This window comes from Bifidobacterium saimiriisciurei (genome assembly GCF_010667655.1).
Classification (GTDB): domain Bacteria; phylum Actinomycetota; class Actinomycetes; order Actinomycetales; family Bifidobacteriaceae; genus Galliscardovia; species Galliscardovia saimiriisciurei.
The window spans coordinates 1-41,260 of record NZ_WHZU01000019.1; the positions used below are offsets into that span (position 1 = coordinate 1).

A 41,260-nucleotide genomic window follows, 5' to 3' on the forward strand; every position below is an offset into this window, starting at 1 on the left:
AGCATCTTCGAATCGGCGACGCCGCTCGGCACCGTCCATTCGTCGGCGTCGCGGGAGAGCAGCGCGCAGGCGCCCACCATCGCCGGACCGGCCAGCGAGCCGCGTCCGACCTCGTCGAATCCGACGACCAGCGAATACCCCTTGTTCGCCAACGCACGCTCATGGTCGAGCGTGGGCGCCTGCCGTGGAACCACCATGTCTCGCTCCTTCGCCATCATTTCGTCGTGTATGCCGTCATCGCGACGTCACGTATGCCGTGTCCGCCGTCATGCATTCATGTATTTTCGATTATCGCCGGCGTTATTTCGCGCCGGAAACGCCCGATACGCCGTCGAATACGGCGTCGTTCCTGCCGAGGCCCGACCAGTGGCCGACCGGCCAGTATATGGCCGCCGCCACGCCTTCGACGTCGGAGATCGGGACCAGACCGTTGTCGCCATCCTCCTGATGCACGCGGGAGTCGGCGGAGTTCGAACGATTGTCGCCCATCACGAACACATGCCCATCGGTCACCTTCACGCTGAAGGCGAAGTCGCTGGGGTTGACGCCAGGACGGATGAACGAGGAATCGTCGATGGCCTTGCCGTTGATGGTGATCGGCTGGCCGGGGCCCTTGCATGCCACGGTGTCGCCGGGCAGGCCGATCAGACGTTTGATGAGGAACTGGCTTTTCGCGCTCGGACCGAGCCAGTTCGCCGGGTCCTTGAACACGATGATGTCGCCGCGATGCAGTTCGAAGAACCGCGGCGCCAGTCGGGATGTGACGACCTTGTCGCCGACCTGCAGCGTATCGCGCATCGATTCGGACGGAATCTCGTAGACGCCGATGACGAACATGCGCAGGAACAGCACGATGACCAGCGGGATTCCGGCCCAGACGAGCAGGTCGCGCAGGGTCATGCGGTCGTCGGACCGCCGTCCGCCGGCGGCCGCGCCCCCGTCGGCCCCAGCCGCGACGCCGGATGCGATGCGATCGTTGCCGTCCGTCTGGTGTTCAGTCATACGATGCGCTCCCCTGATTGAGATGTACGCGAATACTATACGCGGAAGCCCGGAATCCGCGATGCGGAGTTCCGGGCTTCCATGCTATCCACGTGTCGCGTGGGATAGGCGAAGGACTCAGTCGGCCTTCTGGCTGTTGTCGCGACGCTCGACGATACGAGCGGCCTTGCCGCGCAGGTTGCGCAGGTAGTACAGCTTGGCGCGACGCACCTTGCCCTTGCGGACGAGTTCGATGGAATCGATCACCGGGGAGTGCAGCGGGAAACGACGCTCCACGCCCACACCGAAGCTGATCTTACGAACGACGAACGTCTCGCGCACGCCGCCGCCCTGACGGGCGATCACCACGCCGGTGAAGGCCTGGATACGGGAGTTGTTGCCTTCCTTGATGTTGACGTTCACCTTGACGGTGTCGCCGGGACGGAAGGCCGGGATCTCCTCGGCGGGCTTCAGGTGCTTGGCGTCGAACGCTTCGATTGCATTCACCATAATGCTTGTTCCTCCATTGCCGCCGCATATCAGCGCAAGTCGGGGAAGACGCGGCATGATGCGCGCCGTCTTCCGAAATTCGGTATCCCTTCAGGTCTGCCTTCGGGGAGCGTGCCGATCCGATCGATGATGGTCTGGACCTGTTGAGACGCGCATCTATGCGGCAATACGCGACTCGGCACAACTCTTCAAGTATACACGGGCGGTGGATATAGGAAAACCCGCCGCGAACGGTCGCAGCGGGTTCCCTTCATCACGTCGAGCGCCGAGGTAAGGCGGATAACGCTCCGTTATTTACTTTTCTGCAAGAGGAATAATCGACGTGTGCGGCAAGCCCCGTCCGAGGTCGAAGGCGTATATCAATACGTCGAGCGCTGAGGTAAGGGGCTTGACGCTCCGTCGATTATTTCTCGGAAAGGGATGAACGACGTGTGTCAACGGCCGTCCGAAGGCGAAGGCGTACAAAGGTACGTCGAGACCTGAGGAAAGGCCGTTGACACTCCGTTCATCACTTTTCCTCGTGGTAGGACTTTTCGGTGTTGACAGACCACACGTTCTTCTTGCTGGTCTTGCCGGTCTTGATGTTGTTGACGGCTTCGATGGCGGTGGCCATGGAGTGGTCCTGGTTGTTGTAGCGGTGCTGGCCGTTGCGTCCGACGCAGTAGAGGTTGCCGAAGCCGTCGAGGTATTCGACGAGTTCGTCGATGTGCTGCCAGGTGTCGAAGTAGGCGGGGTAGGCCTTGGGAACGCGTTCGCGGTGGGCGTCGAGGACGTCCTGCGGGCCGTTGATGACGCGCATGCGGGTGAGTTCCTTGATGGCGAAGTCGCGGGCCTCGTCGTCGGTCATGTTCCAGAAGGCGTCGCCTTCCTCGCAGAAGTATTCGAGGCCGATCCAGACGGTGTCGTCGACGTCCTTGACGAGGTAGGGGCTCCAGTTGTTGAAGACCTGGATGCGGCCGACCTTGTAGCCCGGGTCCTGCACGTAGATCCAGCAGTCGGGGACGATGGGCGGGTTGCCGAGGGTGGGGATGTCGGTGGTGTTGCGGATGCGCAGCTTCTTGCACAGCAGGCCGACGGTGACGAAGTCGCGGTAGGGCAGGCCGGTGGCGATGGCGGTCATGTCCTTGGGTGCGGGCTTGTCGGAGGCGTCGACGGCGGTGATGAGGTCCTTGATGGGCATGGACGAGATGAACTCGTCGGCCTTGATCTCGGTGCGGTCGCCGTGCGAGTCCTCGTACACGACGGCGGCGATGCGGCCGGCGTCCTGGCGGATTTCGACGACCTTGGCGTCGGTGATGACGTTGGCGCCGTGCTCGACGCAGTTCTCCTCGACGGTCTCCCACAGCTGGCCGGGGCCGAGCTTCGGGTACCAGAACTCCTCGATGAGGGAGGTCTCGACGTTCTTGGAGTCGCGCTTCTTGGGCAGCAGCTTGGAGAACGCGTTCTTGAGGACGCCGAGGATGCTCAGGCCCTTGACGCGCTGGGCGCCCCAGTCGGCGGAGATCTCGGAGGGGTGGCGGCCCCACAGCTTCTCCGTGTAGCCCTCGAAGAACATGGAGTAGAGCTTGCGGCCGAAGCGGTTGATGTAGAAGTTCTCGAGGTTGGTCTCGGGAAGCTTGTGGAAGATGGACTTGAGGTAGCTGAAGCCGGCCACCATGGTGAGCTTGAAGCCCATGGCCTTGAGGGTGTTCGGGGTCAGCGAGATCGGGTAGTCGAAGAAGCGGTGGTTCCAGAAGATGCGGGAGACGCGGTGGCGCTTGAGCATCACGTGGTCGGTCTTCTCGGGGTCGGGGCCGCCGGGTTCGAGGTCGTGGTGGCGTCCGAGCTTCTTGTCGTCGTAGGAGGGGGCGCCCTGCAGCGGCAGCGTCTCCTTCCACCAGTCCATGATGCGGTCGTCCTTGGAGAAGAAGCGATGACCGCCGATGTCCATACGGTTGCCGTTGTACTTGACGGTGCGCGAGATGCCACCGAATTCGCGGGTCGCCTCGAGCACGGTGACGTCGTAGTTCTCGGCGCCGCCGTCCTTCACCAGCTCCCATGCTGCGGTCAGGCCTGCGGGGCCGCCGCCGATGATAACGACCGACTTCTTTTCTGCCACGTCGTACTCCTCACAATGCAGATTGAACGAACATGCATGACGATGCATGGATGACGCAAACTAAATCGTGACCACTCTAGTACAGACCGTGGGAGCAAAGCGCACAGAGCCGATGTGCATACACATTCTTTTCGCAGAATTCAACGCGACGTTGCGTGGGATGAAGGACCGCCTGTCCCTTTCCCGGCGCCCCGCCTCCGAGGGGCCGTCATGCGTCGGCATGATTTGCCCCGGCGGCGACTCCCCTCATTCGTCCTACGGCCGACGGCTCCCCTCACGCTTGAGGGGAGTCCAAGGCCTTGCCATCATCCTGAGCGGAGTCGGGCGGGGTCAGATGTTGTCGGGGATGTCGATGTCGGTCTTCTGGACCTCCTCGACGTTCACGTCCTTGAACGTGACGATGCGGACGTTGGTGACGAAACGGCTGGGACGATACACGTCCCACACCCATGCGTCGGTCAGCTGGACGTCGAAGTAGACGTCCTGGCCGGCGGAACGCACGTTGAAATCGACCTTGTTCGCCAGGTAGAAGCGCCGTTCCGTCTCCACGACGTAGGTGAACAGTTTGATGACGTCGCGATATTCCTTGTACAGCGCCAGTTCCGCATCGGTCTCGTAGTTGTCGAGATCCTCAGCGCTCATTCGTTTCCTCCTCGGGAGCGGTTGCCGAGGCTGCGCCACCACGCCCGCTTCGAGCGCTTGGCGTCCTCCTCGTTGCCGTTGTTGGAATTCGGCCAGTAATTGTACTCCTGCTGGCCACGGGTCTTGTCGGCCGGCTTCGTCTGGCCGGAGTCGCCGTTGATAAGGTCGGCGAGGTCGGATTCGAGCCGGTCGTTCTCGGCGTCGCTTCCCCGGCGGTTGACCTCGAGGGCCAGCGAGTGCTCGCGCAGGGCCAGCGCCTCGCGTACGCCCGGATTATCCTCGATCAGATGCATGCCGAACGCGTCGAGCGAACGGATGGGGTCGTATTCGTCGACGAGCGTGCCGAACACGATCTGGTCCTGATAACGCTGGTTGGCGTCGTCCCACAGCGCGTGGCGCGACGTGCCCTCCTTGATGAAGCCCAGCGACTGGTAGACGGACAGCGAACGCGTGTTCTTCTCGGGGACGGCCACCCAGATGCGGTGCAGGCCGAGGCCGGCCGGTTCGGGTGCGAAACCATAGGTCATGACGCGCGGCATGGCGTCTCGCGAGTAGCCGCGGCCACGGTAGTCGCGGCCGAGCATGACCTGGATGCGGGCGGACTTCGCCCAGCTGTCGATGTCGATGAGGAAGATCATGCCGATGACCTTGGTGCGGTCCTTGTCGTCGTCATCGTCGGGGTTCGAGTCGGCGAGCACCGACCATGCGATGGTGCGGCGGGATTCGGGGTCGCCCACGCCGGACTCCTCCGGCGACTGGCCCTTGCCCCAGGCGACGGAACGTCCGACCCACGTGTGGACGAGGGCGCGCTCGGCCTGCGCGTCCTTGCCGGTGATGCTTGAAGCGTTGTGATACGCCTGCAGTTCGTCCATCAACGGAAGGTCGTCGAGGGTGGCGGGGCGCAGATGCACCATTTCGCCCTTGATCTCCGGAATGACGAGGCTGCTCGGGAGTGTACGCGACTCAGTGGCCTGCGTACCCTGTTCGACGCTGTTCACTTCATCTGCTGACATGGGTCACTTTCTATCGATCGGCTGTTTGTCGTCCTGCTGTCGTCTGTCTACTATGACAGATTCCCCGCGTACAGGATACACGGGGAATCTGGTTCATGGTAGCGAGGCGCGCTGATTTCCCAGCTGATTCTCAGGATTGTGAAATCAGGCGGCAAGAACGGACAGGACCGGCAGGACGCCGGCCCCGACATTCCCCCAGCTCGCCTGTCGGCTCGCCTGAGTCCTAAAAACACCTCTGGCGTTTTCTTAACGGACTCAGCCCGGCAAGAACGGACAGGACCGGCAGGACGCCGGCCCTGACATTCCCCCAGCTCGCCTGTCGGCTCGCCTGAGTCCTAAAAACGCCTCTGGCGTTTTCTTAACGGACTCAGCCCTTCACCTTGCTGATGACGAGCTTGGTGACGGCCTTGGCGTCGGCCTGGCCGCGGGTCGGCTTCATCACGGCGCCGATGATCACGCCCATCGGCTTCATGTTGCCGCTCTTGAGCTTCTCGAACACGTCGGGGTTCGCGGCGAGCGCGTCGTCGACGGCCTTCTCGATGGCGCCGGTGTCCTCGACCACCTGGTAGCCGTGCTTCTTGACGACCTCGGCCGGGGTGCCCTCACCGGCGAGCACGCCGGCGACGGTCTGCTTGGCGAGCTTGTCGTTGAGCTTGCCGGAGGCGATGAGCTTCTCGACCTCGGCCACGTCGGCCGGGGTGATCGGCAGCTCCTCGAGGCTGACCTCCTTGGCGTTGGCGGCGCGGGAGATCTCGCCCAGCCACCACTTGCGCGCACCGGCGGCCTTGGCGCCGGCCTTCACCGTCTCCTCGATGAGGTCGAGGGCGTCGGCGTTGATGATGTCGCGCATCTGCAGGTCGGTCAGGCCCCATTCGGCCTTGAGGCGGTTGCGGCGCTCGCGCGGCATCTCCGGCATCTGGGCCTTCATTTCCTCGATGTGCTCCTTGGTGATGTGCAGCATCACCAGGTCGGGGTCGGGGAAGTAGCGGTAGTCGTCGGCGTCGGTCTTCACACGGCCGCCGGCGGTGGTCTGCGTGGACTCGTCCCAGTGGCGGGTCTCCTGCAGGATCTCCTTGCCTTCGTCGAGGCGGGCGGCCTGACGACGGATCTCGTACGTGATGGTCTTCTCGATGCCGCGGAACGAGTTCACGTTCTTGGTCTCGGAACGGGTGCCGTACGGGTCGTCGGGGCTGGGGCGCAGCGAGACGTTGACGTCGGCGCGCATGTTGCCCTGCTCCATGCGGGCGTGGCTGATGTTCAGGGCACGCACGATGTCGCGCAGGGTGCGCATGTAGGCACCGGCGATCTCGGCGGCGCGCTCGCCCACGCCCTCGATCGGCTTGGTCACGATCTCGATGAGCGGCACGCCGGCGCGGTTGTAGTCCACGAGGGAGTGGTCGGCGCCCTCGATGCGGCCGTCGGCGCCGCCGATGTGGGTGTTCTTGCCGGCGTCGTCCTCGATGTGGGCGCGCTCGATCGGCACGCGGAAGATGCTGCCGTCGTCGAGCTCGACGTCGAGGTAGCCGTTGCCGTTGGTCGGCTTGTCATACTGGGAGATCTGGTAGTCGCGCGGCATGTCCGGGTAGAAGTAGTTCTTGCGGGCGAACTGACTCCACTCGGCGATCTCGCAGTGCAGGGCGAGGCCCAGCTTGATGGCGTAGTCCACGGCGGTCTTGTTGATGACCGGCAGGCTGCCCGGCAGGCCGAGGCTCACCGGGGTGAGCTGGGTGTTCGGCTCGCCGCCGAACTCCACGTGAGCGGGGCAGAACAGCTTGGTGTTCGTGCTGAGCTCCACGTGGGTTTCGAGGCCGATGACGGGGTCGTACTTCTTGACGGCCTCGGAGAATTTCATGAGTTTATCTGCCATTGTCTGCTCCTAATACGTCCTGTACGCTCTCAGGCCTCATCCAGCCACGGGGTCTTGAGGCTGTTCCACACCGGGCCGCCCCACTTGCCTTCCAGAGCGGCTTCGAGGGCCGCGGCGGGCTTGTACATCTTCTCGTCCTGCATCTGCGGGGCGAAGAACTGGAAGCCGACGGGCAGGCCTTCCTCGCTCAGGCCGGCGGGGATGCTCATGGCCGGGACGCCGCCCATGTTGGCGGGGATGGTGGCCACGTCGCCGAGGTACATGGTGATCGGGTCGGCGGTCTTCTCGCCGAACTTGAACGCGGTGGTCGGGGCCGTCGGGGAGACGAGCACGTCCACCTGCTCGAAGGCCTTGGCGAAGTCCTCGATGATGAGCGTGCGCACCTTCTGGGCGCTGCCGTACCAGGCGTCGTAGTAGCCGGCGGACAGGGCGTAGGTGCCGAGGATGATGCGGCGCTTGACCTCGTCGCCGAAGCCGGCCTCACGCGTGTAGGCCATCATGTTGGCGGCGGTCTGCGGCACGCCGGCCGGCGGCATGACGCGCAGGCCGTAGCGCATGCCGTCGTAACGGGCGAGGTTGGAGGAGACCTCGGACGGCATGATGATGTAGTAGGCGCCGAGCGCGGCCGGGAAGTGCGGGCAGGAGATCTCCACGACCTCGGCGCCCATGTCCTCGAGCAGCTTGACGGACTCGTTGAAGCGGGCCTCGACGTCGGGCTGGAAGCCTTCGCCGCCGAGCTCCTTGATGAGGCCGACCTTCACGCCCTTGAGGTCCATCTTCAGGCCTTCGCGGGCGGCCGCCACGACCGGCGGCACCTCGCGCGGGATGGAGGTGGAGTCGCGCTTGTCGTGGCCGCCGATGACCTCGTGCAGCAGCGCGGCGTCGAGCACGGTGCGGGAGACCGGGCCGATCTGGTCGAGCGAGGAGGCCATGGCGATGGCGCCGAAACGGCTCACGCCGCCGTAGGTGGGCTTCACGCCGACGGTGCCGGTGAAGGCGCCGGGCTGGCGGATGGAGCCGCCGGTGTCGGTGCCGAGGGCGATCGGGGCCTCGAACGCGCCGACCGCGGACGCGGAACCGCCGCCGGAGCCGCCGGGCACGTGCTCGGTGTTCCACGGGTTCTTGGTGGTCTTGTAGGCGGAGTGCTCGGTGGAGGAGCCCTGGGCGAACTCGTCGAGGTTGGTCTTGCCGAGGATCGGCATGCCGGCGGCCTTGATCTTCTCGATCACGGTGGCGTCGTACGGCGGCACCCAGCCTTCGAGGATCTTCGAGGCGGCGGTGGTCTCGATGCCCTTGGTGACGATCATGTCCTTGATGGCGATCGGCACGCCGGCCAGCTCCGGCAGGCCCTCGGTCTCGCCCTTGGCGTTCTTGGCGTCGAAGGCGTCGGCCTCGGCGAGCGCGGTTTCGGCGGACACCTTGAGGAAGGCGTCGATGCTCGGCTCGGCCTTCTCGATGACGGCCAGATGCGCTTCGGTCAGCTCACGGCTGGAGACTTCCTTGTTCTTGATCTTCGCGGCCATCTCGGCGGCGGAGAGCTTCACCAGTTCGGTTGCGTCAGTCATTGGTGCACATTCCCCCTGATTATTCCTGGATACGCGGGGCGACGAACATGCCGGCCTCGGTCTTCGGACCGCCGGCGAGCGCCTCGGCCTGGGTGAGCGGCGTCTCGGCCACGTCCGGACGCAGGTAGGCTTCCAGCGGAACCGGGTTGGCGGTCGGCTTGACGTCGTCGCCGGCGACCTTCTGCACTTCGTTGATGGAGTCTGCGATGACGTTCAGTTCGCCCTGGAGTCGGGTGATCTCTTCGTCAGTCAGGGCGATTCGGGCCAAATCGCCCAAATGCTCGATCTGTTCACGTGTGAATGTAGGCATAGTGCCCACTATAAAGCGCAAGTGTGACGAGCGGGAGCACCTCTGCGGTCCTTTTCGTCGCATTGTCGCAACGGATGGGAACGGGACGATGCGCGCGGTTCCCATCCGTTGCACGGGATACGGCAAACGGGAACCGTACGCTGCCCACGGTTCCCGTCCGTTACAAAGGATGCGACCAATAGGAACCCAAGCAACGTCCCGGTTCCCATCCGTCGAGGAGGGTGCAACGGATGGGAATGCGGCACTACCCACGGTTCCTGTCCGTTACATCAATCACAACGGACGGGAACGCAGCGTTGCGCACGGTTCCCATTCGTTTGATGGATGGCTCGGCGCGCGTCCCGAACGTCGCTCACCGGATGTCCGTGCGCCTGACGACCAGCGTGCCTGCGGCCTCGCAGACTATCCACCATCCGACGAGGATCATCAGGCTCTGCCACCAGTTGGGTATGAAGTAATCCACGTTCCCGATGCCGGCGGCCAGCGTCGTATCGACGCCGCCGCGCACGAATGTGCCGATGGCGGCGGACGGCAGGAACGCGCCGACGGTGTTCAGCCACGTGTATCGGCTGGCAGCCAGCGAGATGATGCTCAGTATGCTCGGCGCGATCATCAGCAGGCCGACCAGCGCGAAGATGCCTCCCGGCGTCGCACGGCATATCGCGCCGATGCCGAGGGCCATCTTCGCGGCCAGCATCGTGGCAAGCGCGGCGCCGAACAGCGATATCCACGGCAGTCGCCATTGGTCGCCGGAAAGCGGCGTAACGTCCCATCCGTTCGACATGAACGAGACCAGACCCCACGAAATCAGCAGGCCGACGAGCGCGGCCACGAACGACAGCACGCCCACGACGAATGATTTGGCCTCGATGACGTCCTCACGACGGGGATTGGCGACGAACGTGGCCTGAATCGATCTCGTCGAATATTCGGATGTGACGGCCATGATGCCGAATATGCCGACGACAAGCGCCACGGTGGACGTCATGCCCGAGACCGACGCCCACAGGTCGACGGCGGGTATGGGCCGGGGCGTTGCAAGCTGCTTGCCGGTCTCGTCGAGACCCGCCATAAGACGCGTGGTCCAGGCGGTGAGGGCCGCGCCGAGTGGGAAGAAGACGACGGTCATGGTCAGCAGCCAATAGGTGGACCGCAGATTCAGCGTCTTGACGAATTCGGCGCGGATGGACCCCCAGATGCTTACGCGGCCGTTGGGGACCTTCATCTTGCGCGGCGCGCGACGGCGGCGGCTGCGTGAACTCGACGACGGGTCGGGAGGCGTGGGAGGCGTCAACGGGGCCGATGAGGGCAGCGACGTCATCGAGATCGGGGACGAGACGGATGCCACCGGCATGGACGACGGCCTCGGCACGCCCTGCCGCGACGGAACAGGCCGCGCGGGCGTCTCCTGGCGGTATGTCTCCGGCCGCTCCTCCGCAAACGGGTCGAACGCCATCGTCGCCTCGGATGGATTCACCGTTTCGGATGGATTCGGCGGCTCCGGCTGCGGATTGTCGAACGATTTGTCGTCCGGCGTCGATGGATTCAGCTGTCGCGCACTATGGCGTCCTCGTCGTCGTGCTGCGCTCATCGTCGCGTCCCCCTTCGCTGTGCCCTTCTGCCTGTTCGATTCCGTATGCCGGACCGCCGGTCATCATCCGGCCGCATGTCAGGCTGCCGGTCCGGCGCGCCGCCCTCCCCCATCGGCGATTTCGCACGGTATTCGGCCGCGGCGTGCGTCAGCTCCATGTAGGCGTCCTCCAATGAGGTCTGTTCCTGCGAGAACCGGTACATCACCACCTGGTTGTGGGCGAGTATCTGCGCGACCGGCTGCATGGGAACGCCGTCGACCATCACCGCGTAGCCTTCCGAGGGGTCCCCCGATTCGCGCGGCACGTCCCGGACCTGCGCGCCGCCCAATTCGGCGAGCGCCTCGTGCACGCGCCGCGGGTCGGGGGTCACGATGCGGATGCCGTGAGAGGAGTGCTCATCGACGAATCTCGCCACGCTCACCTGCCGCAGGATTCTCCCCTGCCCGATGATGACGAGGTCGTCGGCGGTGAGCGCGACCTCGCTCATGAGATGCGAGCTGAGCAGCACGGCCCGTCCCTGCGCCGCATAGTATCGGCACAGCTCACGCACCCATTTGACGCCTTCGGGGTCGAGGCCGTTGATGGGCTCGTCAAGCACGAGATTATGCGGGTCGCCAAGCAGTGCGGCGGCGATGGACAGCCGCTGGCTCATGCCGAGCGAGAACGTTCCGGCGCGGCGATTCTTCACGCTGGCGATGCCGGTGACGTCGATGACCTCGTCGACGCGTGATTTCGGTATGCCGTTGGTCAGCGCGAGCGAGCGCAGATGCGCGTAGGCGGTCATGCCCTTGTGCACGGATCGGGCGTCGAGCACGGCACCGACCGAGCGCATGGGCGAGCTGAGGCGGGAGAACGGACGACCGTCGATGAGGGCTTCGCCGGAGTCGGGACGGATGAGACCGAGCAGGGCCTTCATCGTGGTGGATTTGCCCGCGCCGTTGGGGCCGAGGAAGCCGGTCACTCTGCCGTTGAGTGCTTTGAACGAGACCTGGTCAACGGCCTTCTTCGCACCGAATGACTTGACGAGCCTCTCTATCTCTATCATGCTTCGACACTATCCGAACCGCCCTACACCCGCAATCCTCCGCAGGAATGATTTCACGGATTTGCGGGTCCGCGGAACGGACTCGCCAAAACCCGATGCGGGGGTAGCTCCGCACGTCGGGCCTGTCGCACGGATGCAGGATTCCTGTCCGTTGCAGCGGGTGCGACGGACAGGAATCGCGAACGTCGCTCCGTTCCCATTCGTCGTGATGGATACGACGGATAGGAACCGAATCGCTGTTCAGGTTCCTTTTCGTCGTGGATTAATGACGGACGGGAACCGTGGACGTCGTTTCGTTCCTGTTCGTTGTGGTGGACGTGACGGACGGGAACCGCGCGGGACGCACATACCCGCCGTCACGCCGTCAGGCGATTTCGGCGTGCTGGGCGATCCACGCGTGCATGGAGACGGCGGCGGCCGCTCCCGCGTTGATGGACCGCACCGAGCCGAACTGCGAGATGTACACCACGTCGTCGGCGAGTTCCAGCGCCTTCTCGCTCAGCCCCGGGCCCTCGGCGCCGAACAGCAGCAGGCAGCGCCTGGGGAAACGGTACGTTTCCATCGGCACCGCGCCGGGCAGGATATCCATGGCGATGACCTTCGCCTCGCGCAGCTCGTCGACCTCGGCCTGATGCCGTGCGGTGGCGGCGAAGTCGTTGCGTCGGGCCGCAGCGGCTGCGGCATCCTCGGCCTCAGCAATCCCGGCGGCGATGCGACGATGCCAGTCGGCCACGAGGTCGGCCACGGTGGGATGATGCGCGATGTGCTGGTACAGCTCGGTCATGAGCGCACCCTTGCGGTTCCACTTGTGCGGGCCGACGATGTGCACGCGGGCCGCCGCGAACGCGTTGGCCGTACGCACCATCGAACCGATGTTGAAATCGTGCGTCCAGTTCTCGATGGCCACCTCGAACGGATGACGCCCCTGCCGGTCGAGGTCGGCCTTGATGGCCGAGACCTTCCAATAGCGGTATTTGTCGAGCACGTTGCGACGGTCGCCGCTGTCAAGCAGCGCACGGTCGTAGCGGGCGTCGAAGTTGGCGGGGTCGCCGAAATCGTCTGGACGCGGACGGTCCGGATGCGTCTCGGCCCACGGCCCCACGCCCACTTCGCGGAAGGCCGGCTCGTCGGAGGCCAGGGCGGCCTTGGTTATGGGATTCGGCTCTCTCACGACTGGCTCCGGCCTCGCAGCTCGGATTCCTTGAACACCTCGATGAACGGCAGTTCGTGGGCCTCGCCGTCGGCCGGATTGACGACCTTGACGACCGGCTCGGTCATGTCGACGCCGCCGATGAGCGACGCCACGGCGAGGATCTCGGCCCCCTCGTTCTTCACGACGCCGAAGTCGAGGCTCAGTTCGTTGCCGTTGCGCAGGGTGACGAGCGACGAGGTCTGCACGTAGGATTTCTCGCTCAGCCACGAGTCGAGCAGGATCACGCGCTTGCCTTTGATGCTCGGCCCCTTGATGCTCGGATAGACGAAGTCCATGACGAACGCGTCGAGGTCCTGGCCGCGGGAGGCGGCGGCGTGCACCATGGCGCAGGCGAGCGGCACGGCGGCGGCGGTGAGGGCGCCGACGGCGTCGAAATCGTCGAGACCATAGCCCTGCTCCTCGATGACGTCAAGCAGGGTGTGGCCGATGAGCGTGGCGCCCTGATGGTCGAAGGCCACGGCGGAGAGCTCGCTGAACGGCTTGTCGGCGACCTCCTTCACCAGCATGCGGCGCAGCAGGTCCTTGGCGTCGAAGAAATCGTCGGCGAGGCCGCCGTCCGGCGTGGCGGCGTCGTCGCGCACGTCGGACGGTCCGGTCTTGCGGAATCCTTCGGTTTTGGCATCGTTCTGAAGAGTCATGACTTCACTGTACCGCCAGCCATTGAAGGGTTTACGCCAAACCCTTGCGCTTGCGATATTCGTTGACGGCGGCCAGCGCCAGCGCGGCCGCGGCCGTGAACAGACCGCCGAAGACGAGCCAGCCACGCCCGTCCAGACCACCGGTGAACGGCAGCATGGCGACCTTCTTCGCCTCGTTGGGCACCTTGTTGTCGGCCAGCCGCCCGCCGCCGGTCTCAAGACTCACGACGTGTTCGGTGGCGTCGCGTTCGATGGCGAACGTGTAGGTGTCGTCGCCGATGTTGTAGCCGTTCGGCGCCTGCGTCTCGACAAGCGTGTAGTAGCCGGGCTTGAGCCGCTGCACGGTGATCACGCCGGCGGCGGTGTTCGTGTCGTTGGTGCCGGAGCACGACGTGTTGGGGAGGCAATCGGTCACGGCCAGCGTCTCTTCGAGCGTCTTATGCGCTTCGTCCGCGTACCGCTTCAGCTCCCACTTGGAGGCCGAAGCGGTGATGATCGCGCCGGTGCCCTTGTCGGTCTTGCGCCAGGTGACGGCGGCCGGCGTGTTCGCGATGACGTTGGACGCCTTGCCCCAGTCGGTGGAGACGACCCCGTCGGAGACCTTCACCTCGAACTCGTGCACCTTCTCGCCGTCGCCGGGCTGCCAGAAGCCTTCCGGAGCCTGCGTCTCCACGAGTCGGTACGTGCCTGCGGCACTGATGCCCTCGACGGTGAACCAGCCGGCGCGCGAATCCTTGTCCGCGCCGGTGCATGCGGTGTCGACGCAGTCGGTGATGTCGGCCTTGCCGTCGGCGCCGGTCAGGTTGGTGACGGCGGTCCAGGTGCCGTCGCCGTTCCTGCGCTCAATCTTCCAGACGGAACCGTCGATGGGGTTGGCGCCGTCGGTCTTCTCCCACGAGACCTTGCCGTTCGTGCGGTTGCCGATGAGCGCATGCCCGTCCTTCGCCTTGGCGAACAGGCCCTTGTCGGCGTCGGGCCCGGATTCGAGGGTGATCTCGGTGTCCTTGGGCAGTTTGCCGGCTTCGGCGGCATACACCTTCATGGCGTACACGTTGCTCGACTTCTCATACCCCGGGGGCGCGGTCTCCTCGGTCAGCCTGTAGTCGCCGGCGGCGAGGTTGTCGACCTCCACGACGCCGGGCTCGGGGTTGTTGTCGCGGCCCGTGGCGCCGTTCGCGGTCTTGTCGGTCACGTACATCGTCCACGTCTTCTCGCCGTTGACGGTGCTTGACGTCCAGCACTGGTAGGGATCGGGCTTCGCCACCTGGCAGTCGGCGGGACGCAGGTCACCGTCCTGGTACGGCGTCGAGTCGGATTCGCGCGAGGCGGTGTCGAGGCTCGTCTGGGTGACGGTCAGCTTCCATACGGCGCCGGCCAGCGGATTGTCGGCCGAGGGCTTGCCGTCGCCGCCCACGGCGGTCTTCTCCCATGTGGCGTTCGACGGGCTGGCGAAGATCACCACGCCGTTCGAGCCGAATGCGCCGCCGGAGAGTCGCGCGCCGTTGCCGGACATCGACAGCTGGGCGGAGCCCTTGGCCTCGTCGCGCGTCGCCTGGCGTTCGACGTCGGTGGCGCCGTTGACCTGCGCCTTGAGGGCCACGCCGGTGGTGAAGTTCGTGTTGCCCTCGCCGGTCGGCACGGTCATGGTGCTGGCGGCTCCGTTCGCCGCATGCACGGTGCCGGGCACATACAGATTGAGCGTGGTGGGGGGTCGTCACCTTTTCGGTCGGATAGACGGGATTGGCCTTGGCCTGCACCGCCACGTTGCCGTGGCCGTACCAGCCGCCGGAATCCGGCAGCCAGGAGTCGAAGTAGCCGCTTGATTCCATGAGCGGCGTGCCGTCCCGGTACCAGGTGACGGCGGGGTTCGAACGGTCGGTGAACCAGGTGTCGAGCAGATGGAACGAGTTCGACGTGAACTTGCCCGGATCTCCGTACCACTTGTGGTAGGGGTTCATGATCGCCAGGTCGTCGCCGGCGGTCACCGTGTTGCCGGCGGCCGCCGTATTGGCGCCGTTGCCGTCGAGCGTGGTGTTCACGTCGTTGTCGAAGAGGGCGATGTTGCCGCCCTGCGAGGCGGTGGCGTTGCCGGAGGGGCAGAACCACAGGCCGCCGCCGAAATGACCGGCGGCGTTGTCGAAGGCCACGGCCTTGCCGACGTAGGTGGTCGAGTCCTCCTCGGTGTAGACGGCGCCGCCGAGGTAACCGGAGACGTTGTTCGTGTACGAGCCGCCGGTGAGCCATGCCATCGAGGAGTCGCCGTTGAGGAAGATGGCGCCGCCCGCGCCGCCGCGCTGGATGCCGGTCCATGTGCCGTCGGCCGCACGCGCGGGCTTGGCGACGGACGTGTAGTTGTTGACGAACTTCGGCTTGGTGCCGTCCGTCGCGTTCTTGACCCAGAGCTTGCCGGAAGCCCAGATGGCGCCGCCGCCGGCGCGCCAGCTCCACGATTTCGCATAGTTGCCGTCGAAGGTCACGTTGCCCTGCACCAGCAGGCTGCCGGTGGAGTGGATGGCTCCGCCGCCGAGGTTGGACTGATGGCACCGTTCCACGGTGGCGTCGGTGGAGCAGTCGTCGGCCGGACTCTGGCCGTTGCCGATGAAGGTGCCGCCGGTCACGTCCACCGTGCCGGAGCTGGAGATCACGCCGCCGGATGCGGCCGACGTGTTGTTACGGAAGGTGCCGCCGGTCACGTCCACCGTGCCGTCGTTCATGATCACGGCGCCTTGTTCCTTGGTGTCGATGCTCTGGTACGTGCCACCGGCGATGGTGAGCGAACCGCCGGGATACACATAGATGACGGAGCCCTTGCGGTCTCCGGACCGCGCGCCGTCGAGACCGGCGCCGTCGGCGGCCTTGAGCGTGATCTTGGCGCCGTTATTGACGTACAGTACGTGGTTCTGGTCGAGGGGTGTGGATTCGGCGTCGTTCGTGTCGGTCGGCACCTCGATCGATGCGGTCAGCGTGACCGTCGTCGTCGAGCCGTCCGTCGCGGCGCCGTCCATACAGGATTTCAGCACGTCCCATGTGGTCACGGCGGCGCAGTCGCCGGTGGCCTTGGCCGCGGCCTTCTTCTGCGAGCCCTTTTTCTGTGTCTTTGGGGTGGTGCCTTGTGCGTTCTGGTCCTGCGACGAAGGAGTCGACGACGTCGTGGCGCCGTTCGATGCCGACGGCGATTGCGACGGCGTGGCGGTGACGGTCGGTTCGGTTTCGAAGCCGGTCGATTCCGCGGCGCCGGCGGCGGGAACGCCCACGGCGAGCATGGCCGCCGCAGCCGCCATGGCGGCGATGGCGCGCACGCCCCGCCGGCGGCCCGATGGTGCGGCGTCGCCGAGTCCGTTCATGATTCGCGAGATCGCGTTACGGCCGGAAATCCCCCATTCCCCCCGCAGACCGTTTTTGCTGTCCATATCGCTCACTGTGGTTCCCATCTTCATCTGCACTATCTGGCTCTACATATGATACCCCCTATGTGAACACTCTCATTTCAATATCCCCCATTGACCCCACTTGCCCCCTATAGGTCCGCGCCAGCGATGCCGCGGTACAGACCGCAACGAAAAGGGCCTCCTTCCCGCACCACGCGGGAAGGAGGCCCTGATGATCACCGCGGATCGCGGATATGCCTCGAATCAGCCGGATAGGCGTTCATCCGGGATGAACGCCTATCCGACCCGGATGCCCGGCCGTTTTCCCGGCCGGACGCTCAGTCGGCCTGGACGTCGTCGATGGAGACGTCGGGGCTGTCGGGCGTATGATCGGCGAGCGGGTCCTCGGGCATGTCGGTGAGTTCGAGGTGTTCGCCGCCGGTCTGGTCGACGAGCACGGTGTCGCCGTCGTGGATCCTGCCGCCGAGCAGCATGCGGGCCAGCTGGTCGCCGACCTCGGTCTGCACGAGTCGACGCAGCGGACGGGCGCCGTATGCCGGGTCGTAGCCGGTGTCGGCCAGCCATTCGCGTGCCGCATCGGTCACGTCGAGCGTGATCCGGCGGTCGCTCAGACGGGCGGCGACCTGCTTGACCTGGATGTTCACGATGCCGCCCAGCTCCTCGCGGGTGAGCGGATGGAACATGACGATCTCGTCGAGTCGGTTGAGGAACTCGGGCTTGAAGTTCATGTGCACGGCGTCCATCACGGCCTTCTTCTTGGCATCGGCGTCCATGTCCTCGTTGACGAGGAACTGGGAGCCGAGGTTGGAGGTCATGATGAGGATGGTGTTCTTGAAGTCGACCGTACGACCTTGACCGTCGGTCAGACGACCATCGTCAAGCACCTGCAGCAGCACGTCGAAGACCTCGGGGTTCGCCTTCTCGACCTCGTCGAACAGCACGACGGAGTACGGGCGACGACGCACGGCCTCGGTGAGCTGGCCGCCCTCCTCGTAGCCGACGTAGCCGGGGGCCGCGCCGATCAGACGGGAGACGGACGCCTTCTCCATGTACTCGGACATGTCGATGCGGACCATGGCCTTCTCGTCGTCGAACAGGAAGTCGGCGAGCGCCTTGGCGAGCTCGGTCTTGCCCACGCCGGTGGGGCCGAGGAACAGGAACGAGCCGGTCGGGCGGTTCGGATCGCTGATGCCGGCGCGCGAGCGGCGCACGGCGTCGGCCACGGCGGTGATGGCCTCCTTCTGGCCGATCACGCGCTTGCCGAGGTAGTCCTCCATGTGCAGCAGCTTCTCGTTCTCGCCCTGCATGAGGCGGCCGACGGGGATGCCGGTCCAGTCGGCGACGATCTCGGCGACGGAGTCGGCGTCCACATGGTCGGGGACCATGGGCTCGCTGCCGTTCGCGCCGGTGCCGTTGGCCTTGGATTCGGCGTCGGCGTTCTCCGCGGCGGCGAGCTCCTTCTGGATGGCGGGGATGTCGCCGTAGAGGATCTTCGACGCCTTGGCGAGGTCGCCTTCGCGGGTGGCCTTGTCGGCCTGCACACGCAGGTCGTCGAGCTTGGCGCGCAGGTCGCCGACCTTGTTGTGGCCGGCCTTCTCGGCATCCCAACGGGCCTTGAGCCCGCTGAGCTTCTCACGCGAGTCGGCGAGTTCGGTCTGGATCTTCTCCAGGCGTTCCTTGCTGGCGGGGTCCTCGGCCTTCTTCAGCTGCATCTCCTCCATCTCGAGACGCGTGACCTTGCGCTGCAGCTCGTCGATCTCCTCGGGCTGGGAGTCGAGCTCCATACGCAGGTGCGCGGCCGCCTCGTCGACGAGGTCGATGGCCTTGTCGGGCAGCTGACGGCCGGAGATGTAGCGGTTGGAGAGCGTGGCTGCGGCCACGAGCGCGTCGTCGCCAATCGTCACCTTATGGTGCGCCTCGTAACGCTGCTTGAGGCCACGCAGGATCGCGACGGTGTCCTCCACGGAGGGCTCGCCGACGAACACCTGCTGGAAACGACGTTCAAGCGCCGGGTCCTTCTCGATGTTCTCGCGGTATTCGTCGAGCGTGGTCGCGCCGATCAGGCGGAGTTCGCCACGGGCCAGCATGGGCTTGAGCATGTTGCCGGCGTCCATGGAGCCTTCGGCCGCACCCGCGCCAACGATGGTGTGGATCTCGTCGATGAACGTGATGATCTGGCCGTCGGCGTTCTTGATCTCGTCAAGCACGCTCTTGAGGCGTTCCTCGAATTCGCCACGGTACTTCGAACCGGCAACCATCGAGCCCATGTCGAGGCTGATGAGCTTCTTGTTCTGCAGCGTGGTCGGCACATCGCCGGCGACGATACGCTGGGCGAGGCCTTCGACGACGGCGGTCTTGCCGACGCCGGGCTCGCCAATCAGCACCGGGTTGTTCTTGGTGCGGCGGGAGAGGATCTGGATCACGCGGCGGATCTCCTGGTCGCGGCCGATGACCGGGTCGAGCTTGCCTTCCTTCGCGCGGGCGGTGAGGTCGGTGGAGTACTTCTCCAGCGCCTTGTAGCTGCCTTCGGCGTCGGGGCTGTCGACCTTGCGGCCGCCGCGGATGCCGGGGACGGCCTTGCGCAGCGCCTCGGGGGTCACGCCGGCCTGCTTGAGGATGTCGGCGGATTCGTTCGGGCCGACGGCGATGCCGATGAGCAGATGCTCAGTGGAGACGTATTCGTCGCCCATCTGCTTCATCTCCTTCTCGGCCTGCGCGAGCGCGGTGGTCAGCTGGCGGCTGGCCTGCGGCTGCGACGTGCTCGAGCCGCTGGCGCTCGGCAGGGCGACCAGCGCGTTGCGCACGGCCGCGCCGACCTGCTTCGGGTCGCCGCCGGCCGCCTGGATGAGGCCGGGGACCACGCCGTTCTCCTGACGCAGCAGCGCGTCGACCACGTGCAGGGTCTCGACCTGCGCGTTGCCGGCCGCCGATGCGCTCTGGATGGCGTCCCCAAGCGCCTCTTGAGTCATCCTCGTGAAGTTCTGTTCCATGATGTCCTCCAATGTCGGGTTATAACGTCTTGCTGATACGAACAACCGGACCTTGGAGTATTTTATTCCCAAAACTTGAGTGATTATGACTCAAGTTTTGGGATGTGGAATCGTCACCTCGCCAGATCGGCACGGCGGGCGCGACGCAACGTCACCGCCCAGACGGCCGCCACGACCGCGATCATCGCCACGGCCACGGCGACCTCGCAGCCGGGCAGCCCCGTATGCATCGACAGCGCGTTCGTCATGAGGAACGCCTCGCCCAGCACCGCGTAGATGGCGCAGAAAAGGAACAGGGCCGTCAGCGGCACGACGACGAGCATGGCGCGGATCAGTCCGTCGAACCAATGCGTCACCCATGCCACGCCCAACGTGAACGTCACCGTCATCACCGTTCCCAGCAACGCGACGGCCAGCAGATATCCGGCGAAGTTCCAGCCGCCGAACCACGGCAGCACGCTTGTGGAGAACACGGGCGTCGCCAGATACGGCCATACCTGCGGCAGCCAGACGCCGGCGAACACGGCCGCCATCACCACGCACACCGCCAGCGAGCTCAGACCGACGGCCAGCAGCTGCACGCCGGTCACGCGGCGGCCGATGCGCGACGACCACTGCAGCTGACGCATGTTGCGCCTGCGGTCGGCGACGAACAACGACGCCGTCAGCACGACCGACATCACCACCGAATAGACGAACATCAGGAACACCATGAGCATGGTCGTCTCATACGCGTCCGTGTACTTCTCCAGATATCCCATGTTGTCGCGCTGCGCATACAGCCTGTCGACCTGTGCGGCGGCGGTCTTCGGCAGCGCGAGCTTGGCGTAGTAGGCGTTTTCCTCGGCTTCCGACATGCCGCTCCGAGGCGGGAACATACGAAGCGCGAAAGCCACACGCTGCGTGACGTCAACTTTCGAAGTCCCTCTTTCATAATCCTCGACGGTTATCGCCCGCGACTCATAGGCGTGGAATTCCGGCAGGTCGGCGATGCGTTCGGAGTACTCGTCCCAATCGGTCGTGCCATCGACGGCGAACGTCAGATCGTCGGAATTCTCGCCGACCGAGGCCACGGACTGATCGTTGCGAACCTTGATGAACGAATCGTAATCGGTGACGCCGAACCGTTTCGACTGCCTGTCGGCCACGATCTTGGCGTCGAGAGCGGAACGCAGCTCCGGCAGATCGGCCTTCATCGCGGCGACCGACTCACGGTTGACGACCGGCCCGTATTCGTTGATGAGGCCGACGGTGTCGTCGTTGCCGATGTTGCCGGGAGCATTGAGGTTGCCGGCTTCGAGCTGGGTGTACGGCACGGCGTAGGCAATGGCCGCCACGATGAGCGCGACGACGACTCCGGGCCGCCAGATCTTGCGCAGTTCCTGAATGAGCAGGGCGAACATGGGTTGGTCCTTTCTTGGGAAACGTATCGTCGGCGACTAGTCGCGGTAGGTGAGCAGGAAGGCGTCCTCGAGACCGGGATGCACGGATTCGATGCCCCGGTCGGCGGATTCGGGAATCGGGTCGGGCGAGTAGATGCGCTTGGCGGTTTCGCCGCCGCGCTGGATTTCGCTGAGCTTCAGCTGGCCGTCGTGCAGGACGTAGCCGCTCGGCACTTCGTAGATGCGGCCTTCGAGGCGTTCGCAGATCGCGGCCGGCTCGTCGGCCTCGCGCACGGTGGCGTCGCCGAGCATGACGATGCGGTCGGCGATGGTTTCGAGGTCGGAGACGATATGCGTGGCGATGACCACGATATGGTCGGCGGCCAGATTATGGACGATGTTGCGGAAGCGGACGCGCTCCTTGGGGTCGAGGCCGGCGGTCGGCTCGTCAAGGAGAAGGATCCGCGGCCGGTGGATGAGCGCCTGGGCGATGCCGACGCGGCGTATCATGCCGCCGGAAAGCGTGCGCATCTTCCTGTCGGCCTGGTCGGAGAGATGGACCATGGCGAGCAGCTCGTCGATGCGCGGGGCGATCTCGTCGCGAGGAACACCCTGGAGCGTGGCGATGTACTTCAGGAAACGTCGCGGAGAATGGTTCGGATAGTAGCCGAAATCCTGCGGCAGGTAGCCGATGAGACTGCGGTAGCGCTCCCCCATGCCGACGATGTCCTCGCCGTCCCATCGGATGGCGCCGGCGTCGGGAGTCAGGAGCGTGGCGAGCAGTTTGATGAGCGTGGTCTTGCCGGCGCCGTTCGGGGCGAGCAGACCGTAGACGCCCCGCTCGAATTCGAGGTTGACGTCGTGCAGGATGAGTTTGCCGGACAGTTCCTTGCCGACGTGCTCCACGGTAAGCATGATGCGGTTCCTTTCTTCGATGCCTGACGTTTGGCTAGGCAATGGCCACCGGCTTGCGGCAGTAGGCGTTGAGGGAGGCGAGATAGACGGCGGCCGAGGCAAGGCCCACGGCGAGGCACACGGCCGGAGGCAGCTGGGCAAGCCAGGGCGCGACCGCGGCGCGGGTGAGCCACAGCACCGTGCCAAGCACAAGCCATATGGCGGGCATCACCAGCGCGGAGGCGGGCCACGCGCAATGACGCTCCACCGCCAGCTGCCCGAGCGCGAACACGAACAGCGAGGAGAACGAGACCCCCAGCACGGTGACCGCGTCGAGTCTCAGTCCCGCGACGCCGACGGCCACGCCGAACGCCACGCACATCACGGTGGACATCGCGCCCAGCGCCAGCATGCGGATGGCGGCGATCTGCCGGAACGACCAGCGGCATGTCCGCAGCAGGTCCAGCATCCGCACCTCACGCTCGCGCAGCATCATGAGCAGCGAAATGGCCATATGCAGCAACGGCGAGACAAGGAACACGGCGACGAGCAGCACGTCGGCATGATGCGCGATCCACAGCGCACGCTCCTGCATCATCGTCATCTGCGCCATGGCCGTCGGCGACGCCGCGGCATCCGCAAACGAGCCGGCCCGCATGCGGGAGGCCCCCGCCGCACCGAACAGCGCGGCGAACAGGGGCGCCCATGCCACGAAGGCCGTCATAAGGCCGAGGAACACGCAATCCCCCACGCCGAAGAACAGGCTGCGCACCCCCAGCGAACGCACGACGTCGACCAGGGACGCCCATAGCCCGACGCGCCTCGGCACGCCCATGGCCACGATGTGCCGGATGCTCCGCTCGCGTTCGGCTTCAGTGGGATACGGTATCTGCTCGTTCATCGCCGAACTCCTTTCGTATGGTCTTCATCAGTCGGAACCACCGTGCCTTCACGGTCGACTCCGGCGCTCCCGTCACGGCCGCGATCTCGGTGAACGTCTGACCGGCGTACAGGTGCAGCCGGTAGGTCTCCTGCACGGCGGGGTCGAAGTCGCGCACGCGGTCCTCGATGCGGTTCAGCAGGTCGCGGTGCGCGAGCAGGCTGGCCGGATCGGGCATCCGCTCGTCGGCGATGTCGGGAGGGGCGCCGCCACCGTCCGCCGCGTCGGCCGCCGAATCTCCGCCGCCGGCCCGGGCTCCCGGCCCCTCCGGCAGCGGGACGGTCGGCACGCCTCGCCGTCGCCGCACATCGATGACCTTGTATGCGGCGATTCGATACAGCCAGGTGGTGAACGACGCCTTGCCGGAATCGTAGGTGGCAAGTGCGCCCAGCATGGCGATGAACGTCTCCTGCGTGAGGTTCATGGCCTGCTGTCGGTCGCCGATCTGACGCCAGACGAACGCGAACACCGCGTCGTAGTGCGCGCGCACGAGCTCGTCGGCGGCTCTGCGCGAGCCACGCCGTACGATGCGTCGTATCAGCCGCAGGTCGTCCGTCATCGCGTTCGCCGCCTTCCTTCGTCTCTTCCGATCTCCCCGAACGCCGTCCGAGCGTCCGTACGCCCGCATCAACCGCGTTCACCCATATATTCGTATCCCCGACCCGAAAAGTTGCATCCGGCCTCTTTCCGACACGCCGAAACCCCGAGCCGCGCGCATTCGGCACCGCAAAACGGCCCAAATAAACGGTCCAAATTATGAAGGGCGTGCCGGAAAACCGCACGTACCGCTCCTATACTCGCCTCTGGATTCACCCAATGGTCTCGTATCCGGCGTCCGGCAAACGGCCACGATCGCAATCCGATACGATTCACACGATTCGAGAGAAGCATGGTTTTCAAATCCGGCGCGCTGCTGCTGGTCATCATCGGCGCCTATCTGCTCAAGCATCTGCACGTCTTCGGCGAGCGCGACTACAAGGTGGCGCAGGGGCTCGTGTTCAACATGACGCTGCCGTGCGCCATCATCATGTCGTTCGCCACGAACAAGCATGACATGCGCATGCTGTGGATCGTGCTGTTCGGCTTCATCTGCTGCCTGGTGCCGCTGTTCCTCGTGTACTTCGGCTCGTTCCGCGACGAGAAGCAGTACCGCGCCTTCCAGATGCTCAACGCCTCGGGCCTGAACCTCGGCGCGTTCTGCCTGCCGGTCATCCAGACGTTCATGGGGCCCTCGGCGGGCCTGCCGGTCATCATGATGGATATCGGCAACGCGATGGTCGCCACCGCCGGCGCGCTCACCATCACGCGCACGCTGCTGCATATGGACGAGAACTTCAAGGCGCTGCCGCTGATCCTGCGGCTGCGCAACATCGCGCGCGACTTTCTCGGCTCCATCTCGTTCGACATCTACATGCTCATGCTGGTGTTCATGTTCGCGCACATCACCATCCCGCAGCCGATAGTCACGCTCATCACGCCGTTCGCCAATGCGAACGCGTTCTGCACGATGGCGATGATCGGCCTGATGATGGAGATCCCGAGCGTGCGCAAGGACCGCATCGAACTGCTGAAGGTCATCGCGTGGCGCGCGGTGTTCAGTGTGTTCATCGCGCTGGGCGCCTGGTATCTCATGCCGTTCCCGCTGCACATCCGCGAGATTCTCACGCTGGCCGCGTTCTCGCCGATCACCATATTCTCCACGAAGTTCACGGATTCGCTCACCGGCAACGCCAAGCTCGCCGGCTTCTCGCTTACGGCCACGGCCGTCATCAGCCTCGTCGCCATGACCGCCCTGCACGCCGTGCTGCCCGTGGCGTAGGCACGGAATCGGGCGCAGGGCAGGCACGGCACGGAAAGGCCAACGATAGACACAGGCGTATAGGAAGAGCCGCCGCACGGCGTGAAAACCGGGCGGCGGCCCATTCTTCAGTCCCCGCATCAGCGGGGTCGGATCGGATTCGCTACTTGGCGAGGAACTCGTTGGTGGCGACGTCCTTGGCCTTGGGCGCGGTGTTCACCGCGTTGCCCTTGGCGTCGGTGTAGGTGTGCGACTCGTTGAGGAAGTCGAAGTACTTCTGCGTCTCGACGAAGTCGTTGGTGCCGAGGACGAACGAACCGTCCTTGATCTTCGCCGGATCGCCCCAGTACTTGCCGTCGACGATCACATGCATGCTCTTCTTGACGAAGTCCTCCTTGAGGTTGGCGTCGGGCGCCTCCTTCACGAGGATCTTCGCGGCGTCGTCGGGGTTGGAGTACGCGTACTCGTAGCCCTTCTGCGAGGCCTGCACGAACTTCCTCACCAGTTCGGGGTTGTTCTTGATGGTCTTGTCGCTGGTGATGATGCCGATGGAGTCGGCGTTGCCGGGCACGCCGTAGTCGGGCTCGGTGAAGCAGTTGAGCTTCGGACCGTACATGTCGGCCTGCACACCCTCCCAGGTGGCGTAGAAGCCGCCGAAGTCGGCCTTGCCGGAGCTGAGCGTCTGGAACGTGTTGGTGCCGGCGGTCACCTTGTCGAACTTGCCCTTGCCGCCGTCGAACTGGATCATGCGGCGCACCACGGCGTCGGACTCGTTGGAGCCGAACGTGGCGAAGGTCTTGCCGTCGAGGTCCTTCGGCGACTTGATGCTCTTGTTGCTGGCGAGCGCGCACCAGATGGCGCTCGGCTTCTGCTGCACCTGCATGACCTGCTTGATGGTGGCGCCCTTGAGGCTGTAGTCGGCGGTGTTGGTCATGTTGGAGAGGGCGAAGTCGGCGACGCCGTTGTTCACGGCCTGTTCGGCGCCGGCCTGCGCCACGGCGACGATGTCGACGTCGAGCCCGGCGTCCTTGAAGTAGCCCTTGTTCTTGGCGACGTAGACGCCGATGTGGTTGGTGTCGGGCGCCCAGGAGAGCATGAACGTGACCTTCTTGAGGCCGTTGGAGCTGCCGGAGTCGGAGGCGTCGTTCGTGGAGCCGCATGCGGCGAGCGAGAACGCCATGGCCGCGGCGCCGGCCACGGCTACGACCTTACGAAGATTCCTGCGGATTGCTGAAGCAAAACCATGAGTCATGATGATTCGATTTCCCTAGATCTTCTTCACTATCGTTCTCTGGGAATGCTCGATTTTTTCGACGGATTTGGGGCAGAAAACGATACGGAGGTCCCCGGGTCCGCCCGTCCAATGCCCCCGGAGGCCGCCGATACCGGCCGCCTCGCGGTTTGCCACACATTGGCGTTCAAGCGCGTCAATTATATATAAGGTTGTCCGACAAGCCGCCCCGAAATCAGACCCGCCTCTTCACGAATCGACCGATATCGGCATATCCTGTAATTCACGAACCCGAAGCCCGCGCACGAATCGCGAGATACATCGATATCCGACGGTTCATCACCGCATATTTCAGCCGTGAATACGCAGATACCGTCATATCCGACGATTCGTGCAAAAGGCGAATCGTCGGATATGACGGTATTTATCGATTCGTGTACGGGAGATTCGGTGCATGCGTCTGCATGGCCGCGCTGCCGAACGCCCCGTATCGGCCGTCAGCCGCGGACGACGACGTTGCGCAGGTCGCCGATGCCTTCGACGTGCACGACGGCCTCGTCGCCGGGGCGCAGCGTGCCGGAGGCGTTGGGCGTGCCGGTGAGGATGACGTCGCCGGGCAGCAGCGTGGAGAACGAGGAGATCGCGGCGATCTGCGCCGGGATCGAGTGGATGAGCCCGGCGGTGGTGCCGGACGCCTCGGGCACGACCTCGCCATTGAGCGAGAAGCCGATCTTGGTGTCGGACCAGTCGAGGTCGGTCTGGATCCACGGACCGAGCGGGCAGGAGGTGTCGAAGCCCTTGGCGCGCGTCCACATCGGGTCGAGGCCCTGGATGTCGCGCAGCGTCACGTCGTTCACGCAGGTGTAGCCGAGCACATAGTCCATGGCCTTCTCGACGGGCACGTTCTTGGCGATGCGGCCGATGACGACGGCCACTTCGGGCTCGAAGTTCATGTCATTGGAGTACGACGGCAGCACGATCGGGTCGTCGGGGCCGATGACCGACGTGGACGGCTTGGTGAAGATGACCATCTCCTCGGGCGCGACCTTGATGTCGGAAAGGCCCTTGTTGGCCATGAATTCGGTGTGGGCCTGGTAGTTCTTGGCAAGACCGAACACCTTGGACGGGATGATGGGCGCGAGCAGACGCAGCCCCTCGGTGTCGAGCGCGTAGCGTTCGCCGGTGGGACGCACCTCGGTCGGGCCGAGCGGGAAGCCGTCGAGCGCGACGAGGTAGTCCTTGCCGTCGTTCTCGTCGGTCTGCACGAAGGCGTACTGCGGTTTGTCGTTGATGGAAAAGCGTGCGATTCTCATACGCCCAGTGTAGCCCAGCGGGGCGCGGCACGGACCGTCGTAGGCCGACCGCGTGGACCGTATGCGAATCGGCGGCAACAGATCCGCAACGTCCGCAACGAATCAGCGGCGAATCATTCGGCCTGCTCCGCAGCCGGATTCACTCCATCCGTCACGCCCGATTCCGTCACGCCCGACCCAACCGCAGCCGACTCAACCGGCACCGTTTCAACCGTCGCCGCGGAGGCCGCCTCCCTGCCGGCGCGCTCGGCCTTGCGCATCTCCGCCTGGTTGCGCTTCTGCTCGCGCAGCAGCATGGTGCGCACGTCCTTCAGCTCTTTCTCGAGATCCTCGATGCGACGCAGCTGGGATTCGAGCAGCATTTCGCGCAGCGCATTGGATTCGTCGATGTGTTCGGCGGCGATACCGCTGGCTTCCGCGATCTTCTGCCTGAGCACGTCGACCCTCGGCACCTGCGGCTTCTCCGGCACGGGTTCGCCGTTGATCTTCGGCAGCACGGTCTTGCGCCAGCGTGCGATGCAACGTTCGATGCGCTTGTATCCGATCAGCGAGGAATCGAGACCCGCATCGCGGAAGATCTGTACGGGCGAGTCCCCGGCGGCGTACCGTGTCATGCATTGCACTTTGAAGGCCTCGGAATAGGCGATTCGCTTGTCCACCACGTCGGTCACCGCAGGCAGCGAGCGCAGGTACGCGACTTCCTTGCGGGTAAAATCACCGTTGTTGGCCACTGTAGTACACCTTCTTCTATTCAGATCGCCTGTCCCCGCCGATGACCGGCGCGTCGGGATCGTCGCCCGGGCCTGCCGAGGCAAGCCGTCTGGACCCGGCCGCAACGATACCGTCGGTGTCTAGGGGTTGGCCGCAAACTTCCTGACCGTTTGATGGGCGTCCGTCGCGCGCATCGTATGCGCGATCCGGGAGAAATGCCCCTCTTTGGTAGCCGCGTCATGTACGACGTCGACGCCGCCGGCCTTGTCAGCTCGCAGTTTCCCACACTCCGTCATCGTCATTGCCAATGTATTGCTTGGGGGGGGGGGGGGCTACGTGATTATATCATGGTGCCGCGGTGCGGCATCGCCGCCCTCCCGTCATAATCCACTCATAATACATGAGATTTTCGGGCGGACTGCCGGAAAATCGCGGCGCCACGGTTACGGGGAATCACGTTCCATATATTGGGCAGAGGGCCATCCTGGCGATGGCGTACGTCACGATTTCCCCCGCATGTCGTTCCCCATCCCCGACCATTCACCCGTTATACACCCTCTACCTCGGTCGAATCAACTGACTATGGTCGCATTTCACGAGGGGGCAGCGGCACCGGCCCGCCAGCCATGAACAAACGTCCTCCCTAGAGCGCGAACGTATTTCCATAGTCAGGCGCGGTAACAAAGCCCATCATCATCCGCAGACAGCCGTACCGCATGATGGACACACGACACGCCGAGAGCGAACAGACGGGCGGCCGCACACAGCCGGCATCAGGCACCTGACCGGCCTTGAACAACGGACGACGACGGACCACGACGGATGAATCGCGGCGAACGAGAAACCTGAAGGTCAGATGAACGCGCGTTCGCCGAAGATGGCCGTGCCCACACGCACGACGGTGGAGCCTTCGTCGATGGCGATGGCCATGTCGTGCGTCATGCCCATGGAGAGCTCGCGGCAGCCGGCGAGCGCCGCGTCGCCGGAGGCGAGCAGCGCGTCGCGTGTCTCGCGAAGATGGGCGAAGCCGCGTCGGATGGTCGCCTCGTCATGCACGTGGGCGCCGATGGTCATCAGTCCTTCGAGGCGGATGCCCGGCAGCGCGGCGACGGCGGCCGCAAGGTCGGCGGCCGCGTCGGGCGCACAGCCGGATTTCGATTCCTCGCCGGATTCGTTGACTTCGAGCAGTACGCCGACCGTGATCCCGCGCGCCTCGGCGCGACGGGAGACCTTCTGCGCCAACGACAGGTTGTCGACGGATTCGATGGTCGTGACGTACGGCAGCACCTTGTTTATCTTGTTGGATTGCAGCTGGCCGATGAGATGGAACGGCAGCGGCGTCGGCGCATCATCGCCGGCGTCCCCCGCGGCCGCAGTGCCCAACGCGAAGCCGCGTTCGGCGCACCGCGCCGTCAGCCCCGCCACCTTGACGTCGACCTCCTGCGGACGGTTCTCGCCGATCATGCGCACGCCGGCGTCGATGGCCGCCATGATCTCACCGACGTCCCGGGTCTTCGTGGCGGCCAGCAGCCTCACCTCGCCGGCCTTGCGCCCGGCCTTGGCCTCCGCCTCGGCGATGCCGTCGAGCACGCGGTGCACGCCGTCGGCGATCTCGCTGGCGCGCGCCTCGTCGATCGTCTCGTTGGCAAGATTCTTGTGATCCATGTACGCGACCATATCCACCCCTCGTCTGGCATGCCGACGGCATGCGGTTACGTCGTCACATCTTCAATCGTATGGTAGTACGAATTCACCAGCGCTGCGGCCAGTTCGCGCCATGATGCATGACGCGCCAGGGCATGCGGCGCAGACGTCGGAGCGCGGAGATCAGCAGCCAGCCGCCGAGCAGCGTTCCCACGCCGGCGATGATGGCGATGTTGCGTGCGTCATGCAGGTCGCCGGGGTCGGGCGCCGGCATGGGGATGGCCACGCGATGGCCGGAGATGAGCAGTCGGTGCGTGTTGACGCCGTATGGCGTGCACGTCATGAGCGTGATGCGGTCCTCGCCGGGCACGATGCGCAGCTTCGAGGTGTCGTCGGGCTTGATGACGCTGATCTTGTCGACCTTGTATCCCAGCGTCTCGCCCATGACCTCGATGTAGAAGAAGTCTCCGGGACGCATCTCGTCGAGGCGCGTGAACATGAGGGCCTCGACCAGGCCGCGATGGCCGGTAATCACCGAATGCGTCGACTTGCCGCCCACCGGCAGCGACGACCCGTACAGATGGCCGGCGCCCGAGGCGAGCGCCTCCTCCGAGGTGCCGTGGTAGATGGGCAGGTCGATGGAGACCTTCGGCACTTTGATGGTGCCCATCACACCGTTGCCGGCGTCGAGCAGCGACTGGTACTCCTTGTCCTTGGCGGCGGCGGAGTCCTCGCTTTTCGCCTTGCTGCCGCCGGTGGCCGCCGTGAACGGGTCGACGGCCTCGCCGAGCACCGGCTGGCCGGATTTCGCGAGCTTCTCGTTGTAGGCGCGGGCGGCGGCAAGCGACTCCTTGGCCTGCGGATACGGCCATCCGGCGACGTTCTGCGCGGCGCTGGACGAGGTCTCGGCGAGGCGCTGCGACGACTGGTACTGCAATACGATGGGGAATCCGGCCACGCAGATCGCGGCGAGGAGCAGCACGATGGTCACGATGCGCATGGCGAGCAGGCGACGCTTGAGGGAGCGTCGTTCGGCGGCGAGGTCGGAGACGTCGATGACGTCGGCGAACGGCCGGCGAGACGGCGACGATTGCGGCCGCTGACGCGTCTCCCCGTTCCGAGTCGCATCCGGCGTTGTCTTCAGCGTCGTCTCCGGCTCGGACGTTGACTGCGCATTCGCCGCGTGCCTGTGGCGCGGCTTACGAAAACGTCCGCCCGACATCGCGCCCTCCCCTCTTGTCAAGCAACCTCTTGATTATTTCACGTTTTGGCAGGGGGCCCAACCCCCGTCCCCAATTCGGTCACATATCGACGGCCGATGCGGCGGCCCGGCCGGCGGTCAGCTGCGCAAGGTCGCAGAGCCGGTCGGCATGGTCGCGTTCGAGCCCCTGCCACGAGAACGACGCGAGCAGCTCCTGCGGGCGTATCGGCCGCGGTTCGGGAATGAGCCGCAGCAGCCATGCGCAGTAGCCCACGATCGTTTCGGGACGCAGTCCCTCCTCACGCAATACACCGAGGTCGAGGGCGCGGTCGCGTTTGGCGAGGCGTTTGCCGCGCGGATCGTCGATAAGCGGCAAGTGGGTGAAGCGGAGGTCGTCGGCCGGCATTGCCGCAGCCGTCTTCATCGTATCATGCGTAAGGTGAATATCCCCGGAATTATGCACGCCATCCACAGCCGCATCCCCGTTCATGCCCCCGGCCATATCCGAAAAGCCGCCCGCGACGAGCTGTTCGCGAATCCACAGCTGCAGGGCGGTGGAACGCAGGAGGTCGCGCCCGCGCACGACGTCGTTCACACCCATCGTCAGATCGTCCACGACCACGGCGAGCTGGTAGGAGAACAGTCCGTCGGACCGGCGCAGCACGGTGTCGCCGATTTGCCGGGCAAGGTCGAAGCGCTGCGGCCCGAAGATGAGGTCGTCGAACCCCACACTCGATTCCGGCAGCCGAGCACGCCATGAATGGCGGCGACCGTCGCGCAGCCGGGCCTCGCGTTCGGCGGAGCCGAGCCGTGCGCAGGTGCCGGGGTAGATCACGTAGCCGTCGCCCTCCTGCGGGGCCGACGCCGCGCGGATCTCGGCACGCGAGCAGAAGCAGGGGTAGAGCACGTCGCGGTCGCGCAATACGTCGAGCGCGCGCTCATACAGATCGCCGCGATCGGACTGGTATACGGGATCGCCGTCCCAGTCGAGACCGAGCCAATGCAGGTCGTCCATGATCCAACGGTCGGCGTCGGGTTTGACGCGCGGCGCATCGATGTCCTCGATGCGCAGCAGGAGACGGCCGCTGTCGGACGATCCCGCGCGATCGGCCGCGCCGCGGCCTGCGCGGGCGCTGAGCCAGGCCGCCAACGCCGCGTACACGTTGCCGATATGCATACGCCCGGTCGGCGAAGGCGCAAGCCTTCCCACGACCGGGCGATGAACGGTATTGCCGTTGCGTTCGTTACGTTCCTTCACGCCTGTAGTCTACCGACGACGCTGCGACGAAGGGGTGCTGGCGGTGAAACGGCGTCAGGCGACGGCAAACAGCACCTTGTAGAGGAACGCGCCGACGATGGCGCCGAGGATCGGCGCGACGACCGGAATCCAGGCCTCGTTCCAACGGGAGCCGCCCTTGTGGGCGATCGGCAGGATCTGGTGCAGGAGTCGCGGCATGAGGTCACGGGCCGGGTTCAGACCGGGGCCGGTCGGGCCGCCGAGCGAGGTGACCAGACCCCACACGATGAAGCCGACGACGATGGAGGCGGCGGCGAGGTCCTTGGCGCCCCACGGCAGCAGCAGGCAGCACAGGGCGCCGAGCACGAGCACGAGCGTGCCGAAGAACTCGTTGAGGAAGTAGTTGAAGCGGGAGCCCTCGGCGTCGGTGGTGGAGAACGTGGCGAAGATGGCTTCGGCGTCGTCGGTGTCGCGGTAGTGCGGGTAGTAGGTGGCGAAGACGACGAGCTGTCCGACGACGGCGCCCAGCAGCTGGGCGACGATGTACGGGGCGACCTCGTTCCACGGGAACATGCCGTTGACGGCCTGGGCGATCGTCATGGCCGGGTTGATGTGGGCGCCGGAGACGCCGCCGAACATGAGCACGGGGAACATGACGCCGAAGCCGTAGCCCATGGCGATGTTCAGCCAGCCGGCGTGGTAGCCCTTGGTGTTCTTCAGCTCGGTGTTGGCCACGGAACCGTTGCCGAAAATCATGAGGATGGCGGTGCCGACGAATTCGGCGGCCAGTTTGGTCATCAGTGAGTATTCCACAGTAAGTCCTTGAAAAAGTCCCTGGATTTCGTTCTCTCTCAGCCTGCCGGGACCGATGCGCCGGATGGGCGTGGTCTGCGGCGGTGTGCCAGACGGACAGCGCGTCGGCGCTGATGGCCGGCTGATGGCTGCCGTGGGCAAACAGAGGATATTTTAGCCAAGGGCTTGACTTCGCGATGTGGATTTGGACACGGTGTTCCGCCACACGGTATGGGTCATGTCACATGCGGCTCGTCATGTGGACCGACCGTCCTGTGTGGCGGGACGGCCCACATGACGCGGGATCGTCTCAGTCGAGCGGCACGCGCTTCATGGTGCGGTAGTCCCAGTAGCCTTCCTTGGGGAATTCCTCGCCGCGAATTTCCTCGAGGAGTTCGTTCAATCGGGTGAACATGCGCCATTTCAGCGTTTCCACGGCTTCGGCCGGCGGCTCCTCGCCCCAGGAGTCCATGTCTTCGAGCAGGTCCGCATAGTCGAGCTGATGGTCGTAGCACATGACGACGTTCTTCTTCGGCCATGGCCACCAGTGGTTGATGGAGGCGGCGCCCCAAGTGGCGGCGCAGAACAGCGGCACCTGGCGGCCGAGGCGACGGGAGGATTCGAGTGCGATGAAGGCCGCGCCCTCCTTGATGCTCATCACCCATTTCTGCGGGTCGCGGGTCACCGTGCCTTCCGGCCAGACGGTGAGCGGGCGGCCGGAGGTGAGGATGTCGATGGACGTCTCCTCGATCTGCTTGGCCTTGCCGGAGTGGCGCTGGACGGGCTGCATGCCGACGATCTGGAACCATTTGCCGATGAGCGGCCACTTGGCCATCTCGGCCTTGGCCATGTAGCGCGGGCGGCGTCCCATGTGGAACAGGCTCGCCATCGGCACGAACACGTCGAACATGGTCACGTGCGTGGCGGCGGTGATGAACGGGCCGGTTTCGGGGATGTTGTCGAGTCCCCATGCGCGGGTGCGGCAGCTGGCGTTGAAGACGACGTCGACGCCTTTGAGCAGGCGCTTCGTGCCCTTGGGGTTCTGCGCGTTGATTTCCGGAATGTTGGCCTTGCGGTTCGGCCCGGTCGGGAAGTCACGCATCGGGTCGACGAGATGATGCTTCTTCGCGAGTTCGGCGACTCGTGCGTCGCTCAGGGGCTTGACCGCGGAACGCGGCGACGGTTTTCCTTTGGATGCCATGCCCTCTATTGTGCCGCAAGGCCGCCCCACAGCATAAAAAATCGGTGAGATGGAGCGTCTTCTGCGTTACACAGGAGGAAGGCGTACAACAGTACGTCGACCCTTGTGCAACGTCACATCCACAGCATAAAAAATCGGGAGACGAGTGTGGCTTCAAGGCACCCGAGGGAAGGCGTACGAAGGTACGTCGACCGAGGAGTAACGCCGAAGACACTCCGTCTCCCGATTTTTTTACTCGAAGTCGGCGCCGAGGGCGGCCAGCTTCCCCCGGAAGTCCGCGTAGCCGCGGTCGATGAGGGAGATGCCGCGCACGGTGGAGGGGCCTTCCGCCGTGAGGGCGGCGATGAGGTGGCTGAATCCGCCGCGCAGGTCGGGCACGTCGATGTCGCGTCCGGTGAGCGGCGTGGGTCCGAAGATGACGGCCGAGTGCTTGTAGTTGCGCTGCTGGAAGCGGCAGGGCAGGGAGCCGAGGCATTCGCGGTAGAGCTGCACGGTGGCGCCCATCTGCACGAGCGGCTTGGTGAAGCCGAATCGGTTCTCGTAGACGGTCTCATGCACGATGGAGAGGCCCTTGGCCTGGGTGAGGGCAACGACGAGCGGCTGCTGCCAGTCGGTCATGAAACCGGGGTGCACGTCGGTTTCGATGGCGACGGGCTTGAGGTCGCCGCCCGGATGCCAGAAGCGGATGCCCTTGTCGGTGACGTCGAATTCGCCGCCGATCTTGCGGAACACGTTGAGGAAGGTCATCATCTCGGGCTGGGTGGCGCCCTTGACGAAGATGTCGCCGTGGGTGGCGAGCGCGGCGGAGGCCCAGGATGCGGCCTCGATGCGGTCGGTCAGCGAGGTGTGGCGGTATCCCTTGAGCTCCTTGACGCCTTCGATGCGGAAGGTGCGGTCGACGTCCACGGAGATGATGGCGCCCATCTTCTGCAGCACGGAGACGAGGTCCATGATCTCGGGCTCGATGGCGGCGCCGGAGAGTTCGGTCTTGCCTTCGGCGAGCACGGCGGCGAGCAGGGTCTGCTCGGTGGCGCCGACGGACGGGTACGGCAGGTGGATCTTGGCGCCCTTGAGGCCGTTGGGCGCGGTGATGTGGATGCCGTCCTTGTGCTCCTTGTCGACGTTGGCGCCGAGCTTGCGCAGCGTTTCGAGATGGAAGTCGATGGGGCGGCCGCCGATGTTGCATCCGCCGAGCGCGGGGATGAACGCTTCGCCGAGGCGGTGCAGCAGCGGGCCGGAGAACAGGATCGGGATGCGGGAGGAACCGGAGAGCGTGTCGACGTCGGCCACGTTGGCGAGTTCCACGTGCGAGGCGTCGATGGTGACGATGCCTTCGTCGCCGTCGACGTCCACATGCACGCCGTGCAGGCGCAGCAGGTCGGAGACCACGTGCACGTCACGGATTTCGGGGACGTTCTTCAGCACCGAGGTGCCGGGGGCGAGCAGGGCGGCGACCATCGCCTTGCTGACGAAGTTCTTGGCGCCACGCACCTTGATCTTGCCGTTGAGCGGCTTGCCGCCGACGACGCGCAACACATCATTCTCAGGATTCACGAACTTCTCCTTCAATTCGTTCGTCATGGATTGGTATCGCCGATGACGAAAAAGACTACATATAGTCTGCCATATTCGGTGTGGCGACTCGGTGAAATCGCCTGTGGCGGACGCGGGAATAAATCACGCCCGCTTGATGCGACGGGCGAGATCGGGGTTCCACATGGCGCCGGTGGCGCTCATGACTGCGTCAGCGCCGGCGGAACGGTATTCGGCGTAGTCGGCGGGCGCGGTGACGCCGCCGACGCCGACGATGCCGAAGTCGAGCCCGAGTCGCTCGCGAAGGGCGGCGAGGCGGCGGACCATGTCGAGCCCGGAGGGCTTGATGGCGGCACCGCAGACGCCGCTGCGGTCGCGGCCCGCGCCCGGCAGCGCCTGGTTGCCGCGCGCGTCGACGAGCTTGGCGGAGATGGTGTTGATGGTGGAGAATCCCTGCACGAGGCCGCGGCCGGCGGTCACGCGCACCATGTATTCGAGGTCCTCGTCGCTGGGCAGGTATGCGAGCTTGATGATGAGCGGGGTGTCGCCGATCTCGTTCTTGACGGCTTCGGTGATGGTGGAGACCTGGTCGGGGGCGTGGCACAGCAGGCGGTTGTGGCCTTCGTTGGGGCAGCTGGTGTTCATCTCCATCACCTTGGCGCCGGTCTCCATGACCAGATGGGCGGTGGTGACGTGGTCAGCCACGTATTCGGCGGCGGTCATGCCGTCGTGGCGGGAGCCCTGGAAGCTGGGGACGAGCAGCTGCCCCCTGCCGGCGCGCTGCATGGCGCGCTGCATGTCGGGCTGCCAGACGTCGGGGTCCTGCGAGGGCACGCCGAACGAGTTGGAGATGGAGATGGGCGTTTCGAACTCATGGTCGGCGAGCACGCCTTCGTCGCATTCGTCGCTGCCCGGGGACAGGATGCCGTCGGCGGACTTGGGATGCACGGCGAGCACGTTGGGGAACGGGTTGCATCCCCATGCGCGCGAGCGGACGGTCTTGTATACGGCGAGGTCGAAGCCCATGCGGAACGCGGCCGTGGTGTAGCGTTCGTTGAGCAGCGGGCCGGCGGGGATGCCGAACGGCAGGTCGACGGGGATGCCGAAGAACGATTCGGCCGGTTCGGCTGCATCGTTGGCGTCGGTTGCGTTGGCGACGGCTTCCTTCACCGCACGGGCCACCTGGTCGTCGGAGACGCCGTCCTTGGCGTCGCCGCCGAGCGCTTCGGCGAATGCGCCGAACGGTCCGAATGCGTAGTTGTCTTCGTAGGTGCGGTCGACGTCGTAGAACGGCGTGGTCTTCTCGCTCATGATCGTGTGTCTCTCCCGGTCGTCGTTTTTCCAGCTTCCTACGATTGTACGGCGTGGGATGGTAAGCGGCGGGGATGGGCGATGGAGATGTCTGGCCAAGACAAAAAGGCTCCCCTCAAGCTTGAGGGGAGCCAATTGGATGAGGGGCCAATCGCCTATCAGTGCGTGCGCTTGCTCTTCATGTAGAAGACCAGGCCGGCGATGGCGGCGAGAATCACCACCACGGCCACGATTCCGCCGATGGCGGCACCGGTGCGCGACAGCTGGCTTCCCTGCTTGGAGGCGTTCGTGGCGGTGTTTGTGGCGACCTGCGTCTTGTTCGGCGACGGCGTTGGGTTCGGGCTCGTGGTCGTGGTCGAACCCGGCTTGGTGCTGGCGCCAGGGTTCGGCGTCGGCTTGTTCTCGTTGCCGCCGTTCGAGGCCTCGCGAACCGTGACGTTGGCCTTGAGCGCGTAGTCGGCGCCCTTCACCGTGGTCTTGCCCTCGACGGAGAAGGAACCGGCCTTGGCATAGGAGTCGGCGGGAACGGTGTTCCATACGGCGGGCTCGTCGGTGACGTCGCCGTTGGACCAGTGGACCTTCACGGTCTTCGGCAGCTGCGGCGCCTTGCCCACCGTGGTGGGGATGTCGACGCCGTTCTCCACGAGCTTCACCGTGGCCGCGTTCACCTTCACGGTGACGGAGACGGCTTGGCCGGCGGCCTTGCCGTTGACGGTGAACTCGCCGCCGTCACGGTTCTGCCACTTGTCGAAGGCGTCCCACGTGATGGTTTCGGCGCTGTCCTTGCCGCCGTCGTTCCACGTGACGGTGGCTTCCTTCGGCAGCTCGGGCTTCTTGCCGGAGTCGACGGTGATGGTCGTGTCGCCCTTCACCGTGGCGGACGTGGCCTTGGCGCTGCGGATGGTGACCTTGACGTCCACGCCGGGCGTGTAGCCGGCGATCTCGCCCTTGACGGTGACAGTCTTGTCCTTGCCGGTGCGGTTGGAGAAGTCCACGCCGTCGGTCTTCCACTGCACGGAGACCTGGCTGTCATTGCCGTTGGAGAGCTTGGCGGTCACGGTATCGTGCAGGCCCAGCTTATCGCCGGCGTTGATGGTCACGTCCTTCGGCGCGGTGACGGATTCGATGGTCGCGGCGGTGACGGCGATCTTCACTCTCACCTTCTTATCCGAGTGGCCCTTGATTTCGCCGTTCATCGTGACCGTTTCGCCGGCCTTGTTGAACAGGTCCTTGAAGTTCTCCGGCTCGTTCCAGACGACGAGCTCGTTGGAGGAATCGCCGTTGCTCCATGTGACCTTCGCGCTTTCGGGCAACGCGGGAACAACGCCCTCGGTGGTCGAGCGATCGGCCGGATTCTCGACGGATTCGATGGTGGCCGCCTTGACCGTCACATGCGCGGTGACGGTTGCGGTGGTGCCGGCGATGGTGCCGGTCAGGTCATAGGTGCCGCCGTTGCGGTCCTTGTACTGTTCGCTGGTGGTCCAGGTGATGGCCGGCGTGGTCTCGTCGCCGTTGGACCAGACGATCTTACCCTTGGCGGGCAGTTGCTTCGCCGGATCGGTGCCGGACGGGGTCGTGACATCAAGCTCGGTCTTACCGTTGTCGAGCGTGGCGCTGGTGATGGTGGCGTCAGCCACGTTCAGCGTGGCCGTGACCTTCTTCTCATATCCATCCACGGTGCCTTCAACTGTCACCGTGTGTGCGTCGCGGTCGGCGTTCCACGAATCAGGAATCACATCCCACGTCACGTCGACGTTGCCGGAGGTGTTGTCGCTGTAGTGCGCCGTCACCTTGGCCGGCAGCTGCGCCGTCGGCTTGGTTGTACTCGAATCCACATCAATCGCCGCCGGATTATCCACGGAGGTGATGGTCTTCTTCGGCGCATACTCCTTCAGTGCATCCTCAACACTCTGGGTCTTACCTTCAGCGGTCTTGCTGTTGCCGATCTCAAGAACAGAGATGGTCGCGCCCTTCCACTGACCACTCGTGACCTTGGCCACGCCGAAACCGGCGATATCGGCCAGAGGACTGACCTCCGTGAGGTAGTGACCATATCCCTGACGCCACTTCCTCAAATCGGACGCCGATGCATTCGGATTCTTGATTTCATAGTCGAGCTCGCTATACCAGCTGTTAACAGGATTATGCGAATTCTCGTAGCCGGCCATATCGGGATAACCGATGGCAAGTGCTTCAGGACCGAAAACGTATCCACCCTTGAATTCAGACGATTCTGCCAAATTCAGTCCACCGGTGCACTGCGCAAAACTCGAATTGTTGCACTTGTACCAATCCGGCTTCCCGTTGTACATGTCATCATGACTGATAGATCCCTGTTTAGCCAGCTCGTTGGCACGGGCCTGCGCCCACGTCATCATGTCGGAATTAACCTTCAACGCAGGAACAGCACTGCCATCTGCCGGGTTGGACGCAACGTTAGACGCAGTATAGACAGTGGTATTGTTATCCGTATTCTTCGCATCAGCGATTTGCTGCAACGTCAGAGGCCTGCGATTGGTGCTGGCACGCAGCGTGTTCAGGTCCTGCAGGTATTCCAACGCCTGATACACGTTGCCTTTGGCGGCGGCGTCGGTGCCGACCTCGTCCGCCGCGTTGGCGGTGACGGCGGTGAGGCCCATTGTGGCGACGGTGGCCACTGCGGCGAGCACGCCGACCATTTTCTTCTTCCAGCCGCCCATACGCGACTCTTTCCTTTCAGCCGTCAAGCTGTCCAAGCTCATGGCATTCCCTTCTGCTTCCGGACGCCGCGCACACCCCACCGGCCCGACGACGGACCGGAGACTCCTCATGAACGCAGGCATCTCAATGAATCAGCCTTTATTCCACTACACCACAGTACTCCCTCGGCCCGATACTCGGGGGCATGAATTGAAACGCTCTTCACATGCCCCCAAAATCGGAAAAGCCGCACACGTCAAGGAGCCGAAAGCTCAACGAACGCAGGCAATCCCCCGTCTGTACGCCAATCCATCCCATACACGGAATAACCGCGCACCCACCCCATAGACACGTCCCGCCCGCGCCATCGATTCATGACCCGCCGCGCCATCGATTCATGGATTCAGTCGTATATCGCGCATAGCGGACGGCGACTCGTCCATTTCATCGGCGTCACACGGCCTGCGATGGATTCGAACCGTGATGAATCTGCCCACTGCGATGGATTCGACCGTAGAAAACGCGATATTGCCACGCAATCCATCAATATCGGTCGATATTTGATGGATTCGACCGCATTTTCCCGAAAACACGGCGTAATCCATCGGATTCGCATGATGTCCACAACAAGAACCGCATGATTGCAACGATTCGCGGCGTCGACGTCGACAGCCGCGATGGACTGCGGCGATTTTTCCTGAAAATACAACGTCGTCCATGAAAATCGACGTGATTCTCATGGACGACGAAAGATTTGGGTGTTTTCGGCACGCAATCCATCGAAGCGCGAGGCCAAGCCGGACTCCCCTCAGTCCGACGCAGTCGGACAGCTCCCCTCGGCTGCGAGGGGAGCCTACGCGCATACTCGCCAGACTACTTGTCTCGATCAGCCAACGGGCCTGGTCCTGCAATTAAGGACGGCCTATGGCCGCGATTTTTCTGGCTTCGCCGCGAGATATATCGCGGCTTCGCACAGGCCCTGGGGAACAGTCCACTGGACTGTTCCCCGAGCTGATCGCAACAACTAGTTGCGATCAGCCAACGGGCCTGTCCAATCGTATTCCTGCTCGCGGGCGGAAGCGATGGGCTCCTCGGGCAGATGGCGGGCCGGCAGCGTGGTCGGCTTGAACGGGAACTTCTCGGCGCGCATCTTCTCGTAGGCGATGATGTCGTCCTCGTGATGCAGCGTCAGGTCGATGTCGTCGTAGCCGTTCATCAGGCGCCAACGCACGTAGTCACCGACCTCGAACGGCAGCGTCACGTCGCCGCAGGTCACGGTGCGTTCGCCCAGATCGACGGTCATCTCACGGCCCGGCTCCTCCTCGAGAAGCTTCCACAGCAGTTCGATGGACTCCATCGGCATGATGGCGGCGAGCACGCCGTGTGGGCGCTGCACGACTACGGCTTCCGCGTGGTCATCGCGCCGCGCTTCGCGGACATCTTCTACGGCAACACCGCCAAGAACGGCGTGCTCGCCGCCATCATGCCGATGGAGTCCATCGAACTGCTGTGGAAGCTTCTCGAGGAGGAGCCGGGCCGT

General features: G+C 64.6%; 31 protein-coding genes and 3 pseudogenes. 2 read left to right on the forward strand and 32 right to left on the reverse strand.

Annotation, left to right across the window (positions count from 1 at the left end):
* The 20 genes and pseudogenes from GFD18_RS09745 to GFD18_RS09835 all read right to left on the reverse strand — a co-directional run.
* Positions 1 to 197, reverse strand: a pseudogene (locus GFD18_RS09745) (ribonuclease HII); the annotation flags it as partial.
* Between the two features lie 103 nt (positions 198 to 300).
* The gene (gene lepB / locus GFD18_RS09750; RefSeq protein WP_163199903.1) at positions 301 to 1,002 is read right to left on the reverse strand and encodes a signal peptidase I; all 702 of its coding nucleotides are present in this window, start codon (positions 1,000 to 1,002) and stop codon (positions 301 to 303) included.
* A 117-nt stretch (positions 1,003 to 1,119) separates the two neighbouring features.
* On the reverse strand, positions 1,120 to 1,491 hold the full coding sequence (gene rplS / locus GFD18_RS09755) for a 50S ribosomal protein L19 (RefSeq protein ID WP_100510581.1): 372 nt from the start codon (positions 1,489 to 1,491) through the stop codon (positions 1,120 to 1,122).
* Positions 1,492 to 1,999: 508 nt separating this feature from the next.
* Positions 2,000 to 3,589: an NAD(P)/FAD-dependent oxidoreductase gene (locus tag GFD18_RS09760; RefSeq protein WP_163199902.1), complete on the reverse strand. Its 1,590-nt coding sequence runs from the start codon at positions 3,587 to 3,589 to the stop codon at positions 2,000 to 2,002.
* A gap of 330 nt (positions 3,590 to 3,919) precedes the next feature.
* Positions 3,920 to 4,231 (reverse strand): DUF2469 domain-containing protein, encoded by a 312-nt coding sequence (locus GFD18_RS09765; protein ID WP_100510579.1) that lies wholly within the window; start codon positions 4,229 to 4,231, stop codon positions 3,920 to 3,922.
* The gene (locus GFD18_RS09770) at positions 4,228 to 5,244 is read right to left on the reverse strand and encodes a GNAT family N-acetyltransferase (RefSeq protein ID WP_163199901.1); all 1,017 of its coding nucleotides are present in this window, start codon (positions 5,242 to 5,244) and stop codon (positions 4,228 to 4,230) included. Before GFD18_RS09770 ends, GFD18_RS09765 begins: the two co-directional genes overlap by 4 nt.
* 367 nt (positions 5,245 to 5,611) lie before the next feature.
* Positions 5,612 to 7,111 carry an Asp-tRNA(Asn)/Glu-tRNA(Gln) amidotransferase subunit GatB gene (gene gatB, locus GFD18_RS09775; RefSeq protein WP_163199900.1) on the reverse strand — a complete coding sequence of 500 codons (1,500 nt, stop codon included), beginning with the start codon at positions 7,109 to 7,111 and terminating at the stop codon, positions 5,612 to 5,614.
* A gap of 29 nt (positions 7,112 to 7,140) precedes the next feature.
* Entirely contained in the window at positions 7,141 to 8,676 is a 1,536-nt protein-coding gene (gene gatA / locus GFD18_RS09780) for an Asp-tRNA(Asn)/Glu-tRNA(Gln) amidotransferase subunit GatA (RefSeq protein WP_163199899.1), read from the reverse strand.
* Positions 8,677 to 8,695: 19 nt separating this feature from the next.
* Complete coding sequence (gatC, locus tag GFD18_RS09785) at positions 8,696 to 8,986, reverse strand: Asp-tRNA(Asn)/Glu-tRNA(Gln) amidotransferase subunit GatC (RefSeq protein WP_100510890.1); 291 nt, start codon at positions 8,984 to 8,986, stop codon at positions 8,696 to 8,698.
* A 352-nt stretch (positions 8,987 to 9,338) separates the two neighbouring features.
* Positions 9,339 to 10,577 (reverse strand): hypothetical protein, encoded by a 1,239-nt coding sequence (locus GFD18_RS09790; RefSeq protein ID WP_163199898.1) that lies wholly within the window; start codon positions 10,575 to 10,577, stop codon positions 9,339 to 9,341.
* Positions 10,574 to 11,623 (reverse strand): ATP-binding cassette domain-containing protein, encoded by a 1,050-nt coding sequence (locus GFD18_RS09795; protein ID WP_163199897.1) that lies wholly within the window; start codon positions 11,621 to 11,623, stop codon positions 10,574 to 10,576. Before GFD18_RS09795 ends, GFD18_RS09790 begins: the two co-directional genes overlap by 4 nt.
* A gap of 364 nt (positions 11,624 to 11,987) precedes the next feature.
* Entirely contained in the window at positions 11,988 to 12,794 is an 807-nt protein-coding gene (locus GFD18_RS09800; protein WP_163199896.1) for a TrmH family RNA methyltransferase, read from the reverse strand.
* Positions 12,791 to 13,474: an orotate phosphoribosyltransferase gene (locus GFD18_RS09805; RefSeq protein WP_163199895.1), complete on the reverse strand. Its 684-nt coding sequence runs from the start codon at positions 13,472 to 13,474 to the stop codon at positions 12,791 to 12,793. The genes GFD18_RS09800 and GFD18_RS09805 overlap by 4 nt, the downstream gene beginning before the upstream one ends.
* A 31-nt stretch (positions 13,475 to 13,505) precedes the next feature.
* Entirely contained in the window at positions 13,506 to 14,852 is a 1,347-nt protein-coding gene (locus tag GFD18_RS09810; protein WP_225433055.1) for an MSCRAMM family protein, read from the reverse strand.
* Entirely contained in the window at positions 14,761 to 16,893 is a 2,133-nt protein-coding gene (locus tag GFD18_RS11165) for a right-handed parallel beta-helix repeat-containing protein (RefSeq protein ID WP_225433053.1), read from the reverse strand. The genes GFD18_RS09810 and GFD18_RS11165 overlap by 92 nt, the downstream gene beginning before the upstream one ends.
* A gap of 287 nt (positions 16,894 to 17,180) precedes the next feature.
* The gene (gene clpB / locus GFD18_RS09815; protein ID WP_163199893.1) at positions 17,181 to 19,853 is read right to left on the reverse strand and encodes an ATP-dependent chaperone ClpB; all 2,673 of its coding nucleotides are present in this window, start codon (positions 19,851 to 19,853) and stop codon (positions 17,181 to 17,183) included.
* A gap of 113 nt (positions 19,854 to 19,966) precedes the next feature.
* Positions 19,967 to 21,256, reverse strand: coding sequence for a hypothetical protein (locus GFD18_RS09820; protein ID WP_163199892.1), 1,290 nt, complete (start codon positions 21,254 to 21,256; stop codon positions 19,967 to 19,969).
* Between the two features lie 36 nt (positions 21,257 to 21,292).
* The gene (locus GFD18_RS09825) at positions 21,293 to 22,150 is read right to left on the reverse strand and encodes an ABC transporter ATP-binding protein (RefSeq protein ID WP_163199891.1); all 858 of its coding nucleotides are present in this window, start codon (positions 22,148 to 22,150) and stop codon (positions 21,293 to 21,295) included.
* A 34-nt stretch (positions 22,151 to 22,184) separates the two neighbouring features.
* The gene (locus tag GFD18_RS09830) at positions 22,185 to 23,030 is read right to left on the reverse strand and encodes a hypothetical protein (protein WP_163199890.1); all 846 of its coding nucleotides are present in this window, start codon (positions 23,028 to 23,030) and stop codon (positions 22,185 to 22,187) included.
* Positions 23,002 to 23,628 (reverse strand): RNA polymerase sigma factor, encoded by a 627-nt coding sequence (locus tag GFD18_RS09835; protein WP_163199889.1) that lies wholly within the window; start codon positions 23,626 to 23,628, stop codon positions 23,002 to 23,004. Before GFD18_RS09835 ends, GFD18_RS09830 begins: the two co-directional genes overlap by 29 nt.
* Positions 23,629 to 23,958: 330 nt before the next feature.
* Here GFD18_RS09835 and GFD18_RS09840 point away from each other — a divergent pair, with 330 nt between their 5' ends.
* Positions 23,959 to 24,888 carry an AEC family transporter gene (locus GFD18_RS09840; protein ID WP_163199888.1) on the forward strand — a complete coding sequence of 310 codons (930 nt, stop codon included), beginning with the start codon at positions 23,959 to 23,961 and terminating at the stop codon, positions 24,886 to 24,888.
* Between the two features lie 142 nt (positions 24,889 to 25,030).
* Here GFD18_RS09840 and GFD18_RS09845 read toward each other — a convergent pair whose 3' ends face one another.
* The 12 genes and pseudogenes from GFD18_RS09845 to GFD18_RS09900 form a co-directional block, all read right to left on the reverse strand.
* Entirely contained in the window at positions 25,031 to 26,047 is a 1,017-nt protein-coding gene (locus GFD18_RS09845) for an ABC transporter substrate-binding protein (protein ID WP_404801626.1), read from the reverse strand.
* 548 nt (positions 26,048 to 26,595) lie between these two features.
* On the reverse strand, positions 26,596 to 27,411 hold the full coding sequence (locus GFD18_RS09850) for a fumarylacetoacetate hydrolase family protein (RefSeq protein WP_163199887.1): 816 nt from the start codon (positions 27,409 to 27,411) through the stop codon (positions 26,596 to 26,598).
* A 113-nt stretch (positions 27,412 to 27,524) separates the two neighbouring features.
* Positions 27,525 to 28,142: a hypothetical protein gene (locus tag GFD18_RS09855; protein ID WP_163199886.1), complete on the reverse strand. Its 618-nt coding sequence runs from the start codon at positions 28,140 to 28,142 to the stop codon at positions 27,525 to 27,527.
* Between the two features lie 832 nt (positions 28,143 to 28,974).
* Positions 28,975 to 29,799: a YggS family pyridoxal phosphate-dependent enzyme gene (locus GFD18_RS09860; protein WP_163199885.1), complete on the reverse strand. Its 825-nt coding sequence runs from the start codon at positions 29,797 to 29,799 to the stop codon at positions 28,975 to 28,977.
* Between the two features lie 73 nt (positions 29,800 to 29,872).
* Entirely contained in the window at positions 29,873 to 30,988 is a 1,116-nt protein-coding gene (locus GFD18_RS09865) for a class C sortase (RefSeq protein ID WP_163199884.1), read from the reverse strand.
* Between the two features lie 79 nt (positions 30,989 to 31,067).
* Entirely contained in the window at positions 31,068 to 32,177 is a 1,110-nt protein-coding gene (locus GFD18_RS09870; protein WP_318644538.1) for a glutamyl-Q tRNA(Asp) synthetase, read from the reverse strand.
* Between the two features lie 102 nt (positions 32,178 to 32,279).
* Positions 32,280 to 33,017, reverse strand: a complete 738-nt coding sequence (locus GFD18_RS09875; protein WP_163199882.1) for an MIP/aquaporin family protein — start codon at positions 33,015 to 33,017, stop codon at positions 32,280 to 32,282.
* A 289-nt stretch (positions 33,018 to 33,306) separates the two neighbouring features.
* Positions 33,307 to 34,197: a lysophospholipid acyltransferase family protein gene (locus GFD18_RS09880; RefSeq protein ID WP_163199881.1), complete on the reverse strand. Its 891-nt coding sequence runs from the start codon at positions 34,195 to 34,197 to the stop codon at positions 33,307 to 33,309.
* Between the two features lie 231 nt (positions 34,198 to 34,428).
* Positions 34,429 to 35,751: a UDP-N-acetylglucosamine 1-carboxyvinyltransferase gene (gene murA, locus GFD18_RS09885; RefSeq protein ID WP_318644537.1), complete on the reverse strand. Its 1,323-nt coding sequence runs from the start codon at positions 35,749 to 35,751 to the stop codon at positions 34,429 to 34,431.
* A gap of 123 nt (positions 35,752 to 35,874) precedes the next feature.
* A complete protein-coding gene (locus GFD18_RS09890) occupies positions 35,875 to 37,041 on the reverse strand; it encodes a beta/alpha barrel domain-containing protein (RefSeq protein ID WP_163199879.1) in 1,167 nt (388 codons plus the stop codon).
* A gap of 158 nt (positions 37,042 to 37,199) precedes the next feature.
* Positions 37,200 to 39,740, reverse strand: coding sequence for an Ig-like domain-containing protein (locus GFD18_RS09895; protein WP_163199878.1), 2,541 nt, complete (start codon positions 39,738 to 39,740; stop codon positions 37,200 to 37,202).
* Positions 39,741 to 40,744: 1,004 nt separating this feature from the next.
* Positions 40,745 to 41,104, reverse strand: a pseudogene (locus GFD18_RS09900) (3-isopropylmalate dehydratase small subunit); the annotation flags it as partial.
* Between the two features lie 27 nt (positions 41,105 to 41,131).
* Here GFD18_RS09900 and GFD18_RS09905 point away from each other — a divergent pair.
* A pseudogene (locus GFD18_RS09905) lies at positions 41,132 to 41,260 on the forward strand (3-isopropylmalate dehydratase small subunit); the annotation flags it as partial.

What these genes read in the sequence shown, in the direction of transcription:
- lepB (WP_163199903.1), bottom strand. Translation starts at nt 1,002, where the DNA reads ATGACTGAACACCAGACGGACGGCAACGATCGCATCGCATCCGGCGTC.
- rplS (WP_100510581.1), bottom strand. Translation starts at nt 1,491, where the DNA reads ATGGTGAATGCAATCGAAGCGTTCGACGCCAAGCACCTGAAGCCCGCC.
- GFD18_RS09765 (WP_100510579.1), bottom strand. Translation starts at nt 4,231, where the DNA reads ATGAGCGCTGAGGATCTCGACAACTACGAGACCGATGCGGAACTGGCG.
- GFD18_RS09770 (WP_163199901.1), bottom strand. Translation starts at nt 5,244, where the DNA reads ATGTCAGCAGATGAAGTGAACAGCGTCGAACAGGGTACGCAGGCCACT.
- gatB (WP_163199900.1), bottom strand. Translation starts at nt 7,111, where the DNA reads ATGGCAGATAAACTCATGAAATTCTCCGAGGCCGTCAAGAAGTACGAC.
- gatA (WP_163199899.1), bottom strand. Translation starts at nt 8,676, where the DNA reads ATGACTGACGCAACCGAACTGGTGAAGCTCTCCGCCGCCGAGATGGCC.
- gatC (WP_100510890.1), bottom strand. Translation starts at nt 8,986, where the DNA reads ATGCCTACATTCACACGTGAACAGATCGAGCATTTGGGCGATTTGGCC.
- GFD18_RS09790 (WP_163199898.1), bottom strand. Translation starts at nt 10,577, where the DNA reads ATGAGCGCAGCACGACGACGAGGACGCCATAGTGCGCGACAGCTGAAT.
- GFD18_RS09795 (WP_163199897.1), bottom strand. Translation starts at nt 11,623, where the DNA reads ATGATAGAGATAGAGAGGCTCGTCAAGTCATTCGGTGCGAAGAAGGCC.
- GFD18_RS09805 (WP_163199895.1), bottom strand. Translation starts at nt 13,474, where the DNA reads ATGACTCTTCAGAACGATGCCAAAACCGAAGGATTCCGCAAGACCGGA.
- clpB (WP_163199893.1), bottom strand. Translation starts at nt 19,853, where the DNA reads ATGGAACAGAACTTCACGAGGATGACTCAAGAGGCGCTTGGGGACGCC.
- GFD18_RS09820 (WP_163199892.1), bottom strand. Translation starts at nt 21,256, where the DNA reads ATGTTCGCCCTGCTCATTCAGGAACTGCGCAAGATCTGGCGGCCCGGA.
- GFD18_RS09825 (WP_163199891.1), bottom strand. Translation starts at nt 22,150, where the DNA reads ATGCTTACCGTGGAGCACGTCGGCAAGGAACTGTCCGGCAAACTCATC.
- GFD18_RS09830 (WP_163199890.1), bottom strand. Translation starts at nt 23,030, where the DNA reads ATGAACGAGCAGATACCGTATCCCACTGAAGCCGAACGCGAGCGGAGC.
- GFD18_RS09835 (WP_163199889.1), bottom strand. Translation starts at nt 23,628, where the DNA reads ATGACGGACGACCTGCGGCTGATACGACGCATCGTACGGCGTGGCTCG.
- GFD18_RS09840 (WP_163199888.1), top strand. Translation starts at nt 23,959, where the DNA reads ATGGTTTTCAAATCCGGCGCGCTGCTGCTGGTCATCATCGGCGCCTAT.
- GFD18_RS09845 (WP_404801626.1), bottom strand. Translation starts at nt 26,047, where the DNA reads ATGGCGTTCTCGCTCGCCGCATGCGGCTCCACGAACGACGCCTCCGAC.
- GFD18_RS09850 (WP_163199887.1), bottom strand. Translation starts at nt 27,411, where the DNA reads ATGAGAATCGCACGCTTTTCCATCAACGACAAACCGCAGTACGCCTTC.
- GFD18_RS09860 (WP_163199885.1), bottom strand. Translation starts at nt 29,799, where the DNA reads ATGGTCGCGTACATGGATCACAAGAATCTTGCCAACGAGACGATCGAC.
- GFD18_RS09865 (WP_163199884.1), bottom strand. Translation starts at nt 30,988, where the DNA reads ATGTCGGGCGGACGTTTTCGTAAGCCGCGCCACAGGCACGCGGCGAAT.
- GFD18_RS09880 (WP_163199881.1), bottom strand. Translation starts at nt 34,197, where the DNA reads ATGGCATCCAAAGGAAAACCGTCGCCGCGTTCCGCGGTCAAGCCCCTG.
- GFD18_RS09890 (WP_163199879.1), bottom strand. Translation starts at nt 37,041, where the DNA reads ATGAGCGAGAAGACCACGCCGTTCTACGACGTCGACCGCACCTACGAA.
- GFD18_RS09895 (WP_163199878.1), bottom strand. Translation starts at nt 39,740, where the DNA reads ATGGGCGGCTGGAAGAAGAAAATGGTCGGCGTGCTCGCCGCAGTGGCC.